Here is a 57,671-nt window from a genome sequence, read left to right as displayed (position 1 = left end):
TACAGCTAAGTCCATATCGAAGTCTAAATGAGAATCACTACTACGCATTGCGAAGAAGTAACGCATTGCGTCCACGCCTACTTCTTCCATAAGTTCACGAAGTGTAACAGCTTTACCTGTACGTTTGCTCATTTTCATTTTTTCACCATTTTGGTATAGTTGTACCATTTGGATGATTTCTACTTCAAGCGTTTCTTTATCGTAACCAAGCGCTTGAATTGCTGCTTTCATACGAGGAATGTAACCGTGGTGGTCAGCACCCCAAATGTTAATTAATTTATCAAATCCGCGCTCTAATTTATCACGGTGATACGCGATATCTGGCGTTAAGTATGTGTAAGAACCATCGTTTTTGATTAATACGCGGTTTTTATCATCACCGTAAGTCATTGAGCGGAACCAAGTTGCGCCTTCTTCTTCAAAGATTTCATCACGCTCTTTTAATACTGCAAGAGCTGCGTCAATTTTTCCGTTTTTGTATAATGATGTTTCTGAGAACCATACATCAAACTTAACACGGAAGCTTTCTAAGTCTTTTTGAAGTTTTGCTAATTCGTATTTCAAACCGTACTTACGGTAGAACTCGTAGCTTTCTTTCGCATCAGCTTTTGCATAACGATCGCCAAACTCTTCAGCTAAGCTTTGTCCGATACCAATGATATCCGCACCATGGTAGCCGTCTTCTGGCATTTCTTTTTCTAGCCCTAATGCTTGCATGTAACGAGCTTCAACAGAAAGCGCTAAGTTATGAATTTGGTTACCAGCATCATTAATGTAGTATTCACGAGATACATCGTATCCTGCTTTTGCTAATACGTTACATAATGTGTCACCTACTGCTGCACCACGTGCGTGTCCTAAGTGAAGATCACCTGTTGGGTTTGCAGATACGAACTCAATTTGTACTTTTTCACCTTTACCAGTGTTTGTTTCACCGTAAGCCTCGCCAGCTGTAACAATTGCCGGAATTAGGTCTGTTAAGTAACTGTTATCCATGTAGAAGTTAATAAAACCAGGACCAGCAATTTCAATTTTTTCAATAGAAGCTTTTGCTTTGTCGAAGTTTGCAATTAGCTCTTCTGCAATCATACGAGGTGCTTTTTTCGCAACACGCGCAAGTTGCATCGCCATGTTTGTAGAGAAGTCACCATGCGTTTTGTCTTTTGGGGATTCTAATACAACGTTTGGAATTTGTTCTTCTGTTGCTAATTCAGCTTTTAATACCGCCGCTTTAATTTCGTCTTTAATCAATTCTTTTACTTGTTCTAAAGAGTTCATTATTTTGCCTCCTTCAAATTAATCGTAATTGTATATCGACCCGCTTCTTGTTCACTTAGAAGCAATGCATACGTTAAAAAGAGTTGTCCTTTTTTCTTCTCATCCGACCATTTAAAAAGAACATTATCGGTTTTCGTTTGCAATGCAAACGTACCAAGTTCACTCGTATACGTACCAGTTGTCCATTCACCTTTCGCATGCGTCTGACGCATAGAAACAGCACCTGAACGCATGATGAGAACTTGTTCACCTTGAATTTTAATGATTGTCTTCACTTCGCCTTGTTCGTTCGGCTCTTGAAACGTTACGTATGTACTTTGACCTTTTACATAGTATTGACCATTTGCGTCAAAAGCAATAGTTTCCTTTCGTGCCCCTTCACGGATTTCTGTTACGAAATGAACGTGCACTGGCAAGCCTGCAAGTTGTTTTTCCACGTCTTGCACACCTTTCAACATGTTATAGATATTAAATAAAGTTTATAATAAATCACTTTTCCTATCATATCAAAAAAAGCCTGTGTCTGTCTGCTGAAAAATCAGGAAAACTCTGTTTCAAAAAACAATTTATAAAGAACCGTCTCTTATGATAAAATGTCTTTTAAATCTAAATTTTCTATCATTAAAAGGGGTGCTTCAAATGATACCACCAAAATTAAAACAAGGTGATGAAATTCGAGTCATTTCACCATCTTGTAGTTTAAGCATTGTATCAGATTACAATCGAGAACTCGCTATTAAGAGACTAACAAATATGGGCTTTCGTGTTACATTTTCAAAAAACGCGGAAGAACTCGACCGTTTTGCTTCTTCTTCTGTTTCTTCCCGTATTGATGACCTTCATGAAGCTTTCGCTGATCAAAATGTGAAAGCAATCTTAACAACACTTGGAGGATATAATTCCAATGGGCTGCTAAACCATATAAATTATGATCTGATTCGCAGTAATCCCAAAATTCTCTGTGGCTATTCTGATATTACTGCTCTAGGCAACGCGATTTATACAAAGACTGGCCTTATTACATATTCTGGTCCTCATTTCTCTTCATTTGGAATGGAAAAAGGATTTGATTATACAATTGATTACTTTTTAAAATGCTTGACTGCTGAAGAGCCGATAGAAATACACCCTGCTGAGACATGGAGCGATGATTCTTGGTACATGGACCAAGAAAATCGAACTTTCTTTCAAAATGAAGGCTATGTTTCTATATATGAGGGCGAAGCAGTTGGTGAAATTGTTGGTGGCAATATGAGTACCTTCAATTTATTGCAAGGAACAGCATATATGCCAAGCTTACGAGACAAAATATTATTTTTAGAAGAAGATGCTCTCACAGGAAAAGCTACAGTTAAGACTTTCGATCGTTACTTACACTCTCTCATGCAACAGCCGGATTTTGAACATGTAAAAGGCATTGTGATTGGACGACTACAAAAAGGATCTGAAGCTGTCATAGAAGATATCCAAGAGATAATTTATTCGAAACAGGAGCTTTCTCACATTCCTGTAATTGCAAATGCCAACTTCGGTCATACAACTCCAATTTTCACTTTCCCAATTGGTGGACGTGTGAAAATTGTTTCCGGTCAAACAAACACAGCGATTACAATTTTAAAGCATTAAAAAAGGAGTGAACACTTCGCTCCTTTTATACTTTCTGTAATTGTTTTAAGGCTTTTTCTGGAATTTCTTCTTTTGAAATTTCAGCCCAGCCTTTTCCTTGCATTCCCTTCGCATAAATTTTTATAAAAGCACCTGGATGCAATTGGCGGTTCACCATCTTTTTAATCGTCTGCTGCTTTCCATCTTCTGCATATCCTTTTAATGTATACAAATATTCATCGTCTATTTTCTTACCCTTATTTATAACCGCGTAATAATCTTGTATTTCTTTATTTGAAAAGAAGTTATCGACAAACGCCTGAACACCTTCTGTTTTTGTTTGTAAATAATATGCCGTACCACCTAAAACAATGGCAAAAACGGCTAAAACCTTTATCACCAATTTCATGCATGTACCTCCTATATATACCTTGCTTCGTATTCACGTAATCATATTTGTAATTATACATAAAAGGGCATACTATCCTCTATTGAAATCTCTTACACTTTCCTTACACTATTGTAAGAAAGAGGCATTTATAGTATTTTCCTAATAAAAAAATTTTCCGTTTAAGCAACTTTTGTATTATTATTGAATAATACAAATTTTTATAACAAATATCAAAAAGGAGACAGTTTTCAAATGGCTATCTTACAAGGTTTAGCACTACTACTTGTTGTACTTTTTCTTTTCACACTGTTTAGCTACCGTGCTCCTTACGGAATGAAAGCGATGGGTGCTCTGGCCAACGCTGCAATCGCAAGTTTCCTTATTGAAGCATTTCACCGTTATATCGGTGGCGAAATGTTTCATAATAGCTTTTTGCAGTCGGTTGGACAGGCTTCTGGTGGCATGAGCGGTGTCGCAGCTGCAATTCTAGTGGCACTCGCAATTGGTGTATCTCCTGTATATGCTGTTTTAATCGGTATTGCCACAAGTGGATTTGGGATTTTACCAGGCTTTTTTGCTGGATATGTTTGCGCCTTTGTCGTGAAATTTCTCGAGAAGAAATTACCAGCTGGCGTGGAATTCCTTGCAATTTTATTCATCGCAGCACCACTTTCACGCGGAATGGCTATGCTTATGGATCCGGTTGTAAATGCTACACTTGGAAAAATTGGTTCTATTATTTCAATTGCAACTACAGAAAGCCCGATTATTATGGGGATTATGCTTGGCGGGCTCATCACAGTTATCTCTACATCTCCATTAAGCTCCATGGCTCTCACTGCTATGCTTGGTTTAACAGGCTTACCAATGGCTATTGGTAGTCTCGCTGTAGCAGCCTCTGCTCCACTGAACTTTATTTTCTTTAAACGTTTAAAGATCTGTTCAAAGAAAGATACAATTGCTGTAGCAATTGAACCATTAACACAAGCTGATATCGTAGCAGCAAATCCAATTCCAATCTATACGACAAACTTTGTCGGTGGTGCACTTGCTGGTATTATTACATCCCTATTCCAACTTGTAAACAATGCACCTGGTACGGCATCACCAATTCCAGGACTCCTTGTTCTCTTTGGATTCAACGATGTAATAAAAGTAGCGATTGCAGCTATATTATGTGGAATTGTGACTACAATTATTGGTTATATCGGAACAATTATTTTCCGTAAGTATCCAATTCGTTCCGCTGATGAAATTCGCGGAATCACTTCGGAAGAAAAAGTTGCATAAGAAAAAGGAGCTAGTTCCATGGGGTGGAACTAGCTCCTTTTTTCTTATAAACTCATGTCGAATTTTGCAGAAGCGTCGATGTATTGTTTCGAATCGCCGATATATGGATGCTTCGAGCTGCTTCCGCTTTTACTCTATCCAGCTACAGCGGCTAGAATGCTCGGTGGCTTCGCTTCTTCCTACGAGGCAAAAATCGCCTCTACGTCAGAAGCTCCATCCCACTCCCATTCTGAACGAGCCGCTTCCGCTTTTACTCTATCCAGCTACGCCTCCTAGACCCTTGCGCCCTAAGAACCTTCCCTGCCAAAAGGTAAAAAGCACCTTTTGCAGGAAAAAACCTTAGCCACCGGGTCTAAACAGTCGGCTCCGCTTTTATTTTACCCAACCAAGAAGCATTTCCCGCACGAATTTGCTTGCTGCGATTGGTGTTTGATCACTATGATCATAGACTGGAGCTACTTCTACTAAGTCTGCTCCAACTACTTTTATATTTGAATTTGCAATTGCTACGATGGAATCTAATAGTTCTTTAGATGTGATACCACCAGCCTCTAATGTCCCTGTTCCAGGAGCATGTGCTGGGTCTAATACGTCGATGTCAATTGTGACATAGACTGGGCGTCCTGCAAGTTTTGGTAATACTTCTTTCAACGGTTCTAATACGTCAAATTTGTATAGGTTCATGCCCACTTCTTTCGCCCATTCGAATTCTTCTTTCATTCCAGAACGAATTCCGAAAGAATATACGTTTTCCGGACCAATTAAATCGCACACTTTACGAATTGGTGTAGAGTGAGATAAAGGTTCCCCTTCATATGACTCACGTAAATCAGTATGAGCATCCATATGAATGATTGCTAAATCCGGATATTTTTTTACCATTGCCTTAAAAATTGGCCAAGACACTAGGTGCTCACCGCCGAGACCTAGTGGAAACTTACCGGCATCTAATAGTTTTGTTACATATTCTTCAATCATGTCTATACTACGCTGTGGATTTCCGAATGGTAACGGAATATCGCCAGCATCATAATATCTTACTTCTTCTAGTTCACGATCTAAATATGGACTATATTCTTCTAGTCCAAGTGATACTTCACGAATACGTGCAGGGCCAAAACGAGAACCTGGACGGTAGCTTACTGTCCAATCCATTGGCATCCCGTAAATAACAGCCTCTGACTCTTCAAAACTTGGATGACTTTTAATAAATACTTTACCTGAATAAGCTTCATCAAAACGCATATTCTTTTCCTCCTTATGTGGAACTTAAGGTATCCCAACCTTTCATTATTTCTCAAATTTGGAGTGCTGTACTCCTCTTTCTCGATTTACCTCAATCTTCTTTTAACGATGAGAAGATTATTTTATTTATAGAAGTGTAAGCAACTAGCATGCTCAAATCTTTTGGACGTGCACCTTAAATGAGCTACTTACACTTTCATCTATTGTCTTCCAAGACCTCGTGCCTAAAAACCTTCTACACAAGAAAGTAAAAAGCACTTTCTGTGTGAAACAACATTAGCCGTCAGGCCTGAATAGTCGACTCCACTTTTATTATTTAATTAAATCCCCAACGAACTTAGGTAATGCGAATGCTGCTTTATGCAGTTCTTTTGTGTAATATTTCGTTTCGATTTCGTGGAAACGCTCTTCGCTTACTTCTAATGGATCGTGTTTTTTAGATCCGATTGTGAATGTCCAAAGTCCACTTGGGTAAGTTGGAATGTTTGCTGTGTATAGACGTGTAATTGGGAAGATTTCTTTTACGTCTTTAAACACAGTTGAAATTAACTCTGGTGTAAACCAAGGGTTGTCCGTTTGAGCAACGAAAATACCGTCTTCTTTTAACGCTTTAGAGATTCCAGCGTAGAATCCTTTTGTAAATAAGTTTACTGCTGGTCCTACTGGCTCTGTAGAGTCAACCATAATTACGTCATATTCATTTTCGCTTTCTGCGATGTGTAGGAAACCGTCTCCTACTTTTACTTCAACGCGCTCGTTATCTAACGCACCTGCAATTGATGGTAAGTACTGTTTAGAGTACTCGATTACTTTACCGTCGATTTCGACAAGTGTTGCTTTCTTTACACTTGGGTGCTTTAATACTTCACGGATTACACCGCCATCACCACCGCCAACAACTAATACGTTCTCAGGGTTGGGATGCGTAAATAAAGGTACGTGTGCTACCATTTCATGATACACGAACTCGTCCTTTTCTGTTGTCATAACCATGCCATCTAAAATAAGCATATTTCCAAATTCTTCAGTTTCAACCATATCAAGCTTTTGAAATTCTGTTTGCTCCGTATGTAATGTGCGGTTAATACGCGCCGTAATTCCAAAATGTTTTGTTTGTTTTTCAGTGAACCATAGTTCCATCGTACAATCACGCCTTTCGCTGCAAATTTATAATAGGGACATCATTAATGTCCCCTAACAAAAATAAAACAAAACATACAAAATGTATAGTTAAAAGTACAAAAATACCGAAAATATATTTTGGTAAAATTGTTTTTGTTCGCAAATTGTAAAAATACTATATTTAACAATAAAGAAAACCCTTTCTTAAGAAAGGGTTTCTGCTTCTAATTTGGAACCTTCTCGAACAGGAATCAAAATTATGATACAACCAACTAATACAACGATTCCCCCCACTAAAAATGGACTTTGTGGCGAAATTACATGACCGATAATTCCAGATAAAATAGGAGCAATCGCTCCGCCAAGCCAACGGACGAAATTGTATACACCAGACGTAATAGATCTTTCATAAGGTGAAATATCCATGACATAACTTGTATATAAAGCGTTATTTAATCCAGATGCTAATCCAGATAAAACAATAAAAACAATTTGTAACCACATTACTTTCACAAAGAATAACGCAATTAACAGGATCGCAAATACAAATAAGCTAAATCTTAACAAAGCTTTTGGTTCATATTTCCCTTCTAATTTATGCGCTAATATAGCCGATCCGTATGCTAACGCAAGTCCCCAGCCGCAAAATACGAAACCAAGCTGAATTGCCGATAAATGCATAATAAGTGGTGAATATGCTAATACAACGAAAAATCCATAATAATATAACATGCCTGAAATTGCACCTTGCATAAACGGTTTATATTTAATTAGGTTAAGTAATTCTCCTACTCCAGCTGCTTTACGCTTTACTTTGCGCTCCGGTTCTTTTACAAAAAAGAAAACAAGAATAAATGCTAATAAAATTAAAAGACTTGTCGCAAAAAATGGATATCGCCAAGAATATCCACCGAGTAGTCCTCCTAGTAATGGACCACCTGCCATCCCTAAACCAATTGCAGCCTCATATAAACCTACCGCTTCATGTACTTCTTTACTAAGAGAAATTAATAATGTCATCGCTGTTGCGAAAAACATCGCATTTCCTAGCCCCCATCCAGCACGGAAAAGAGATAGCTGTGCAATCGTTTGTGATATACCACATATAAAAGCAAATACAGTTACAATCGATAAACCAATTGTCATCATTCTCTTATCGCCAAACCGTGCTGCAAATAAACCAGCTGGTAGCATCATAATTGCCATCGTTAAAATATATGCTGTAAATAACATTTCCACTTGCCAATGTGTTGCACCGATTTTCTCAGCGATAATTGGCAAAATAGGATCGACTACCCCGATACCCGAAAAGGCAAGGAAGGTAGCCAGTACCGTAATCAATCTCCCCAATTTTTGTTTGCTCTCCATATTCATTACTCTCCTTTTGTTTCCTCCAAGAATCTAGTTGCACGCTCTAAACTATTCTCTAATTCTGCTTTCACGCGCTCCATTTGTTTCATTTTTGTATCGAGCGTTTCTACTTGGCTCTCGAGCATTTCCTTAATTTCTTGAATCACTTCACGGTCACGTGGATTGTCACTATTTCGTCTTTGCTCCATACGCTCTTTCAATGATAAGAAATGCTGCATTTCTTGAAGTGTGATTCCTAATACTTCTTTCGCTTCTACGATCTTTTTAATACGAGCAATATCCTCATCCGTATAAAGACGAATATTTCCTTCACTACGCTCCGGCGGATGAATTAAACCAATTTCCTCATAATAACGAAGTGTACGTTTTGTTAACCCAACCTGCTTTGTTACTTCATCAATCTTATACATGTATATTCCTCCCTTCATCACGCTATTACATTTTACGTTAACGTTAACTTTTATGCAACTGTTATAATTTTGTAAATGTTTGGCATATAGATTGTATTTTTTTCATCGCAGTTTCATAATGAAAGAAATGAACTCATAAGGAGATTTTGAGATGAAAAAAACGCTTATTTTTGCCCATCGCGGAGTGAAAAGTACACATCCAGAGAATACAATGATTGCTTTCCAAGAAGCAGAACGTGTTGGTGCCCATGGCATTGAACTTGATATTCATCTTTCGAAAGACAGTGAGCTTGTTGTAATTCACGATGAAACTGTTGATCGTACAACAAATGGAATTGGACTTGTTTCTGAAAAGACAGTAGCGGAATTACAGGCGCTTGATGCAGGAAGTCATAAAGATCCTTCTTTTCACGAAGCCAAAATCCCAACCTTACGCGAAGTACTCATTTGGTTATCTACGACGAATTTACAACTTAATATTGAATTAAAAACAGACGTAATCCACTATCCCGGTATCGAAGAGAAGGTTGTCGATCTTGTCCGTGAATATCACCTTTCAAACCAAATTATATTCTCATCATTTAACCATGATTCTGTTTCTTTACTTGCAGAACTTGCACCTGAAATTCCAAGAGCTATCTTATATGACGAACCAATTGCTGATCCACTTGCTGAAGCAAAGAAAAGAGAAGCGACCGGATTACACCCGAATTTTAAATTGTTAACAAAAGAATTTGTACAAGCTGCACAAGAGCAAGGCTATGTTTTCCGTCCCTATACAATCAATGAAAGTAAAGACTTACAAACAATGATCAATTACGGTGTAGATGTTATTATTACAGACTGGCCAATACGTGCTTTTGAGCTCCTTTCTTAATTAAAGGAGCTCTTTTTCATTTTGTGTTTAAAATACGAGAAAACCCTCAATACTATTAAAAGTATATGATGAGGGGATGAAAAAGATGGACCAAACTGTAAATCCAAAACTTAAAAAATATAAACGTCTTTTCTTCACCGCACTTTTTTCATGCGTTCTTTTTTTCGTTTTTTCTCTTTTTATTATCATCATAGTAGCAAAGGTTATGGGACCACCTCCCATCGCTGTTCCGCAAACAAGCACCTTTTATGCCAATGATGATACCGTAATGGGGCAAAGCAATGGGATGCAAAAGCGCTATAACGTATCCCTTGATCAAATCTCTCCTTATGTAAGAGAAGCAACACTCTCTATTGAAGACCAACGATTCTATGATCACCACGGCTTCGATATGAAACGAATTGCCGGCGCAATCGTTGCCGATATAAAAGCAATGGCAAAGGTCCAAGGTGCTAGTACGATTACGCAGCAATATGCCCGCAATCTATATTTAGATCATGATAAAACTTGGAAACGCAAGGCGTTAGAAGCAATATATACAATTCGTCTTGAGGTCAATTACAGCAAGAATCATATTTTAGAAGGGTATTTAAATACGATTTATTACGGACACGGCGCTTATGGTATTGAAGCTGCTTCTCGTCTTTACTTTAATAAATCAGCTAGTGACTTAACATTAGCTGAGGCAAGTATGTTAGCTGGTATCCCAAAAGGCCCTAGCGTATATTCTCCCTACTTAAAAGAAGAACGAGCAAAAACAAGACAGTCAATCATTCTAGACGAAATGGTAGAGCAAGGCTATATTACAAAAGGGCAGGCATCCTCTGCCAAAAAAGAAAAGCTTACGTTTGCTTCATTAGAAATGAAAAAAGTCGCAGAAATAGCACCTTATTTCCAGGACGCTGTACAATACTCTCTCCTTCATGACATTGGACTCAACGAACAAACATTACAGCGCGGTGGACTCCGTATTTACACAACACTAGACCCAAAACTACAAACAATAGCTGAACAAGCTGTAAAAGATACGATTCCAGAAACGACTCCTATACAAACGGCTCTCGTCTCTATGAATCCAAAAACAGGGGAAGTAGCAGCTCTCGTTGGTGGAAAGGATTATAAAGAGAGTCAATTTAACAGAGCGATTCAAGCAGCACGTCAGCCAGGATCCACCTTCAAACCGTTTTTATATTACGCTGCACTCGAAAAAGGATTTACACCAGCGACTCGCTTAAAAAGTGAATATACAGTATTTACATTAGGCGATGGTGTTTCTAAATATAAACCCAAAAATTATAAAGACTACTATGCCGATGATTTTGTAACAATGGCACAGGCCCTTGCCGTATCAGATAACGTATACGCTGTGAAAACACACTTATTTTTAGGTGAAGATTCACTTACGGAAACCGCTAAACAGTTTGGCATTAAAAGTTCACTAAAAGATGTACCGTCCCTTGCCCTTGGTACTTCCCCTGTAAAACCAATCGAAATGGTTGGCGCCTACAGTATGTTTGCCAATGGAGGAAAACAAATAAAACCAACCTTTATTCGCCGCGTTGTCGATCACGAGGGAAATATTTTATACGATGCGCATTTAGAAAGTAAACAAGTGCTCGATAAAAACAATACGTTTGTAATGGAAGAAATGATGAAAGGAATGTTCAACGACAAGCTAAGTGGTTATGCATCTGTTACCGGACACTCCCTTCTACCAAAACTATCACGTACGTATGCAGGGAAGTCTGGTTCCACAGAAACGGATAGTTGGATGATTGGTTTCACTCCTCAACTTGTCACAGGTGTGTGGGTCGGATACGATCAGCCTAAATCTATTTCCAATCCAGCCGAACAAGGCTACGCCAAAAATATATGGGCCATTGCGATGGAAAAAGGATTAGAGGGACAACCTAACAAGGAATTCAAACAACCAAGTGATGTGGTTGCTGTAAATATCAATCCTGAAAATGGGAAAGTCGCAACGAAAGGCTGTCCCGTTTCTGTGAAAATGTATTTTGCAAAAGGAACAGAACCGACTGAATATTGCATGGATCATGTGGATGACAAAGAAGAATTCGAGAAGGCTAGCAAAGAAAAGAAAAAAGAAAGCTGGTGGAAAAGATATTTCCCATGGTAACTCCAATATATCGACGGTTCGACAATATACAACATAAAGTGCGTACCCATCAGCAGGGACTTACTACCCGCAAAATAGCAAAGGCTACCAGGATTTCTCCTGGTAGCCTTAAAATTATTCTCCTAATAACGCCTGACGTAATTCTTCACTAGATTCATTCCAAATTGCTTCATTATGCTCTTTTAAGAATGTTCCAAGCACTTTTTTAGATGGCTCATCCATATGGTCAACCATGATGTGACGTTTTAATGATTTATCCATCTTGTTTACGTGCTCTGGAAGTGATTTATAACCGCGACGAATTTCACGATCAACCGTCATTTCACAAGCTGTTACACCTGCATAATAAGCACCATTTGCTGTTCTCTCAATCGTTACCCATACGAGCCAATAAGGCTTTCCGTTTGGAACTTCGTCTTTATTCGTTAAGAATTTAATTCCCTTTTCAACAGTACTGCGCGCATGCATCGCACCGATATCAACGAATGCAGTTTGCTCTACTACATCTACGAAAACAGGTGAAATATTTTCTAGGCTTAGCGCTCCGACGCCAAAGCCACCATGGCCATCTGTCGAATCGTTCTTCACGATATTAAAACCAATTTTTTTCTTTTTCTCTGTCATATGTAAGTCCTCCTCACTCATTCATTACATAAGCCCAAATATAGGCGCAATTATACTTTCTAAAAATCCTAGTACTTGTGGGATTACCACACTGAAAATTGGCTGAATTGTATAGCGGTCAAGCGGTGTAATAACAAGAATTAATAAAGCAATCGCTCCATATTTCTCATATTGCGTCATTTTCGCACGAACATTTGCTGGTGCTAAATCTTCAATCACACGGTATCCGTCAAGCGGTGGAATCGGCAATAAGTTGAAAACAAGTAAAACGATATTAAGAGTAATAAAAATTTGAAAGAATTGACGTAAAGTATCTGCCACCGCAAATGGAATGGCATCTAACAATCCAAATCTTATCAGACTATACCAAATCATTAGCCCAATAGCACTTAATAGAAAGTTACTAATCGGCCCTGCAATTGAAACAAGAATGCCAGCAAGACGTGGTTTTTTAAAGTTATATGGGTTAACAGGTACTGGACGTGCCCAACCAAATCCAATGATTAATATGGCAATCATTCCGATAGGATCTAAATGAGACATTGGTGATAACGTTAAACGCCCCTGTCTTTTCGCTGTGTCGTCTCCAAACTTATATGCTACATATGCATGTGCAAATTCATGCACAGACAATGCAATAATAATAGCCATTGCTACCAATGGTATTTGGTGCAGTGGATATACAAAGAAATTCTCCATACTTCATCTCCTCTTCATTATGTCAAAAAAAGAAAATATTTGTTTTTCCGATTGTTCTTCTTCATAATCCGTTATAATAAGATTGTAACTTACATAAAAGGAGCGATTGTACATGCCATACGTAACAGTGAAAATGTTAGAAGGACGCACAGAAGAACAAAAGAAAGCTCTTGCTGAGAAAGTAACTACAGCAGTAAGCGAAACAACTGGTGCTCCAGAAGAAAACATCGTTGTTTTCATCGAAGAAATGTCTAAAAATCATTATGCAGTTGGCGGAAAACGCTTAAGCGACAAATAATTTCAGGTTTCTTTAATAAGAAGCAGTCCTTCAGGCTGCTTCTTATTTCTTTCCTTCTAATAACTCAATAATTTTCTCTTTATATTTTCCTTTTCTTCCATCTTCATAGATTAAATCATGCGGATAGAAGAGTTTCTGATCTGTTCTCTTCTTACCAGTAATCGCTTCTACAATATCAGATTCACGCGAAAGCTCTCTGAGATCTCCATTTGGCATAAGAAGCAAAATTGGGAGCCGCTCTTCTTCTTCTCCAGCACGGTAAAAGTCGTACGGTAAATCCGATGTTGAATCAACCACTAAATAGTACTCTGGGTCGAGTCCAATCTTTTTAAATAAACTACTTAACTCCATCCAATTATCTAAACCATGATTCTCTGTAAATTCTACATATTTAAAGAGATTTCGGTTCATAAAACGACGACATAAATCACTTAGAATTTGGTCATCTTCATCTTGCCATACCTGGAAATAATAATACATTACATTCTCATCTAACTTTAAATAATCCTCTACTGTTACTTCTTCTTCAAATAAAGAATAGAAATGAACTGGATGATACTTAAATGTATAATACTGCTCATGCAATGTTTTCGCACGGTGTAGAATCTTTGTTAAAATCACTTCTGCACTGCGCGTTACTGGATGGAAGTATACTTGCCAGTACATTTGATAACGGCTCATAATATAATGCTCAACAGCGTGCATACCGCTATTTTTAATCACTACTTGATTTCCATATGGGCGCATGACACGCAATATACGTTCCATATCAAAGTTCCCGTACTTCACACCAGTAAAATATGCGTCTCTTAATAAATAATCCATACGATCTGCATCAATTTGACTAGAGATCATACTAATCGCTAATTTATTATCAGACGTTTTCGCAATCACATCTGCTACTTTTTGTGGAAACTCTCGGTCTACGCGGCTGAGTATATCATTGATTTCCGTATCACCAACAATAATTTTTTGTGTGAACTTCTCATGATCTAATGAAAACACTTTTTCAAAAGAATGTGAGAATGGACCGTGTCCAACATCATGCAAGAGTGCTGCACATAAACATAACAATCTATCTTCTGCATTCCAATTTGGTCTGCCATCAAACACATCATCAATCATACGACGAATAATCTCATATACACCTAATGAATGAGTAAAGCGACTATGTTCTGCACCATGAAATGTGAAAAATGTCGTTCCAAGCTGCTTAATACGGCGCAAACGTTGAAATTCCTTCGTTCCGATTAAATCCCAAATTACACGATCACGCACGTGTACATATTTATGTACTGGGTCTTTAAACACTTTTGTTTCGCTGAGTTTGTCGTTTAAATATACCATATCGACATCCTCCTTCCTTACTGCATTCTTATTTTATATTATAAACGAAATAGGAAACAGAAAGAAACGAAAGACTATAGAAATACTTAAAATTCCCCTATATAAAGAAAATCACCTTCGCCAAGGCGAAAGTGATTTTCTTTGTTTACTATTTTCCTAAAACGAACTCAGCAACTTCGTCTAAGATCATTTCTTTACCAAGCGGGAAGTACCCTTTGTTTAAGTCTTCGTTCTTGATTGTGAATACGTGGTTGTTCTTAACAGCGTTCATGTTTTTCCAAATTGTTTCTTCTTGGAATTCTTTTAAGCGCTGAGAACCATCACCAGTAGTAAATACGAATAAGTAGTCTGGGTTGTAATCGATTAATGCTTCTTTTTGTACTTGTACTAATGGTTTGTCAGTTGGTGTACCTGAAACAGCTGGTAATTTTAAGTCTTTGAAGATTACGCTACCGTAACCGTAGTCACCATATATGCGGAATGCATTTGGATATGCAGCCATTTTCATAAACTTCGCATCGCCAGTTTTTGCAACGATTTTATCATGTAGTTTGCTTGCTTTTTCATCATATTTCTTAAACCATGCAGTTGTTTCTTTTTCTTTATCAAAGATTTTACCTAGCTCTTCAAACTTTGGACGCCATTGATCTAATGGAGTTTTTAACATAACTGTTGGTGCAATTTTAGATAATTGATCATAGATTTTTTCTTGACGATTGTTCACAAGAATTAGATCTGGTTTTGCAGCAGCTACTGCTTCAATGTTAATTTTATCGCCCCATGCAGAGCCAACTGGTTTTACATCTTTTAATTTATCTGCAATATGCGCATCAATTTTTTCTTGAGACGTATTTGCAGTAATGATTGGTTTCATTCCAAAGATTAATAATTCTTCTGTTGAACCACTAAGGTCAGCAATTTTCTTTGGATTTGCAGGAATTTTAATTTCCCCTTTTGCATGTTGTACAGTGCGCTCTTCAGTTTTCGCATCTGCTTTCTTATCAGAAGAACAAGCTGCAAATAGTACAGAAGTAACTACTAGTACCATTGCTAGTAATGCTGCTTTAAATTTCTTCATATTCCCACTCCTTCTGGATGTATTTCTCTTATAAGCTACATATAACTATAAGAAACTACATTCAACAATTTATTAATATATTCTTATTAACAGTTGTATGTAACCCGTTCTAACGGGCGTTCAACTTCCCAGCTCGAATGAGAAGCTCAACGTCCATTAGAATCCCTCCTCCTATCAAGATATGAATAGGAGGAAGAGTTCTCTTATGCTTGCTTACGTACTTGTTTATTTATCATTGTTAAATCATAAGTTAAGCAAATCGGTTTACAGTTTACAGGACACGGAACAATTTGTGCCTCTATTTCAAACACACTTCGAAGCGTTTCACACGTCATAACCTCATCTGGTGTTCCTTGCTTCATTAACTTACCAGCTCTTAAAGCAATCATATGATCCGAAAAACGAGAAGCATGGTTTAAATCATGAATAACCATAACGATTGTACGTCCTTCTTCTTGATTTAACTTTTTCAATAAATTTAATACTTCCAATTGGTGAGCCATATCTAAATATGTTGTTGGTTCATCTAGCACAAGTAAATCCGTTCCTTGCGCAAGAGCCATTGCAATCCATACACGTTGACGTTGACCGCCTGATAAAGCTTCTGCTGGACGATTCGCAAATTCTGTCATTCCTGTCACTTCAAGTGCCCAGTGAATGTAACGATAATCTTCTTCTTTCAGTGTCCCAAATCCCTTTTGGTGAGGGAAACGTCCATATGAAACAAGTTCAAACACAGTAAGACCTGTTGGCACTTCTGCAGTCTGTGGTAAAATCGCCATTTTCTTTGCGATTTCTTTTGTCGGCTGCTTCTCAATTGCTTTCCCATCAAGATAAACAGTACCTCGTTTTGCTTTTAAAATACGAGAAGCTGTTTTCAACAATGTGGATTTCCCGCATCCATTTGGTCCAATAATCGTTGTAATTTTCCCTTCTGGAATTTCCACTGATAATCCATCGATAATTAATCCTTCATTATAGCCAACAGATACCGAATCAACCGCTAAAGTTGCCATACAAAAAGCCTCCCTTTATTTTGTCCTCATAAGTAAATAAATGAAATATGGTGCACCGATTACAGAAATAACAAGACCGACCGGTATTTCTGATGTTGTTAACACACTTCGTGAAATTAAATCTGCAAATAGTAGCAGGAACGTTCCAATTAATGCTGCTGTCGGTAACATAATTTGATGCTTCCCGCCGACAAGACGTCTCGCTAAATGCGGTGCCATTAAACCGATAAAGCCAATTCCACCCGCAACTGCAACAGATGCCCCTGCTAAACAAACTGCGATAAATAATAATTTACGTCTTTCTTTCTCTACATTTACACCAAGACCGACTGCTGCCGAATCTCCTAGATTCATTACATTTAACACATGTGCTTTACGAATCGCAATTGGTAAAAAGATGAGCATCCATGGAAGTACGCTTAATACAAATTTCCAATCTGTTCCCCATAAACTACCCGCTAACCAAATCGTTGCGAAACGAAAATCATTTGAAGTCATTTTCATCGAGAAAATCAAACTAACAGCACTAAATCCTGCTGCAACTGCAATACCAACCAGTATTAAACGAGTTGATGAAACGCCGTCTTTCCAGGCTAATACATATATAATTACTGCTGCTAATATTGCACCGACCAATGCGAAAAATGGAAGAATGAATACTGATAAAAGGGTACCGGTCCCTACTTTTCCGAAAAAGAAATATACGAAAACAACAACAGTTAATCCTGCACCAGCATTTATACCGATAATTCCAGGGTCAGCAAGTGGATTTCTTGATAACCCTTGCATAATTGCACCTGACATAGCTAATGCTGAACCAACTAAGATGGCAATGACCATACGAGGCATACGAAATTCAAATAAAATAACTGACTGATCTTCCGCCCCTAGTCCAACCAATGATTTTAATACGTCCATTGGTGGAATTTTAAACGTTCCTGTATTTAAGCTAATAAGAAATACTGAAACAATTAAACAAGCTAAAATTGTTACGATTGAAATGTTCTTTTTTGTTAAAACGGTTGTCTTCACATTTTCCCTCTCCCTTCATTACGCGCTAAGTAGAGGAAGAATGGAACGCCAATTAATGCTGTAATTGCACCGATTGGTGTTTCAAACGGCGGATTAATAATACGAGATAACATGTCCGCACATTCAATTAACAATCCGCCTAATATAGCAGAACATGGAATAACCCATCTATAATCTGAGCCGACAAGAAAACGTGTCATATGCGGGATTACAAGCCCGACAAACCCAACGGATCCTGCCATAGATACTGCTGAACCTGTTAAAACAAGAACAAGTACAGTTCCGATAAATTTAATTAATGTTGTATTTTGCCCAAGTCCAATCGCAATTTCTTCACCGAAACTTAAGATTGTAATGTACCTCGACATTATAATCGCGATAACGAGGCAAACAAGTCCGATTGGTAATAGCATATTAATGCTTTCCCATTTCACACCAGCAACACCACCCGCATTCCACATGCTCACCTCTTGAGCAAGATTGAAATAGAGTGCGATACCAGATGAAATGGCCCCAAGTAGAGCACTAATCGCTGCACCTGCTAATGCTAATTTCACAGGTGTTAAACCGCCTGGTGAAGATGCTCCAATGCCGTATACAATACTTGCACCGAATGCTGCACCAACGAAAGAAGCGATAACAAACATTAAATATGGTGAATTCGGGAAAAATGCATACATAATTGCAATTCCAAATACAGCCCCATCCGTAATCCCCATTAACGATGGAGATGCAAGTGGATTTCGTGTCATCCCTTGCATAATTGCGCCCGATACAGCTAAAAAGGCACCAGCAACAACACCGCCAATTGCTCTTGGCATGCGAAGCTCTTGAATTACATTATGATGCGTCAAAGACCCATCAAACTGAAAGACAGCTTGCCATACCGTTTTTAAGCTAATATCTGCTGCACCAAACGAGATTGAAGCCGCCATACTTAATGCTAATAAAACTGTTCCAGCTATTAAAATAATAGAAGCGATAAGCGGTCTGCTCTTAATCTCTTTCACATTTACCTCTTCTTGTTGCTCAATATTCCTCGCGCTTGCTTCCATCCCTCAACCATCCTAACCAAAAACATATATTTAATAAAATGAGATTTATTCTCAAGAAACAGCAAAAGAAAATTGGGTTTATCTCCCCTTTTTGATAATGATTCTCACAATCACACCTTCTATTCTACCTATGGCTATAAAAGGCTGTCAACCATTATTTTGCAATATAAAACTAATGTAAGCAATGCGAAACCGATATCATAAAATTAAGGTTCTTCATTAAAATTACTCATTTCTATAAATAAACCCCTCTCTACTTCTCATTATTTTGAAATAATACTCTTTTCTAAGGGCATAAAAAAAGAAGAGTAAGGTTCTCACTCTCCTTTTCTTACTTATTTAATTTTGCTTCAATCTTTTTAATTAATTCATCTTCATTTGGCGCTGCAACGGGACGATTATTCACAAAAGCGAACGACTTTTTACGACCTGGTCCACAATAAGATTGACATCCAACTTCAATATTTGCACATGAATCTACCTTTTTGAGCTTTGGTATCAACGTCTTAATGTTCGTTGCCTGACAATCATCACACACACGAAATTCGTTTCCCATTCTATATAACACTTCCTCTATTTTAAACTTTTCACAAGTACATTTAACAATAAACACTAAATGGTATTTTACCGCTCTTTGAGGCTTGATGCAAGTCTTCCTCTTGAGCTCTATCCCTATAGAACACTATATAAAACCCTTATTTTCCTATTCATTTTTCCCTTCACAAGCTTCCTTCATTCGCGCATGCATTTCTTATCTTCATCAAAATCTACCATATTTTTAAAAGCTTTGTATAAAAGCCATTTCTTTTGCCCATTATAAAAATAGGAAGTTCATAAAAAGAAAGGGAGTTGAATCTATGAAAGTAAGACAAGATGCTTGGACAGATGAGGACGATTTATTACTTGCCGAAACCGTACTTCGCCATGTTCGAGAAGGAAGTACACAATTAAATGCATTTGAAGAAGTTGGCGATCAGTTAAATCGCACATCGGCTGCTTGTGGGTTTCGTTGGAATGCAGTTGTACGTTATAGCTATGAACAAGCTTTGCAGCTAGCAAAAAGACATCGGAAAGATAAAATGCGTGCTGCTGGCGGCGAACAGGCAAAAAAACGCCTACTTTATACGCCACCAGCTTCAGCAGTAATTACAGCCGATGAAGAACCGGTTGTAAATAACACCGTTCCACGTCCGGAACCAGCTGTATCTAACGCTTCTATAACAATGCAAGATGTGATTTACTTTTTACAAACAGTAGGGTCTTCAAACATAAAAGTAACAGCACTCGAAAACGAGAATACGAGATTGAAGCAAGAAATTAAAGCACAAGTACTTCGTAATGAAGAGTTAGAAAAAAAATTGGAAAAGCTAGAACAACAATCTAATACAGTGCAAGAAGATTACGAAACACTCATGAATATTATGAATCGTGCTCGTAAATTAGCATTAATGGATGACGAAGAGCCTGCGCAAACTTCTTTTCGTATGGATCGAAACGGTAATTTAGAAAAAATCGCCGAATAAAAAGGATGCGATGAACGCATCCTTTTTTTATGATTTTAACTCAACCATGTGAGCTTCTTCTACTTTTGAATCGCGCTTAATATCTGGGAAAATCTCTTTTTTCGGATTTTCTTTAAACGCTACTACCCCTATTGTTTTTACTGGCTGATTTATTTTTCCATATGCTGCATCGCTTACAACTGCATACATATCTGCATATCTTCGTGCATCACCAACAATTACATTATCTTCATATTTCATTTTCTTTCCATCAATCTCCACATCATTTTGCTCTGTTTTTGCAAATATAATACCTGCATCATCAGAAATTGATGGTAATGTTTTAATTGGTTTTACATCTTCTCCCTCTACTTTTTTCAGTACCTTTTCTTTTACCATCTTATCCGCTGTTGTTTTATTCATAATTAATACTTTTTGATTATTAACTGTACCAAATTTCGCTTCAAATTTATGCCCTGATTCAATTTTATCTTTATATTGATCCATTTTTTGCTGCACCACTGCATCATCACCATACATAATAACACCGTTCGCCTGCGGGGCAATCATATCCATAATGGAACAACCACTAAATACTGCGGCTGACATTATTGCTACAAGTCCTAATTTAACCTTTTTCATTTCTATTCCTCCTAAAACTATAATTGCACCTCTTAGCTTAACCATCCAAAAGAGGTTTACCAATCTCCCTTCCTTACAATAACATTACAATTCCGTAAGGTTCTTTTTCACAACCTTCCTCTCTTTTCTCTCTTTTTTGCTATAATAAAGATTGTCATTTTATAGATAAGGGGTTAGTTATATGAGCAATTCCCGTTCGATTTTATCTCAACCAGAGTGGCGTATTGTTGATCAGTCTAGTTTAGGCCGTACATTTCATGCTTTGCAGTCATTTGCGATGGATGACACGCTGTGCACAACAATCGGAAATGGTACATCTGCTTCAGCGATGCGCTCTTGGGTTCATCACAATACAATTGTTCTTGGCATTCAAGATTCTCGCCTTCCATATTTACAAGAAGGAATTTCTTTTTTAAAACAAAAGAATTTCAACGTCATTGTGCGTAATTCAGGTGGTCTTGCAGTCGTACTTGATGAGGGAGTTTTAAATGTATCACTTCTATTTCAAGAAACGGAAAAAGGGATTGATATCGATCTTGGATACGATACGATGTGGCATTTAATTAAAGAAATGTTAAAAGATTATGATGTCGATATCGAGGCAAAGGAAATCGTTGGCTCTTATTGTCCTGGTAGCTATGACTTAAGCATCCGTGATCAAAAATTCGCAGGTATCTCACAGCGCCGCATTCGCGGAGGTGTAGCTGTACAAATTTACTTATGCGCTACAGGCAGCGGCTCCGAACGCGCGGCACTGGTTCGTGATTTTTACAACTTAGCAATTCAAGGTGAAGAGACGAGATTTACGTATCCTGAAATTATACCGAGTACAATGGCTTCTTTATCTGAATTACTTGGTGAAACGATTACCGTTCAAGATTTAATGATGCGTCTATTAAAAACATTGCAGCACTTTGCGCCGCAATTAACACCATCACAATTAACGGTGGATGAAGTTCCTTTATATGAAATGAACTTGCAGCGCATTATTGATCGCAATAATAAAGCACTTAGTCTTGAGAAATAACAAAGGCCCCGCTATTGTAGCGGGGCCTTTCGTTTTTATATTGCTTGAGCTGCTGTAATTAAAGCTAACTTGTACACTTCTTCTTCGTTACAACCGCGAGATAAATCGTTTACTGGCATGTTTAAACCTTGTAAGATTGGTCCCACTGCTTCGAAGTTACCTAAGCGTTGTGCAATCTTGTAACCGATATTACCAGCTTCTAAGCTTGGGAATACGAATACGTTAGCATCACCTTTAAGAACAGAACCTGGTGCTTTCTTCTCAGCTACAGATGGTACGAATGCAGCGTCAAATTGGAACTCACCGTCTAATGTTAATTCAGGAGCCATTTCTTTTGCAATGCGAGTCGCTTCTACAACTTTTTCTGTTTCTGGAGATTTCGCAGAACCTTTTGTAGAGAAGCTTAACATTGCAACGCGTGGATCGATACCGAATAACTCAGCAGTTTTCGCACTTTCGATACCAATTTCAGCTAAATCTTGGCTGTTTGGTGCAATGTTAATTGCGCAGTCAGCGAATACATACTTCTCATCTTCACGTACCATGATGAATACGCCTGAAGTTTTTGTAACGCCTGGTTTTGTTTTAATGATTTGAAGTGCCGGACGAACTGTGTCAGCTGTAGAGTGAGCTGCACCACTTACTAAACCGTGTGCTTTGCCCATGTATACAAGCATTGTACCGAAGTAGTTTTCGTCTTTAAGGATCTTAAGTGCATCTTCTTCTGTTGCTTTACCTTTACGGCGTTCAACGAAAGATGCTACCATTGCATCCATTTCTTCATATGTAGCTGGGTCGTAAATATCAACGCCTGCTAATGTTAAGTTCATGCTAGCAGCTTTTGCGCTAATTTCTTCTTTATTACCAACTAAAATTGGTTTTACAATCTCTTCTTTTGCTAAACGCTCTGCAGCGCCTAAAATTCTTTCATCAGTTCCTTCAGGAAGTACGATAGAAATGCCTTTTCCTTGAACTTTTTCTTTTACCGCTGTAAATAAATCGCTCACGAATAAAACCCCTCCTACAAATGTTAAAAAACTCTATCTTTAAGAATACTTCTTTTCATCTATATTTTAAACTTATAGCTCCTAAAAAATAGGTAAAATATAAATAATTATATTTTCATAAAATTCAGCATGGTTAATCTATTATAAAGCATTGATGAAAAAACCTCTTTTTTAGATGGGAGAGATCATCCGATCATGCATAGAAGCGGTCAGTTCCTTTTTCTGTCCCATGCCAAGTGAAAACAAAGGGAGGAAATGAGTGCAAGGCTCTTTTTGTTTTCATAGCCGTAATTTGTATGCGAAAATAAAAAACGTGTTTGATGATGGAAGTTTGATTTTATATAAGCACAAATTGAAAAAAATGATTTAAAACCTTTTCTTTTAAATGGAAGAGATCATCTGATCATGCGTAGAAGCGGTCAAAACCGCTCCTTCCCCATACCCAATGAAAACAAGAGGAGAAGTCACCTTTTGTACTTCGCAGTAGCGACTTATATTTTGAAAATCAAAATGAATTTATACATACTCCTCCGTCTAGCATTTTTAAATGTGACAATTTTATGCACCCAAGCTTTACATACATGAATTTAAAACTATATATGCTATAGTTAACTTATAAATATCATTAACTGAGGTGAATAGAATGAGTGAAGCAGCAAAAACGTTAGATGGTTGGTATTGTTTACACGATTTACGTTCTATCGACTGGGCAGCATGGAAAACATTATCTAGTGACGAACGCGGACAGGCAATGTTTGAATTTTTAAACGTCATTGAGAAATGGAATAAAGTAGCGGCTGCAAAACAAGGTAGCCATGCGATGTATACAGTTGTTGGTCAAAAAGCTGATATTATGTTTATGATTTTACGTCCAACAATGGAAGAATTAAATGAAATCGAAACAGAATTAAATAAAACAACATTAGCTGAATATATGGTTCCTGCATACTCTTACGTATCTGTTGTTGAACTAAGTAACTACCTTCCAGCTGAAGAAGATCCATATCAAAACCCACAAATACTAGCACGCTTATATCCTGAATTACCAGAAGCAAAACACATTTGTTTCTATCCAATGGACAAGCGTCGTCAAGGCGATGACAACTGGTACATGCTTCCGATGGAAGAACGCAAAAAACTTATGTATAGCCACGGAAAAATCGGTCGTCAATACGCAGGGAAAGTTCGCCAAGTCATTACTGGTTCTGTTGGTTTTGATGATTACGAGTGGGGTGTAACACTATTCGCTGACGACATCCTTCAATTCAAAAAACTTGTATATGAAATGCGCTTTGATGAAGTAAGTGCTCGCTACGGCGAATTTGGTACTTTCTTCGTTGGTAACATTTTACCAAGCGAAAAAGTTGCTAAATTTTTATATGTATAATACAAAAAAAGGAACGAAATTCGTTCCTTTTTCTTAATCCCCTTTAAAAACCCTCTTTTTTCGTCAAATTTAAACAATAGTAGACAAAATCAATGGATAAACGCTTCACAGAATCTCGTGAGTTAATTGATTATGGTTTTAATAACTTTGAAAAGCAGAAATTGAAAGTAGATAAAAATAATACAATTTCTGTTGTAAAAGGAAAAGAAGATCATGTAACTGTGATACCTGAAAAAGAGATAATGGTAATCACGAAAAAAGGGAGCAAGCCACCTTACAAAGTTTCCACTGAAACGGATAAATTACTTGCTGAAGATGGAAAATTAGTTGCACCTATTAAGAAAGATGCAAAGGTAGGCTCACTCGTTTTAGAATCAACTGATCAATACGGATTCTTAGATGGAAGCAAGAAATTGAAAGTCGTTGCAAAAACAACAGGAGAAGTAGAAAAAGCAAATTAGTTCGTATTAACAATGCACTCAATTGGCGACTTCTTATCAAATATGTGGTCAAAAATATTTGGGTAATAAAAAGGCTAGCAAATTGCTAGCTTTTTTATTATGTCTCTCCTTCTATATAAATCCAACTTTTAAAACTGACATAACTCCTGTCCTTTTAGGCGGAAGTGAGCATCCAACTATACATAGAAACGTTCAACCCCTCTTCCTAACCCGCGCCAAGTGAACACAGTGAAAAAACTTTTCTCCTTCTTAACAATGACTTATGGATGTATATAACGTAAAAATCCTCATTCTTAAAACTTTGTTTGGTTGTCATATCTGGCTTCTTTTTCTCATACGTATGAACTAGTAATTGTTCTACACCGTTTTTACCAATTCCTCTTTCTGTAAAAATGGTGAAAGAGAGGTGAAACAAATGGGTGTAATTGCTTATAATGAAGAACATGTAAAATTGTTAGCGCGACTTATGCGAGCTGAAGCTGAAGGGGAAGGACAACAAGGCATGCTAATGGTTGGGAATGTCGGTGTAAATCGCGTTAAAGGAAATTGTTTAGACTTCAAGAATATACGTAATCTACAACAAATGGTATTTCAAAGTCCTGGTGGTTTTGAAGCAACACAAAAAGGATACTTTTATCAGCGTGCACGTGAACAAGATATTGCCCTTGCAAGACGTGTTATTCAAGGACAACGATTTTGGCCTGCTAATTTTGCTTTATGGTTTTTCAGACCAGAAGGTCCTTGTCCACCAACTTGGTATAATCAGCAAAATTCTGGTCGATTTAAAAAACACTGCTTTTTCCAACCATCTGGCGGAGACTGCCCAGCAGTATATTAAACAATGAAAACGAGGAGGGATTTTTGAATGGCACAGCAACAAAATCCATACTATGGAACTTTTTTTCAACCTTCTGGAACCCAGTTGCCACCAGGACAACAACAGCAACAAATGACACCACAGCAACAACAAGCAATGCAACAACAAGCAATGCAACAACAAGCGCAAGCACAGTATGCAGCATCTCAAGGTATGCTACCACTAGAACAATCTTATATCGAAAACATCCTTCGCTTAAACAAAGGTAAACAGGCAACAGTTGTTATGACATACGAGCGCGGCAGTTCACTTGGTACACAATCCTATACCGGCATTATTGAAGCAGCTGGACGCGATCATATCGTTATCAGTGAACCACAATCCGGAAAACGTTTCTTGCTACTTATGATTTACTTAGATTATGTTGAATTCCCAGAAGAAATTACGTATTTACCTAGTCAACAAGCTACTTATGCTCCAAGATTATAAAAAAGCTGGCAAATGCCAGCTTTTGTTTTTTGCTCTTATAATCCTTTTACAACTGCAGTTCCGAGTAAAATCCAGCCTACAATGAACGCTACGCCACCAAGTGGTGTAATTGGGCCGAAAAATTTAATACCCGTTGTACTTAATGCATATAAGCTACCAGAGAACATAATAATACCCGCTACCATGAACCAGCCTGCTGTACTTAATAAGGAAGATTGGATTTTATCCATTAATAACGCAACAACAAATAATCCTCCAGCATGAAACATTTGATACGTAACACCCGTTTTCCAAACTTCTAACATTTTTGCGGAAATCTTATTTTCTAAACCGTGTGCACCAAAAGCACCTAATGCAACAGATAACCCGGCCGCAATACAGCCTAATAAGAAGAAAATTTTCATTGGAATTCCCCTTTTTATCTTTATGATAAGAAATTTTCACATATAAGCCAACTTATTTAACTTTTAAAAATCAAATAAAGAATTGCCGTTTGCATCTTCTTCTTTCATATATACAGGTTCTCCTGAAACTGGTACAACCTGCTGAGCTGCTGTCGCCTGATACGATGATATAACCTGTGATTGTAATTTCGATTCTACATACGTATGAGATTCCGTCTGTTCATCCAATAATAAATCGCATAAAGCACGAACGACCAAAAGATGTTCTTTTGATTTTTGTCCTTCACTACTTTTTGCTTTCGTAATTTCATTTTCCATTTTATTCAAAATTTTATCACTCGATATTTGCATTCCTCGTCACCTCGTACTTTGTAGTTCTTTCTCAAATTGCCCCAACTTCTCTACTGGACCAAATACTATTATCATATCATGTTCTTTTAATTTTTCCTGTCCTGTTGGATTATGTATAGTATTTCCATTCCGTAAAATCGCTAAAATTGTAACATCAAATTGATTTCTCACGTTACTTTCCATCAAAGTTTTTCCAATTAAAAGAGACCTTTCACCAATTTTAACTTCTTCTATTGCAAAAGACTGCTCTGTTCCATAGAGCACTGTATCAATATAATGAACCGTTAATGGATTTGCGATTCCCTTTGCAATATGAATTCCAGCCATACTAGATGGATTAATGACCTTATTCGCACCAGCACGACGTAATTTCTCTTCTGTTTCTGGTTTTTCAGCCCTAGCTACAATTTTAATCGTGCTATTTAGTCCTCGTGCTGTTAATGTAATAAATACATTTTCAGCATCATTTGCAACAATCGCTACTAAACCAGCAGCTTTTGTAATTCCAGCCTTATGTAATACCTTATCCTCTGTAGCATCACCATGTACATATAATGGCAATCCACAATTGCCTTTTTGCATTCATATCTTTCTTCAACTCTTTTCTCTACTACAATCTTTGCCAGAGGAAATGAAATACGTATATACTAGAAACGGAATCTACGAAAGAGGTTGATATTATGAAAACATTTCTTTCTGCCCTGCAATGGGCATTATTTATTTTAGCCGGTAGTCTAATTGTACCAATTAGTGTTGCGGCCAGTTATGGGCTTGAAGGGGCTGAAGCAATCGCATTTGTACAACGAACATTATTTGTTCTTGGCTTTGCTGGCCTTCTGCAAGCTATATTTGGACATAGACTACCTATTCAAGAAGGACCTGCTGGTCTTTGGTGGGGAATATTCTCACTTTACGCGAGTTTAGGTGTCGTATTATTCGGATCAAATAATGAAACACTCCGCGTCTTACAATACGCATTTCTGTTAAGCGGCATCATCTGTATTATCCTTAGTATTTTTGGACTTATCGATAAACTCGTCCGTTATTTTACACCAACAGTAATTGGAACATATTTATTCCTTCTCGTTGCTCAGCTCAGCGGTTCCTTTCTAAAAGGAATGTTCGGCCTTGATGGACAACATACTGAAGTACAAGCAAACGTATTTATCCTTTCACTCATTGTTATTTTACTATCTTTTTTCATTATGAAGCTACCTATTATTGGTCAATACTCTGTTCTTTTCAGCATTGTGTTCGGATGGATTTTATTTGCATGTTTCGGATTATCCAATCCGGTTACACCAGTAACAGATATCATTCGTCTACCTTCTTTATTCGTGTTTGGAACGCCCCGCATCGAATGGAACATGGCAATTACCGTCGTCTTTGTCACACTGTTACTTTTAACAAACATGTTAGCAAGCATTCGTGTTGTACAAAAGGTTGTTTCTAAATATGAGGAAGATGCAGTTCAAAATCGGTTTAAACATGCCGGTATTATAACAGGAATAAATCAGTTGCTAGGTGGTCTTTTCTCGGCAATTGGACCGGTAGCTATTTCAGGTTCAGCTGGGTTTATTGCAACGACAAATATTTATAAACGACTTCCTTTCATATTAGGATCAAGTTTTATTATTTTCATTAGTATATTTCCAAAGATCACGTCATTCTTCGCGGCTATTCCTGTCGCTGTTGGATATGCAGCCATTTATCCTGTATTTGCAAGTATGATTGGCCTTGCTTTCCGTGAATATGACACTGTAGAAAATAAAGAGCGTTTATTCCGCGTTGCTGGTCTATCTCTCTTCACAGGAATCGGAGTTATGTTTGTCCCACCACAGGCATTTTCCACCCTTCCACCATTTTTAGCATCATTTTTAAGCAATGGCCTTGTACTCGGTTCTGTCATGGCTATTGTACTTGAAATTTTATTTTCCCGTTCAAAGGAAAAACAACCATCGTAAATTGGAAAACTTCCATTATTGCACTCTACTTTCAGAGTTGTTAGGATAAAATTATCATGGGCAATGCGCCCATGATAATATATACTAACAATACGGTAATCCACCTCACTATATAAATCCATTTTGATTTGCAGGCGTATAAGTTGCTGCTACGAAAAACAAAAGGTGACCTGCACTCGTTTTCTCCCTTTGTTTTAACTTGGCATGGGGCAGAAAGAGGGATTGACCGCTTCTATGCATGGTCGGATGCTCTCTCCCACCTAAAAAGAAGGGTTTTCTATCAGTTTTTCAATTTGTATTTATATACCTTTAAAGAGGTTTGATGTCTTACTATTTATTCCTCGATATTTTCATCAAAACTTATTTCTAGCAATACCAACCATTATTTCAACAAAGAAAGGAACTTTCTATATGTCTTATAAAATGATTGTTTTAGATTTAGATGATACTTTACTACGCGATGACCATACAATTTCAGAGCGTACGAAACAAGCTTTAATGACAGCTCAAGAGCAAGGTGTAAAGGTTGTACTTGCTTCCGGCCGCCCGACATTTGGCATGCGCCATATTGCAAAGGAGCTTCGCTTAGAAGAATACGGTAGTTTTATCCTATCATTTAACGGTGCTAAAATTATTAACTGTGAAACAGATGAAGAACTATTCAGTAGTACACTATCCCCTGAAATCGTTCACAGTCTATATGAAATTAGTAAAAATGAAGACGTTTGGATTCATACGTATGTCGGAGATGACATCGTAACAGAAGAGAATAATCCATATACAGATATCGAAGGTCAACTGACAGGCATGCCAATTATCCAAGTAGATAGTTTTACAGCAACTGTACAAGAACCTGTTGTAAAAGTATTAATGAATAAAGAAGCTGAGCGTCTTGTAGAAGTAGAAAAGAAACTACAAAAACAATTAGAAGGTAAACTAAGTGTAATGCGTTCTAAGCCATTTTTCTTAGAATTCACAGAAGCTGGCGTTACAAAAGGTACAAGCTTAAACCAATTGATTCAAAAACTTGGTATTAAGCGTGAAGAAGTAATCGCAATGGGTGATAGCTATAACGACCAAGCAATGATCGAGTTCGCTGGTCTTGGCGTTGCGATGGGCAATGCTCCAGATGATATTAAAGAAATTGCAAACTATGTAACAGACACAAATATGAATGACGGCGTCGCTAAAGTTGTAGAGAAATTTGTACTAAAAAGTGAAGTACTTGTTTAATATAGATACATTCACAAAACCCATTTGAAGTCAAATACTTCAAATGGGTTTTTATTGAAATGCAGGTAGCTTTGTGAAGATATTTTGAACTTTACAACATTCCCGTAGTGTAAACTATATTTTCGGATATAATGAAACAAAATAGACTATTTTATTTTGAATAAGAATACAAATTTACTATATACAAGCTCATATTATAAGGAGGCTGTTTCATGTTATCTACACCAATCGGAAGATTAAGAGCAATTGGATTAGTCGAGGGAATTTCCTTTCTACTATTATTATTCGTAGCAATGCCGTTAAAATACTTTGCAGATTTTCCAACAGCCGTTAAAATTACAGGAATGGCTCACGGCGTACTATTCGTACTATTCATATTTGCAGTAATTCAAGTCACAATTGTACATCGTAAGTCTATTTTATGGGCTCTTGGTGCATTTATTGCATCAGTTATCCCATTTGGTACGTTTGTACTAGATGCAAAATTAAAAAATGAACAATAATAAGTAAAAAAGTAGCTAACAATTATTCTGTTAGCTACTTTTCTTTTTACAGATTTGGAATTTGCCAGTCAATCTCCTTCTCACCCATACTGGATAAAAAGTCATTTACTTTTGAGAACGGTTTACTTCCAAAGAAACCGCGTCTTGCTGATAATGGACTTGGATGTACAGATTCAATAATATGATGATTTGAGTTTGTAATCAGTTTTTTCTTCGCTTGTGCATGACGCCCCCACAGTATAAAAATCACTGGTTTATCTCGTTCATTTAAAAGTCCAATTACGCGATCAGTGAAATGCTCCCACCCTTTTCCTTTATGAGAATTTGCTTCACCTTGGCGTACGGTTAATACTGCATTAAGTAACAGCACACCTTGCTCCGCCCATTTCACTAAATAACCGTTATTGGGAATGTCACACCCAACATCAGACTGCAGTTCTTTATACATATTTTGCAAGGATGGTGGCGTTCTTACACCAGGCTGTACAGAAAAGCTTAAACCATGCGCCTGATCTGGCCCGTGATATGGATCTTGTCCTAAAATGACAACCTTTGTATTCTCATAGCTTGTATAATGCAATGCATTAAAAATATCATTGGCATTCGGATATATTACATGATCACTATATTCTTCTTTTAAAAATTTTCTTAGTTTTTGATAATACGGCTTCTCAAATTCTGATGCCAGTAACGGCTCCCAGTCATTTTTTAAAATATGTTCCATTTCTTCACTTCCTCTTCACTTAATTGACCATGTCTTGCTTCGTAAATACTACAAACGAAATGATTAGAGAAGCTACGGCCCAAACTGTTAAATTCATTAATGAAAAACTCATCGATAGACCTTGCAATGCCGGTAACTTCCCTGATAAGTAATCTGTCAGTGATAAATTCACGCTAAAAATGTATTTTGCTCCTTCCCAAGATGTTGCAAAGGAACCTAAGATACCACCTGCAATTAACGCTGCCAACATGACTCCCATACCAGCTGGTGTATTACGAATCAATATAGAAACCATAAAAGATATTGTTCCCACAACAATCGCAACAAACCACGCTAGTCCATAAGCCATTAAAATATATTGCCACTGTGGAATAAGATGAACAAAGTTTGTATTTAACGTTTCTTTATCAATCCCAAACCCTGTTAATACTGGTAAACTCCACCCTGCATAACCAAAAACAATGCCTGATAATGCATAGGAAAAAATTCCTACCAAGAGCAATATAAGTGAGATAAATAACAACATCGTCACATATTTACTGAGAAGGATTTTCCAACGCCGAATCGGCCGCGTTAGAAGCATTTTCATCGTTCCATCACTTCGTTCTCCTGATACAATATCAATCGCAACAATCATTACAAGAAGCGGAATAAACAATGTAATTCCTTGTTCAATGAATGCTCGTACAAATGTCGGTGCCCCCGGTGCAGTTGGATTAATATCATGGTCTAAATAATATTGTTGTTGCTCCACTCGTACTTTCAACCAATCCCGCCATTCTTCTGGCAACCTAGAGTTGTTTAAACGATTTTGCGAATCCACAATTTGCTGCTGAAGTGCTACTTTCCAGTCATTTGTACCAAGGCGCTTTTGCGTTGTTTGCACTTCACGATACTGTGCATAAACAAATAAAGGAATCAAGATTGCTAATATAAGCATGACGACAAAAATACGTTTCTTCCGATAAATTTTCTCCGATTCATTTAAAACAAGATTTGCAAATTCACGCATGCTGCTCACTCCTTGTGAGTTCAATAAATAGATCTTCTAGCGTAAACACAAGTTCCTTCACGCTATGTACCTCTACCTCATTTTCTACAAAGCGCCTATTCCAAGTACTGATTGATGAAATATCCATCCGGCACAGTAAACGTTCATTGTCTAGGCTAATTTCTCTTACTTCTTCCGCTGCTTCTAACATATCCTGCGCCTTTGCAATCGGTGTAACAATCCACTCGACACGGTCACTTGCGGTTTTTATTAACTCTTCAATAGGCGCAACTGTAATCATTTTCCCTTTATGAATAATAGCAACGCGGTCACATATCATTTGTACTTCACTTAACAAGTGACTTGAAATAAAGACGCTCATATTTTCTTCTTTTACAAGCTTATGTATAAATTCTCTTAATTCTCTTATACCAGCAGGGTCTAAACCATTTGTCGGTTCATCTAGTATAAGAAGCTTCGGATTCCCAAGAAGGGCCTGAGCAATGCCAAGACGCTGCTTCATACCAAGAGAATACGTTTTCACTTTATCGTGGATACGTTCATCCAAATGAACCATTTTCGCAATTTCTAAAATACGCTCATCTGATATACCGCCAAGCATCCGTGCAAATTGCTTTAAGTTTTCCCAGCCTGTTAAATATGTATAAAGTTCTGGATTTTCCACGATACTACCAATTTGCCGCATTGCTTCCCGAAAGTTCTCTTTAATATTATAGCCACCGATCGTAATCTCGCCTTCGGTTGCTTTAATAAGCCCTACTAGCATCCGAATTGTCGTCGTTTTTCCAGCCCCATTTGGGCCTAAAAAGCCAAACACTTCCCCTTGTTTCACATCAAATGAAATGTTTTCGACAAGTGTCTTTTTCCCAATGACCTTTTTTACATTCCGTACTGATAGTATCGTCGTCATTTCGCTCCTCCTTCATCTAGCTTCAGCTTACTTACAACGTTTTGTAATAAGCGATCCGCCATATATGAGTAGCCTGTTTCATTCGGATGGAAATGATCTGAGTACAACAATTCTTTTCCGCGATTTTGAAACAGATCGAACGTTGGCGTAATATATACATTTTTATTATCTATTGCTAATTTCTCTAAAGATGCGTTCCAATCTACAACAATAGATGAAGAACCTTTTAAATCCTCTACGTCCTCAAATGGATTATACAAACCGAGCCAAAAAATCGGACTATCTGGATTTAACTTTCGAATTTCGGTTACAATTTGCTTCGCCTGATTTTGAAATGTTTCTACATCAGGACGATATGCTTCTAAATCTATATTTCCAAGTGATTCCCAGCCCGGAAATAAGTCATTTCCTCCAATTGTTAAAACAATGAGCTCTGCTTGCTTAATGGAATACTGAGCACCACTGCTCTCTATTTGCTTCAACAAATCTGGCATCTTCGCACCACTGACAGCTAAATTCGTTAACGCAACCTTTTGTTTATAATCCTTTTGTAGGCTTTCTTTCACTCGTCCCACATAGCCAATTCCTTCTTTATCGCCAACGCCGCGTGTTAAAGAATCACCTAAGCTGACAACTTGTAATGTTCCCGGGTTTTGTTTCCCTTGTACTTGTTTTTGTTCTGTCTTCGTAGTTAAATTTGAAGCTTTCGGATTTAATACATCATTAATACCCGAAATAAAGCCATATGCAAATAAACAAAAAGATGCAATTGTAATGAGTAAAATTCCTTTTACTAATTTTGATCTCATATCAAAACCCCTTTTAGTCCTCATAGATTGTCCCTAATTATACCAAATGCCCTTTTGGAAAGCGATTTTCATACTTTATATATTATGTAGTTTCACGAACAGTTAATTGCGGCAAAAGTTCAATATTCTTCACATCTATTTTTTCATCCGTAATCTTTTCATATAACATTTCAAATGCTTTTGTACCAACCGCCTTACTTGAATGAGCAATTGTTGTAATTCCTAATACATCAGCCACCTCTTGATCATCACATCCAATAATCGTAAGGTCTTCTGGGATACGAATCCCATGTTTCTTTGCTTCCGTTACCATCCCTGCTGCGATTGGATTACAAGAAACAAGAAATGCCGTTGGTTTCACAGACATGTTAATCCACTCTCTTATCACTTCACGACCATCCTCTACTGTAAAACGCTCTATAAACTTCCATTCATCTCGTGGCTTCATGGATATTTCTTGCAATGCTTCATTCATAAGCCTGTTTTCGCTTTTGACTATTTACGCTATGGCTTCTGCCAATACAATATCCAATGTGAGTGTGTCCGTTTTCTATTACATATTTCATCCCTTGTAAAAATACTTTATAGTGATCAATATGTACACTAGAAATAGACTGTGATTCTATCTCTTCACACGTTACAATTGGTCCAAACTTTGTATATTCTTCTATTGTTTCGCAGTCATTCATTCTTGAGCATATAATTACACCATCAAGTTTTTTCATTTTTAACATATGTAAAACTTCAAGTTCTTTTTCGGCACTATAGTTCGTTTGGCAAAGCATCATATTATAATTTTTTGGGGCCGTTTCTTTAGAAATCCCCTCAATGATTGCACTGTAATATTGATCATTTACATGTGGCAACAGAACACCTATCACATTTGTCTTTCCTCTTACTAAATGAATTGCATTCACATTTTGAGTGTAATTTAGCTCTTCAATGATTGCTAAAATTTCCTGTCTCTTTTTATCACTTACATACGGATGATTATTTAACACGCGTGAAACCGTTGAAATTGATACGCCAGCAATTTCAGCAATCTTTTTTATATTTGTCATCTTATTTCTTCTCCTTCCCTTCATTTAAATAAGCCTCATCGAAAAATTCTCTCTTGACCTAGTAAGCTTTCCACAATATATCCTTTCCTAGCAAATACATTTGGAAAGGATTTGAAACATATGATACGTCTAAAACTAGACTATATATTTTTTATTAGCGGACTACTCATTCTATCTCTTGGAATTAACATGATGACAACTATTACTTCATTCGGTCTTAGCCCTTATGATTCATTTTTTATTGCCCTATATCAAAACTTTGGAATAAGTATTGGCTTTTGGATTTTTATGATTAACTTTGCTTTTACACTTATTGTGCTGTTTTTGAATAAAAAGCATATTACAATCGGAACAATTGTTACTATGGTTCTTATTTCTGTTTTTGTTGATTGGATCGGTTCTATCGATGCCATTATGAATTCTATCCGCTCTCTTCCAAAATATATAACACTTATTTGCGGAAATCTATTTGTTGGCGCTGGAATTGGCATTTATGTATCAACACAGCTTTGTGCTGCACCACAAGAAGCTTTCGTCTTAACCATGGCTGAAAAGAAAAAGTGGACATTTCGCAAGACAGAAATTTCATTAGCTTTTCTATTTTTAACATGTAGCTTTTTATTAGACGGCCCTATTTATTTTGGTACAATTATCCTTTCATTTACAACAGGATGGATTATTCAAGCATTTATCCAGATTGGCACAAAGGTCCTTAGCATAAAAAAGCCTATTGAGCACGATGCTCAATAGGCCTCATCTATTTTACTGAAAGACAGCTCCCTGAATATAATCAAAGACAACCTTCTCATCATTTGGTAAGACAACCGGCTGAATTCTCTTCGTATCAATGGCGATATTTGGATCTTTCAAACCGTTACCTGTTAATACCGCTACAATTTGGCTTCCTTTTGCAATTTCTCCGCGTATCAGCTGTTTATACACACCAGCAAGAGAAGCGCATGAAGCCGGTTCTGCAAAGATTCCTTCGTACTTGGCTAGCCATTCATATGCCTCAAGAATTTCACGATCTGTTACTTCGTCAATTTTACCTTGAGAGTGCTCTGCAGCTAGGGCGGCTTGCTCCCAACTTGCTGGATTCCCAATTCGAATCGCTGTTGCGATTGTTTCTGGCTCTTCAATCTTATGTCCACGCACAATCGCCGCTGCTCCTTCCGCCTCAAAGCCGCGCATCTCTGGTAAACCCGTACCAAGTCTTTCATGATACTCTTTGAAACCTTTCCAATACGCTGTAATATTGCCCGCATTACCAACTGGAATTGCTAGAATATCCGGTGCTTTTCCAAGCGCATCACAAATCTCAAACGCAGCTGTTTTTTGCCCTTCAATACGGTATGGATTAACAGAATTCACAAGTGTAATTGGCGATGAACTACTAAGCTTACGTACAATTTGTAAAGCATGATCGAAATTTCCATCAATGCTTACAATTTCTGCTCCGTACATGACAGCTTGCGCTAACTTTCCGTATGCAATCTTACCATTTGGAATGATAACAATACATGACAGTCCCGCCCTAGCCGCATAAGCTGCTGCAGATGCAGATGTATTACCTGTAGATGCACAAATTATCGCTTCGCTTCCCGCCTCTTTTGCTTTTGCTACCGCCATTACCATACCGCGATCTTTAAAAGACCCGCTCGGATTTGCTCCTTCTATTTTCCCGTAAATTGTTACGCCCCACCGCTTTGAAAGATTTTCTAGTAAAACAAGTGGTGTATTACCTTCATGCAATGTTAAGGACGGTGTTTTTTCCGTAATAGGTAAAAACTCCTTATACTCAGCAAGCAAACCTTTCCACATTACCTAGCATCTCCTTCGATTCGATAGTTTGCTTTCACACAACCTACTTCTTCGTATGCCCCGAGTGTATGTAAAATATATTCATAGTCTGCAAGTGATGCACGATGCGTTACGATAACAATCTCGGCCTTCCCTTTCTCCCCAAGTGGCATTTGAATAATCTTTTCAAAGCTAACACCGCGTTCAGAGAATAGAGATGTAATTTTTGCAAACACACCAATTTCGTCTTTTACATGCAAACGTAAAAACTTTTTCACGAAAATTTCATCCGGCTCTTTTAATACCTTCTCATACTGCGGAGAAACTGCGCTATTCCCAGTTACACCAAGGCGCACATTTTGCATTACCGCAACTAAGTCAGAAACAACTGCTGTCGCTGTTGGTAAACTTCCTGCACCAGGTCCATAAAACATCGTTTCCCCTACCGCTTCACCATATACATATACGGCGTTATATTCATTTTGAACAGCTGCAAGCGGGTGTGTATTCGGAAGTAATGTTGGCTCGACTGTTACTTCTAATTTTTCACCATCACGCTTCGCAAGCCCAATTAATTTAATTGTGTATCCTAAGCTTTTACTATATGCAATGTCTTCCTCTGTAATGGAAGTAATCCCTTTCACCTTCACATCTCCAAGCTCTACATTTGTAGAAAAACCTAGAGTAGCTAAAATCGTCATTTTTCTTGCTGCATCTAAACCTTCAACATCTGATGTTGGATCTGCTTCCGCAAATCCAAGCTGCTGCGCTTCTTTTAACACGTCGTCGTATGCTCTCCCTTCGTCAGACATTTTTGTCAGAATAAAGTTTGTTGTTCCGTTCACGATTCCCATCACTTTCGTAATAAGGTCTGAAGAAAGCCCTTCTACAATGCTGCGCAAAATCGGAATCCCTCCGGCTACACTCGCCTCGTAAAATAAATCAGCTTGGTTTTCCTTTGCCACGGTCAGCAATTCTGCTCCGTGCAATGCCATTAAGTCTTTATTAGCAGTAACAACGTGTTTACCATTTTTCAAAGCTTGTAAAATGTATGCTTTCGCTTCTTCGATGCCGCCCATTACTTCAATGACAACATCAATTTCAGGATTATCTATAATTTCATTCACATTTTTCGTTAATAAAGTAGAGGGTACTTGGACCTCTCGCTCTTTTTCAATATTTTGAACTAATACTTTCGCTATTTTCACTGGGCAACCGACTTGATGCATAAGACGATCTTGATGATCCGTAATAATACGAACCACACCGCTGCCAACTGTTCCAAGGCCTAATAAGCCCACTTGAATTTCATTCATGATACTGTCCACCCCTCTAAAGAATTGTATTTAGATGCCATTATATAAGGTAAAATTCTGAAAAACAATATATTTTGAACATTTAGAAAAATATAGGATGATCCTTACAAAGAAAACGTTGCCACGTGTTATATAATGACCATCTTACAAAATATAAGGGGTTTCTTGATACACATAATAATTTAACCAATTTGAAAATAATAAGTTTCCATGACTCCGCCATCTTATAAGTGGTTTTTCAGCTGGATTATTATGTTTAAAATAGTTTTTTGGAATCGCAATGTCTATCCCTCTTTGTTTATCGCGTTCATATTCCTCTTTTAACGTATCACAGCTATATTCACTATGACCAAGAACAAAAATATGCTTTCCTTCTTGCCCCATAACAAGGTGGACACCTGCTTCTTCTGATGTTGCTAGTAACGTCAGTTCTGGCACCTTTTCAATGTCAGCTCTACGCACTTCTGTATGGCGAGAATGAGGTGCAAAGAAGAGTTCATCAAACCCTTGTAACAACTTCACATGCTGCTCATGCACCTCATGCTCGAATACACCAAACATCTTTTCTTCCAAAGGGTATTTCGGAATTCCATAGTGATAATACAAACCAGCTTGTGCTCCCCAACAAATATGCAGTGTAGATGTTACATTCGTTTTTGAGTATTCCATTATACGCCCAAGTTCTTCCCAATAGTCTACCTCTTCAAAAGGAAGTGTTTCAATCGGAGCTCCTGTAATAATAAGCCCATCAAATTTTTCTTCCTCAATATCACGAAATGTCCTATAAAAACTTGTTAAGTGATCCTGTGCCACATTACGAGATAAATGGGACTCCATATGGAGCAAATGCACATCTAATTGAAGTGGTGTATTACCAAGTAACCTGAGCAATTGCGCTTCTGTTTCTTGTTTTGTTGGCATTAAGTTCAAAATGGCAATTTTCAAAGCACGTATATCTTGTGTTTCAGCTCGCTCTTTTGTCATCACAAAAATATTTTCTTTTTGCAATACTTTACGAGCTGGTAAATCCTTATCAACAATGATCGGCATGTGCTTTGCCTCCAACTAACGCTTCCTCTAGATCCGCAATAATATCAGAAACATCTTCTATGCCGACCGATAAGCGAATTAAATCAGATGTAACACCCGCTAAACGCTGCTCTTCTTCATTTAACTGTCTATGCGTTGTACTAGCAGGATGGATCACACATGTTCTCGCATCTGCTACATGCGTCACAAGCGTCGCTAGCTTCACATTTGCAATAAATTCTTTCGCAGATTCTAATCCCCCTTTAATGCCGAATGTTAAAACGCCACTTGCACCTTTTGCTAAGTACTTTTGCGCTAGCGAATAATTTTCATTACTTTCTAATCCCGGATAATTTACCCATTCAATACGATCATGGTTAGCGAGCCACTTCGCAACTGCAAGGGCATTTTCACTATGACGCTCCATTCGTAAATGCAATGTTTCTAAACCGATGTTGCTAATATACGCATTGAATGGGCTCATACAGTTTCCATAGTCTCTTAATAATTGAACACGAGCTTTCACAATATATGCCGCCTGCCCAAAGTTCTGCACGTAACTTACACCGTGATAACTTGGATCTGGTTCGACAAGCTCGGGATATTTTCCATTTGTCCAATCAAAATTCCCGCCATCAATGACAATCCCGCCTAATGAACTTGCATGTCCATCAATATATTTCGTTGTAGAATGAACAACAATATTTGCCCCATGTTCAAACGCTTGGCATAAATATGGTGTCGCTAACGTGTTATCAACAATAAAAGGTACTTCTAACTCTTTTGCCGCGTTTGAAAACTCTTTAAAATTCAAAACATTCATCGCTGGATTCCCAAGTGATTCTGCATAAATAAGCTTTGTTTTATCATTGGCAAGTGCCACAATTTCATCAGCAGCTAAGTTCGGATTAAAGAATGTAACATCAATCCCCAATTTACGTAGACTTACCCCAAATAAGTTAAATGTCCCACCATAAACAGTTGAAGAACAAAGTAAATGATCACCACTACTACAAATATTTAAAACAGCTAGCATAATGGCCGCTTGACCAGAAGCTGTCGCAACCGCTCCAACACCACCTTCTAGCTCTGATAACTTTTGTTCAAATGCTGCTAGTGTCGGGTTTCCAATACGTGTATAAATATAGCCTTCTGCCTCTAAATTAAAGAGTGCTGCTAAATCATCGGACGTATCGTATTTATACGTTGTACTTTGATAAAGTGGCAAAACACGTGGTTCTCCATTCTTCGGCGTATAACCACCTTGCACACAAATAGTTCCCTTTCCCCATGATTCTCCCATTTCTTATTCTCCTTTCTTTTATAGAAAATAAAAAAAACTGCTTCTTTCCCTAACAAGAAAGAAGCAGTTTGAAAACACGCTCTAGAGTTTCTTTCTTATCTCTCAGGATTTATTACCTGCAGGATTTGGCACAATTCCGTTATTCGGCTGTTGCCAAGGTTTCATAGGGCCTGTCCCTCCACCTTTTCTTGATAAGACTATGCAATTACCGTTGATTTTATAGCAATAATTTCCTAATGTCAATTATTTTTCTGAATCTTTACAAAAGATTTTATTAACAATTTAATCGTTTATTCTTAAAATTTAAACTATATTAGTATATCATTATAAATAACCTTTCCCCCTAAAATATTCTACACGTTTACTTACACGTCTCTTCTTTTTATACTCCATTGTCATAAGCAATGCCCCCATTATAATTAGGGTATTATTTATTATCATCCAAGGGATAGATAGGTACGTCATCGCATATACACTTGGAAAAATTGCGACACACATGAAAAAAATTCGATGAAAAAACACTGCAATACAAACAAATAGTATAGATACTATAAGCATAATAAAAATAAAAAACTTTTCTACATCAAAGAAAGTCCACTGATATTCCTGATAAAAGTAAGTGATGATTTGTATGGTACAGCCTAAAAATCCTAATATATGACCAAAAACATGTATTTTATATCTATCGCGTCTCTTTCCAAATCTTACAGCTATACTTATCAAGGTACCCGTTACAGCTCCAATCACTATAAATACTCCAATGTACCATAGGTTTCTCCCGACAGAAACATCCACACCATAAGCACCATAGAACATAAGAGCAATACCCGATGCAATCACGATAATAGACAAAAAAACATCATATTTTTTATATGGAAATCTCTTTTGTAAAATCAACGAACTTATTAATATACAAGCAAATGCTGCTAAAACAGTATAAATAAAAACGCTCAAACCTCTCCCTCCTATATGGAAAATTTTACTATAACATTAAACTAAGTCATATATTTATTCATATGAAAAAAACTTGCGCAAATAACGCAAGTTTTCATTATTCTACAATAACAGCTGTACCTTAACCAATTCATTTTCCTCTATTTCTTTGGCTTATTGCACAAGACGCTCTCCCAATTTCTTTAGAATCTTTAAAGGGCTGGCACCATGTTTTAATCTAAGAAGATAGTAATTAGCGTAAAATTTGATACAGCTCATTAAGATTTTGTATTTCATAAGTTGGCACAATCCCCGTTTGATTCGGCTTCCCTTCAGGATTAAACCAACATGTGTCTAATCCGGCTAGTTGTCCACCTTTAATATCTGCACTTAAGGAATCACCGATAATTAATCCTTCCTCCACAGAGAAATTAGAAATTCGTGCAAAAACATAATCAAAGTATTCCTTCATTGGCTTTTGATAGCCAGTGTCTTCCGAAACAAAAATATCTCTAAAGAGCGGATGTAATCCTGAATTGCGTAGACGTTTATCTTGCGTCTTGGAAACACCATTTGTAACAATATATAAGTCATATCGGCTTTGGAGATCTTGTATTAATTCAAAAGCCCCGTGAATGAGCTGATTCCCTTCTTCTAAAAAACTACGATAATTCTTTTCAAACAAGGTTCCATCAACTTCTTGACCATACTCCTTAAATAAAATTGAAAATCGAGTATTCACAACTTCATCACGGCCTATTTTTCCTTCTTCAAAAGATTTCCACAGACCTTGGTTTATTTTTTTGTAATGTGCTGCAATTTCATCAGTTAAAGAGATTTTTTGTTCCTCAAAAAGTAAATGTAATGCTGTTCTTTCAGCTGCTTTAAAATCTAATAATGTATCGTCCACATCAAATAGTAATGTTTGATATTTCTTCAATGATGGTATTGTCGTCCCCTTCATGTTGATTCTCTTCCTTTCTTCTATAAAAACACGCTTTTTCTTTTGTTCTTAAATAAATGGTATCACTACCACTTGTAAAAAGAATAGGAGATATCTCATACTAAATGAGAGGTGAAAAAATGAAAATCGAAAAAAATCCAGATAAAATTTATAGTTATGTACAACGATTCAACTTTCAAACGTTCTTTTCGTTTAATATTTTTCCATATATAGAAGTTCACTCGTTTCACAAGAAAGAAACCATTTGTAACGAAGGAGAGGAATTTCCCTATCTCTATTACTTAATTTCTGGAAAAGCAAAAATATATATGAGCCATCAAAATGGGAAGGTTTCCTTAATTAACTTTGTAAAAGCCCCATCGATTATTGGAGAATTAGGATTAATTGGAGTCGAATCTGTGACAAAAGGAATCGAAGCCATGGAACCATGTGTTTGTTTAGCTCTTCCCCTGAAAGATTGTCATCATCTCTTGTTGCAGGACGCTCATTTCTTACAACAGCTATGCAAATTTATTGGCGAAAAAACAATCACTCGAACTGAACAATATGCGAAAAGTTATAACTATCCTTTAGAAAATCGCTTAGCAGCTTTTATTCTGTTAACTGAGCAAAACAATCGTTATCTTGAAAAGCACACGGAAGCCTCTGAATACTTAAATATTAGTTATCGTCATCTCTTGTATGTATTAAAGCAGTTTTGTCATCAAAATTTGTTAAAAAAAGAAGGCAGAATATATCTGATACAGGACAAAAAGAAATTACAAAAATTAGCAAAAGAGCTCGATCGACAATAAAAAAGCAGTACCAACATCTTAAAAACGTTGATACTGCTTATTCAATGACGATTATTTTATTAATTAGAATGTGCTTGCTACTTTAACAGCTTTTTCAAGCCCTTCTGCGATAATCTCTTCCGCTTTATCTGGGGATTGGTTATGTCCTTCAATAATAACTGTTTCCATATTTGTTACACCGAAGAAGCCCATCATGCTTGCTACATATTTAACAGCCATTTCTACTTCAGCTGCTGGACCTTCAGAATATACACCACCACGTGCGTTTAACAATGCGATTTTCTTATCTCCAATAAGACCTACTGGACCTTCTGGCGTATATTTGAATGTTTTACCAGCACGGTTTAAGTAATCGATATATGTGTGAAGTACTGCTGGAATTGTTAAGTTCCATAATGGGAAACCAAATACTACTTTATCAGCTGCAAGGAATTGATCTAAATATTTATCAGCAACAGCTACTGCCTTTGCTTCTTCTGCTGTTAAGTCAAACCCTTTTCCCGCCTTAAATGTACCGTTAATCATATCTACTCCTACATATGGTAATTCTTCATTGTATAGATCAAGTTCTACCACTGTATCATTTGGATGTGATTCTTTATAGCTTGCTAAAAATGCTTCATATAATTTCACGCTAACTGCTTGGTCCGCTGGACGGTTGTTAGCTTTTACAAATAACACTGTTGTCATGTTTTTTCCTCCTACTACTCACTCTTACGTTGTTTATTATTTACTCGCTAAAAAGGGAGAATCCCTTGTAATTGTTGTTGCTTACAAATATATTTTATCCTCTCATTCCAACAATTTCTTCCACATATAGACGTATCTTTTCATAAAAAAAGTCCACCTTCTAAAGGCGAACTAGGTCCTACGACTTTTGTCTTATACAATTCCATTTTTCACTGCATATAAAGCTGCTTGCGTACGATCCGATAGATTTAATTTACTTAAAATGCTACTTACATGAGCCTTTACTGTTTTTTCCGTAATGACTAAAACAGATGCGATTCCCTTATTGCTCATCCCTTTTGCCAAGAGCTGCAACACTTCATTCTCCCTTGCCGTTAGTACATCTACATGAATATTTGATGACTCCTGTTGCTCTTCTTGCGGCAATGTTTGAGAAAGAAGTGCACTTGCTATATCAGGATGAAGCTGAATATTTCCTTTGTATGCACTACGAATCGCTTCCACAAGTTGATCTGGTTCAACATCTTTAAGAATATATCCGCTTGCCCCAGCCTTTAAAGCTGGTAAAACATGCGCTTGATCCGAAAAACTAGTTAATACGAGTACTTTCACATTTGGATATTCTTTTTTTATGCACGCAGTTGCTTCAATACCATCCATCTCTGGCATATATAAATCCATTAGTACAACATCCGGCTGCACCTCTCCTACTTTCGTTAACGCTTCTTTCCCGTTATTTGCTTCTCCAACTAGCTCCAAATCTTCTTGCGTACTTAAAAAAAATGCTAATCCTTTTAAAACAACTGTATGATCATCAACTAATAATACTTTTATCTTCACGAATTTCCCTCATCTTCACATGACATTATAATGGTATGATAACTTTTATACTTGTTCTCTTTTCTTCACTTACAATCGTAATATATCCACCAATTAACTCCGCTCGTTCACGCATCGTTGTCATACCGAGCGATTTCTTCTCTTTTACATTCTTCTCTATAAAACCAACGCCGTGATCAACTACTTCTAAGGATACATTGTTCTCTGTCACTTTGAAATAAATCGTTGCTTCTCTTACACCTGCATGCTTACTTACATTATTTAATGCCTCTTGTCCAATACGCCATAATGTTTCTTCTACTACACGCGGTAAATCACGTACACCTGTAACCTGCTCACGAATTTTTAAACCTAAGTTTTCACCATATTGCTTTAAAGCTGGCAGTAATCCTTTTTCTAGTCCCGCTGGACGAAGCTGCCAAATAAGTGTCCGCATTTCTTTTAAAGCACCTTGCGCTAACTCCCTCATCTCATGAAGAGATTGATCTACCCTTTCATTTTGTCCCTTCAAAACAGCCTCTGCTCCCTTCGTCATGAAGGTTAATGAAAATAATTTTTGTGAAACTGAATCGTGCAGATCCCTTGCCAAACGGTTACGTTCTTCCATTCTAACAAGCTCGCGGCGCTGTTCATTTAATCGTAAATTCTCAATCATTAATGAAATATGATTCGTTAACGCTTGAAGAACATCTACGGCATTTGTATCAAACTCAACCTGGTTTGAATTCACACATAAAACACCAAAGACGTGATTTCGAATATGTATTGGAGCTGCAACAATAGAACCGTTAGGATGAACGCCATTTCCAACTTGTCTTTTCATTAAAACAGGTCGGTTCTTTTCTATCGCTTCCTTTGCCGCCCTCTCTAAACCCGAATCCTCTTGCAATGTATGCTTCTTATAGAAAGCTCGCATGGATAACTTCTTTTCTTCTTGTATAAAAAATGCGACTTGCTCCCATAGAAATACATTTCCCACTTGTTTTACAACTTCTTCTGGCAATGTATTTAACTTATGAATCTTTCTTAGTTCTTGAATAAAACGCTCTAGTTTCACATAATAATGAGCCCGTTTCTTTTCATTTTCATATAGCTTCGTTCGTTTTAAAGCTGTTCCAATTTGCAGGGCAACCGATTGTAATAGCATCAGTTCTTCTTCAGAAAAATGTGTTTTTCCTGGACTCGCTACATTTAGTACGCCAAATTCTTCTCCACCAGCTTTTAATGGAACCGTAGCATGATGAAGAATTCCTTCTGTGTCACCCCAATTATTTTCAACCGCGTTGTTGATTCTTTTACATTCAATAATATTAACCGCTCGCTCTAATTTCCCTTCTACAAAACGGCGCAAACACCAGCATTCTCCTTCACACATTGGCCTTTTATTTTGAAAGGAAAGAGCTGCTGGTAAATGATAATCAATTAATTTTGTATATCTGCCATTTTCATCAGCAAGAAAAATCCATCCTGTTGTTAATCCTGTTACATGCAGCAATTTTTCTAATACCGCTTGTAGCACATGATATGTATCATTTGATGTATTTAATGTTTCTGCAATCTCTTTTAATATAGCTAATTCGCTTATACGGTTCTCTTGAAACATAAATTGTCTCCTACATACAATATTTTCTTTTCTCATTGTACCAAATTTAATGTATTCTCAAACAAACAAGTAACTTTTTCACTTTGTACTTATTCATAAGATTGATATAATGGTTAAAAATGTAGTTTTCATTATATCACCTGAGGGGGCTTTCACAATGACATTAAACAAAGCACTTACAATCGCTGGTTCTGACACAAGCGGTGGCGCTGGTATACAAGCGGATTTAAAAACGTTCCAAGAACTTGGTGTATACGGAATGACGTCTCTTACAACAATCGTAACGATGGATCCACATAACGGCTGGGCACATAACGTATTCCCTATTCCTGCTTCTACACTCAAGCCACAATTAGAAACAACAATTGAAGGTGTTGGTGTTGATGCTTTAAAAACAGGTATGCTTGGATCTGTTGAAATCATTGAAATGGTTGCTGAAACAATTGAAAAGCATAATCTACAAAATGTAGTAGTAGACCCAGTTATGGTTTGTAAAGGGGCAGATGAAGCATTGCATCCTGAAACAAATGACTGCTTACGTGATGTACTTGTTCCAAAAGCATTAGTTGTAACACCAAACTTATTTGAAGCATACCAATTAAGCGGTGTGAAAATTAATTCCCTTGAAGACATGAAAGAAGCTGCTAAAAAAATCCATACTTTAGGTGCAAAATATGTACTAATTAAAGGCGGTAGCAAACTAGGTACAGAAACTGCAATCGATGTATTGTACGATGGAGAAACATTCGACTTCTTAGAATCAGAGAAAATTGATACAACAAATACACACGGCGCAGGTTGCACATACTCTGCAGCAATTACGGCAGAACTTGCAAAAGGTAAATCTGTAAAAGAAGCTGTAGCAATCGCAAAAGACTTCATCACAGCTGCGATTCGTTACTCTTTCAAATTAAACGAATACATCGGACCAACACATCACGGTGCATATCGTAAATTTGCTGCTGGAAAAGAGCTTGTATAAGAAATAAAAAAACAGGCTATCTATGGATAGCTTGTTTTTTTATGATGCTAAATCTTATTTCTACCATTTCTTTTCAAACTCTATTCAAAAAACTATACACTCAAAACCATTTTTGTTGTTCCACGTGAAACAACAAAAAAGTAAAAAAAGAGCGACGAATCGCTCTTTCTCTTCAGCAACACCTTGATATTTTTCCACCTTTCGCATTGAACCTAGCTTCTTGTGCTTCTGCAAAAAACTGTTTTCGACATAGAATCGGTTCTTCTGGGTGGTGCTGTTTCATATGAGTAACGTACGTTTCATAACTTGGTACTCCAACAAGCAAACTAATAAATTGCTTACGTGTTCTCCACACCTTTCCCAATTTTTTAAGCATAATTTCTCGACTCACTTTCATCTCTTGGAATATATGGTGCTTCTTTTAATGGTGTTGCTTTATTTTGCAACACTTTAATCCATATACGAATAGCCGAAACAAGAACTGCGATAACAACTACCATGAAAATACCACATAGTGCTGCATCAATATAATCATTGAAAATAATTTGCTTCATTTGTGCCACATTTTTAGCTGGTGCTAGTATTTTTCCTTCATCTAAAGCGTTTTGAAATACTTTTGCATGCGATAAAAATCCAATTTTCGGATTCTCATGAAATAATTTTTGATAGCCAGCTGTCATCGTTACAATGAGCAATCCTACCGTTGGGATAAGCGTGACCCAAACGTACGCCTTTTTCCCCATTTTGAACAATATCGTTGTTCCAAGTAATAAAGCGATTCCAGCTAACATTTGGTTAGCAATTCCAAAGAGTGGCCATAACGTATTAATCCCACCGAGCGGATCAACTACACCTTGGTATAAGAAATATCCCCATCCTAACACACATAAGGTTGTTGCAATAACATTAGCCAGTGTAGAATCTGTCTTCGCAAATGGTTTATATACGTGCCCTAAAATATCTTGAATCATAAATCGTCCTACACGTGTACCAGCATCAATTGTAGTTAAAATAAATAGTGCTTCAAATAAAATAGCAAAATGATACCAAAATGCCATCATCGCGGTTCCCCCAATTACTTGTGAGAAGATGTAGGCCATCCCAATTGCTAATGTTGGTGCTCCTCCTGTACGAGATAAAATGGTTTGTTCACCAACATTTACAGCAAGATCTTTTAATTCATTTGGTGTAATTGCAAATCCCCAAGAAGAAATAACTTGAGCAGCTTGTGATACATCGGTACCAATAAGAGCTGCTGGACTGTTAATTGCAAAGTATGTCCCTGGTGTTAATACACAAGCCGCAATCATTGCCATCGCCGCGACGAACGATTCCATTAACATGGCCCCGTAACCAATTGGCTGGGCATGACCTTCTCTTTCAATCATCTTCGGCGTAGTACCAGAGGAAACTAAAGCATGGAATCCTGAAACAGCCCCACACGCGATTGTAATAAATAAAAACGGAAATAGATTTCCAGAAAATACCGGGCCTGTTCCATCAATAAACTTGGACACAGCCGGCATTTGTAAGTTTGGTGCTACAATTAAAATCCCAATTGCTAGCCCAACAATTGTTCCGACCTTTAAAAATGTACTTAGATAATCACGCGGAGCAAGGAGCATCCAAACCGGTAATGCAGATGCAATAAAACCGTATACAATAAGCATAATTGCAATCGTTTCACCACTAAAAGTAAACATGCTTGCGAGCGTAGGATTCTCAGCTACATACTGTCCTCCCACAAGAGATAAAAGGAGTAAAATAATACCGATAACCGACCCCTCTCCAACGCGTCCCGGACGAATATAACGCATATAAACACCCATTAAAATAGCAATTGGAATTGTCGCTGCGATTGTAAACATTCCCCAAGGGCTACCAACAAGCGCTTTCACAACCACTAGAGCTAATACTGCTAATAAAATAATCATAATGCCTAAAATACCAATCATCGCAATTAATCCAGTTACAGGACCAATCTCATCTTTAATCATTTCACCTAATGATTTTCCATTACGTCTCATTGAAGCAAATAAAATAACAAAATCTTGTACAGCTCCAGCGATTACAACTCCAACAATAATCCAAATTGTTCCTGGTAAATATCCCATTTGCGCTGCCAAAATTGGCCCTACTAGTGGGCCCGCTCCAGCAATTGCCGCAAAGTGATGTCCAAATAATACCCATTTATTTGTGGGAACATAATCCTTCCCATCATTGAGCGTCTCAGCAGGTGTTTGCCGATTATTATCTAGTTCAAATACTTTTCGTGCGATAAATCTACTATAGAAACGGTAAGCAACGGCATATACAGAAACAGCTGCCACTAATAGCCATACAGCATTAATCGTTTCACCTTGTGATAAGGCAATTACACCAAATCCAACTGCTCCTAATGCTGCGATTACACCCCAAAGTAAAATTGACTTAAATGCCTTCACATACAATCCCCCTTATACTACTTCTTAGTGGAGATTGTACTAAATTTTCTGAATATTTAAGTTGAATCCTCCTTATCATGAAGGATTCTTATGTTAACATGTTGAAATTCACCCACGACTTGTCATAGTTCAATTTTATTTCGAAGTCGTTTTACATAATTTCGACTAACAGGAATCGGCTGCTCATCATACCTTTCCAAATAAAGATTATAAGTTCCATTATAATAAGGCTTTAGTTCCTGGACATACATGACATTTATTAAATAACTTTTATGAACACGTAAAAAATCATATGCTGTTAATTTATTTTCTAATTCTTGAAGTGTATATGTTGAAATATACTGATTATTTGTTGTATAAATTGAAACGGTTTTATTCTCCTTATTCTTACTTACATATACAATATCCTCTGGAAAAATATACGTAATCCCTTCATGTCTTTCAATCGGAAGTTTGCGCAAATGACTTTTTATATTTTTTCCTTTTTCTTGCTCTATTCTATGCAAAAGAAATTGTAAATCTTCTGCACGAAAAGGTCGTAGTAAATAATAAAACGCTTGGAAGCGAAAAGCTATTATCGCCTCTTCTATATTCTCACCGATAAAAATAAACTTTGTATCGCAACTTAATTGTTGTAATAAGCTAGAGAATTCAAACCCTGTGCCATCCTTTAATTTTGTATCTAAAAAAACAAAATCAGGAATATACTTTTTGGCTACTTGTAAAGATCCCATTCCTGTTCTTGCTTCAAAGCACTCTACATTTCGCATATTTTCCGTAAATGTCTCAATTAATCGATTTCTATTTTCTGTCTCTTCCATGATAAGTAAAATTTTCATTTGCCCAACCACCTAATTCTTTTGTCCATATGTCTTGTTGTATACATTCGCTTTCGTAAGAAATAATCCCTTTTTCTAACCAGATTTTCTACTTACTATTAATTCTTTCACTACAGCATAAAGTAAAAATTTGATCAGTGTTTTTTGCATCCTCCACTGATTATTAGCCCTCAACAATCAGGCTTTTACGGGTAGTTTTTAGCTCCCATCTAACTCCTTTGCTTCGAGATGAGAGTATTACCGCTCGTTAATGCGTGATAACAAAAAAGGAAGTCTGCTGGACTCCCTTTTTTCATTATACTAACTCTTGCTGCTTCGTTTCCTGACCAAGCATTACTACTGCAAGTACTCCAATCAAAATAGAACCGCAAAAGATTGTAAAAATCAATGACAGAGGTGCTTTCGAAGCAACGAGATAACCTACTAATAGTGGACCAAGGATTCCACCAATACGACCAAAGGCAGCAGCCATCCCCGCTCCTGTACCACGAATTGCTGTTGGATACTGTTCAGGTGTATATGCATATAAAGCACCCCATGCCCCTAAGTTAAAGAAGGACAAGAACATTCCAGCTATCAATAATGTCGTAAGTGAATCTGCTATTCCAAATACATATGCACTGCATGCCGTACCTATTAAATACGTAACTAATACAAATTTACGGCCAAGGCGTTCAATAAACCATGCCGCAGTAAAATATCCTGGGAGCTGTGCCAATGTCATAATTAATACATACTGAAAACTCTTTATTAAGCTAAATCCTTTTAATACCATTACACTTGGTAACCAAAGAAACATACCATAATAAGAAAAGACCACACAGAACCATAAAACCCATAGCATAATTGTTGCTTTACGATATTCTAAAGACCAAACTGCCTTTATATTTGTAATAACAGATTGCTTTTTCTCAACTTTTTCAAACCTTGGTGAATCTGGTAAATTCCATCTTAAATATAAGGCATATAAGGCTGGAATCGCACTTAACACCATCGCTACTTGCCAACCATACTTTGGAATTACAAAATAAGAAATAAGTGCTGCAATTAACCAACCGCCAGCCCAAAAGCTTTCTAGTAATACAACAACTTTTCCGCGTTCATGTGCCTCAACACTTTCAGATACAAGAGTAGACGCAACGGGTAATTCCCCGCCAAGGCCCATACCGATTAAAAAGCGCAGAATAAGAAACACAGTTAGTGTTGTGGATAAAGCTGTTAGACCACTACCGATAGAAAATAATAATAGCGTTATAATAAAGACTGATTTTCTTCCCATCTTATCTGCTAGTATGCCGAATACAAGCGCCCCGACTGCCATGCCGATTGAATTAATGCTGCCTATCCAGCCCATCTCTTGGCTACTTAATCCCCATTCTTTTTGAAGTGCCACGATGACAAATGAAAGCATACCAACATCCATTGCGTCAAATAACCAGCCAAGCCCTGCTATTCCAAGAAGCTTTCGCTTTGAAATTTCTTTTACATTCCCCACTAGAAGTCCTCCTTACACAGGTGTCTTTACACATCATTTTACACATGTGTATTGTATAAGTAAAACAATTTCATATATAAAGTCCTCCTTCATCATTCCCATAAAGTGAAACTTTAATAAGTAGTGATTTTCTTCATCCCCCACCGATTATTAGCCCTTACCTAACCTCTCTGCTTTTGCTGAAATTTGAGGCGAGGGTATTACCGTTCGCAAATAGCGAGATAAAAAAAACGCCCTATACACAGGCGTTTTACTCAATTATTTGAAATGGACGCATCATATCATGATCTTCATGTTCTAACAAATGACAATGTGGGTGATATGCCCAGGAGAAGCACGAACAACATCTTTTGGTCCACGTTCACCCTCATCCTGCATAATCGGTAGGCATGTAAAACGTATTTCACCTGTTTCATTATAAAAGCTCACCTCAAATGGCTGCCGATCGAGAATATAAAAATACACAAGGTGTAAATGAATTGGATGAACACCACCCGTAACATTCAAATACTCCAATATCTCTACATCTCCTACCTTCATAATTTCTAAAACAGGATCATGCCACATTTTATCATCTAACAGAAACATAGGACGATTATACATATCACGTGATGCAGTTACCTTTAATTTTCGAATACGTTTCATACATCTTCTTAAACTATCCTCTTTTTTCTCATATGACATGGAATACAACTTCGATCTGTTTCGCTTAATTTTTTCGTTACAGCAAATTTCATTACATTGGCATCGCCCTCTGGATTAATAGGCCTACCACAACCATTTCCATTCATAAAAAAAGTAGCGAGATTTCGCTACTTTTTCGAACGCATCACTTCTTTTAGAAATTCAGCTAATACTAGCTGACGACGCCAACGCGTCGGATTGCTACATAGACGGTAAAACCATTCTAGATGAATGGCTTGAATCCATTTTGGCGCACGTTTTACTTCCCCTGCCCAAACGTCCAAACTACCACCTACACCAACAGCTACCTTTGCCTGCAAACGATGCTTATTATTTTGAATAAAGTTTTCTTGTCTTGGGAATCCAAGTGCTACAAGTAATAGATCAGGCTTTGCTTCCTGAATACGAGAAATAATATCTTCTTCCTCTTCTTGTTTGAAGTATCCATCTTGTGTTCCCACAATAGATACAGCTGAATATGTTTTTGTTAAATGATCAGCGGCACCTTTCACAACATGCGGTTTTGCTCCAAGTAAAAAAACAGACACAGATTTATTCTCTTCCGACAACGTCCCAAATAAATCACTCATTAAATCAAAACCTGCTACACGCTCTTTTAGTGGTGTTCCTAGCATACCACTAGCTTTTACAACACCGATACCATCTGGTGTAATCAAATCTGTTTTCAACAGTGTTTGATGAAAACTTGGATCCTTTTTCGCACACATTACAATTTCAGGATTTGCTGTTACAACTTGGAATGTGTGATCTTGTCCCGATTCTAGCTGTTTCATGAGATATTGGATTGTCTCTTCCATTGTCATTGTAGAGAAAGGGACACCTAAAATATCAACTGTTTGTACTACCATAATTACAATCCTCTCTGCTATTAAAGGTTTTTAGCTATTAATTCTTTATATGTTTCTTTCGTATCTTCATATAACTTGTGCAATGAGAAGTTTGCCACAGCATGCTCATAGATGTGTTTTCCCATTACAGCTAACTCTCCAGTTTTCCACTTTTCATACGCCTCTTCTAACGCAACAGCTAACGCCTTTCCATCTCCAGTTGGAACAATCCAGCCGTAATTTTCATCTACAATTAACGGCTCAATTTCTCCCGCCCTCGTTACAATAGATGGAACACGTTGATTCGCTGCTTCTAATAAAACTAAAGGAAAACCTTCACTATGAGATGTTAATAAATTAACATGCGAAGACGCAAATAATTCTTTTACATCTTGACGATGTCCTAAAAACTCAACTTTACTTGCAACTCCCTTTTCGGTAGCTAACGCCTTAAGTTCTTGTTCTAAAGGACCATCGCCTACTAATAATACTTTAATTTTCGTCAATGTCGTTTGTTTCAATGCCTCAAACAATACTTCATGACCTTTAACGGGATGAAGACGGGCAACTTGAATCGCTGTAAATACATCTTCATCAATGTTAAACGTTTCTTTCTTATTATACCCTTGTGCTTTTTCTTTGTCATACTCGATACCATTATAAATAACACGCATCTTTTCGCTCGAAATTCCTAATTGCGCTAAACTCTTTTTTAATCGATTTGTTACAACAAAGAATAAATCTATATCTTTTAAAGCCTTTAAATTCAATTTCGTAAAAATCCAACCTTTTAAGCCTTGTTTTGTAAAGTCCTCGAACGGATCACTATGAATCGTCGTAACCCATTTTGCAGCGATCTTCTTTTTCATTAGGGAAACATAAAAGTTTGCTCTCGGTCCGTGCGTATGAACAATATCAAATTTTTCTTTATTAATGAATCCACTTATATTCTTCAAAATGGATAAATCGTAGCGAGACTTTTGTGAAAACACATGAACTTTTATCCCTAATTCTCTTGCTTCCCTCGCAACAATTCCGTCTTCAAATACTGCTAATTCTACTTCATCGGTCGGAAACTGATCAAGAAGTGAAATAATATGTGTTTTCCCTCCTCCATCTTCTGCTCCCGCATTCATATGCAATATCCTCATACTTTTTTTCCTCCTTTAAATCCTCGCCACATTTTCCATCTATCTTTTATTTTACTGTACTAAAAAATAAAAGCTAACAAAAGTTAGCTTTTATTTTTATCATTCAATTTCTAAATCTACAATTAGATAAGCTAACACCACTACAAAGTAAATCCCAACTCCTGGTGCCGTCAAAATATGACCTGCAGTATATGCGATACCTAAAGCTAACACTAAGCTTGCTGCTATCATTCCATATTTTATATTAAATATGTCTTTAAATCTTGTAATAATGGTCAATAAGATTTTTAAACCATAATAGATGAACGGAATCATCATTAACGCGAAACCGATAATCCCAAAATCATAAAACCAATCATGGAAGTCCATTTCAATCAACTTTGGATCAGGTTGCTTTTCTGGATTATATTTAAAGTTACCTGCGTAACCCATTCCTAACAATTTTTGTGACATTGGCGCTTCATTAAAGAACTGCTTATGTCTTTCTGCATACACTTGACGCCCACTAAAGATTAGGTTCTCTTGATTTTCTTTTTTCTGTTCTTTCTGAAGCTCTTTTTTAACTTCTTCTTCTACTTTTGCCTTTTCTTCTGGCTTCTCTGGTTTATGCTGTTCTTGTTCTTGTAGCTTCTCTTTAATTTCTTTTTCTTTTTGTTGTTGTTGTGCCACATTCTGTTCAGCTAAATAACCAGTATGGATGCCCATATTCTGCGCTAATGGTGTCTTTTTAAACGTTCCAACAATACCGGCTAATAGAACGATGGCAATCACTCCATTAAGTAAAAGAGCCTTCTTGTTCGGATTTTTTCTATCAAATAACAACTGAAGTAGAATAATAAAAATTGCTGCTGCCAAAGTAGCACCAATTGAACCCATTCCTACTTTCGTACCGACCTGAATTAAAGAATAAATCATTAACAGGGACGGAATCCAGTATAAAACACTAGTGATACTTTTCGTTTTTTGAACTGAGTATAGTACTACAATCGGGAAGATAATAGCTAGAATTGACCCTAGTTCATTCCCTGCATAAAACCATCCACGGGAACCAACTTTCATCCATTCATAACTACCAAAGTCTGTAGACGTTGTAATAGAAACAACCATAACAATATTAATAATTAATGTAGAATACATAATATTGTTTCTAACTTTATCCCCAATATTTGTAAGTTTCTTCAACGATTTTAAAGCTAAAATGTATGCACTAAGCATAATATATATATACAATGCTTTTGCAACGAATCTAATTTCTTCTCCTAATACAATCGGACTCTTGATAAGTTTATTATTAATAAACCCTATTCCAAGTACCACTGCTAGTAAGATAAGATAAATTAAAAACTTCCTATTTTCCTTTTCTTTTGCCTGCAGCAAGATATAAATACCACAGATTGCCATAATAAGAAATCTTGCTATTATCCCAAATGTCGTATTTATTTTTAATACGATAATACTAAGCGACGTTAATAGATCTAAAACAGGCTGTAAAATAATAAAAAAGAGCAAAAACTGCTCAAACCTAATCCTAGCTTGATTTGCTAACATTCCGAGACCTCCATACAAAATCATTACATTATCATTTAAACATCGTTTATATCATTTAAAATACACCTAGTAATTATAACATAACTCATATTTAATTTGAGAACTATTTTTATACAATTACCGATTGTCCATCTCTCCCTTATAAGAAAAAATTATCTCCTATAAATAATCCCCACCTTTTAAAAAGTATAGAAAAAGAAAATGTTACCCCCTCTTAATTTCCAATTTATACTAAAATATAATCTTATATAAACATTAAATTATTTTATATGGATTTAAAAATAATTATCGCCTAATAAATGAATGGATTTCTTATTAAAATATCATTTTTATAGCTTAATTTTTTCACCTTTACAAACGCTTTCTTTATGTATTTCTTTCGTTTTTCTACATGTAACGAAAAGTAATTGTTATTTTCATAACTTTAGTGTATATTTTTTCTCTGGAACATCTTTAGGAGGAAGGGAATAGAGCCATGTTATTAATCGAAATATTTACGTTTCTTGGCATTGTTGCCGCTGCCATTTCTGGTACATTAGTTGGTTTAAAGAAAGATCTAGATTTGTTTGGTGTCCTTTGTTTAGCTGTAGCTACTGCACTAGGTGGCGGAATTATTCGTGATATTATGATTGGTAACCTACCTCCTGTCGCATTTGTACAACCAATTTACTTTTTTGTCAGCGTGTTAGCAGCACTTTTTACTTGCATGTTTTTTGAACGCATTAATAAACTCCAAGTTGTCATTATGCTTTCAGATGCTGTCGGTTTAGGAGTCTTTACCGCTATTGGAGCAAACGCAGCGATGTCGCATCACGTCAACGCCTCATTCTTAGTCGTTTCGATGGGTGTTATTACAGGTATTGGTGGAGGGATTTTGCGTGATATTTGCGCTCAAGATATCCCCTATGTATTCCGTAAAGAAATTTATGCAATTGCTTCTATTCTAGGTGCGATTAGTTTCCTAATCACACATGAAATGGGTGCACATGTATTAGCTTTCTATATTTGTTTACTCGTAACATTCATCATACGTGTAGTCACTGTTATATATAATGTACATTTTCCAGTCTTCTTTAAGACTCATGCAAAAGCTAATAAAAGTCATTAAGAGAATTCTCTTTACTTATCGCATATAAAAAACGCACCACTCTTTATGAACTGCACCCCAATTGTTAGACACAATTAACAATTGGAGGTGTAGTTTTTTTATGGCAAAGTTTTCATTAGAAG

At 37.0% G+C, this 57,671-nt stretch carries 57 protein-coding genes, 3 pseudogenes and 1 riboswitch (1 of these 61 running past the window's edge); of the genes and pseudogenes, 18 read left to right on the top strand and 42 right to left on the bottom strand.

All coding sequences use genetic code 11. The features are described from left to right. Both argS and J4P91_RS08255 read right to left on the bottom strand, forming a co-directional pair. Positions 1–1,278, bottom strand: the 5' portion of a protein-coding gene (gene argS / locus J4P91_RS08260) for an arginine--tRNA ligase (protein ID WP_207993570.1). 393 nt of this gene lie to the left of the window's left edge; 1,278 of the gene's 1,671 nt are visible here — the first part of the coding sequence; it begins with the start codon at positions 1,276–1,278; the stop codon falls past the left edge of the window. Next, positions 1,278–1,715, bottom strand: a complete 438-nt coding sequence (locus J4P91_RS08255; protein WP_017153600.1) for a YwiB family protein — start codon at positions 1,713–1,715, stop codon at positions 1,278–1,280. The genes argS and J4P91_RS08255 overlap by 1 nt, the downstream gene beginning before the upstream one ends. A gap of 202 nt (positions 1,716–1,917) precedes the next feature. Between J4P91_RS08255 and J4P91_RS08250 the strand changes: the two genes are divergently transcribed. Continuing rightward, on the top strand, positions 1,918–2,904 hold the full coding sequence (locus J4P91_RS08250) for a S66 family peptidase (protein ID WP_207993569.1): 987 nt from the start codon (positions 1,918–1,920) through the stop codon (positions 2,902–2,904). Positions 2,905–2,929: 25 nt separating this feature from the next. Here J4P91_RS08250 and J4P91_RS08245 read toward each other — a convergent pair whose 3' ends face one another. Further along, positions 2,930–3,292, bottom strand: coding sequence for a YxeA family protein (locus J4P91_RS08245; RefSeq protein ID WP_207993568.1), 363 nt, complete (start codon positions 3,290–3,292; stop codon positions 2,930–2,932). 234 nt (positions 3,293–3,526) lie between these two features. Between J4P91_RS08245 and J4P91_RS08240 the strand changes: the two genes are divergently transcribed. Beyond that, a complete protein-coding gene (locus J4P91_RS08240) occupies positions 3,527–4,564 on the top strand; it encodes a PTS sugar transporter subunit IIC (RefSeq protein ID WP_207993567.1) in 1,038 nt (345 codons plus the stop codon). Between the two features lie 372 nt (positions 4,565–4,936). Here J4P91_RS08240 and speB read toward each other — a convergent pair whose 3' ends face one another. From speB to J4P91_RS08220, 4 genes are all read right to left on the bottom strand, one after another. Continuing rightward, positions 4,937–5,809, bottom strand: a complete 873-nt coding sequence (gene speB / locus J4P91_RS08235) for an agmatinase (protein ID WP_207993566.1) — start codon at positions 5,807–5,809, stop codon at positions 4,937–4,939. 312 nt (positions 5,810–6,121) lie between these two features. Then, entirely contained in the window at positions 6,122–6,949 is an 828-nt protein-coding gene (gene speE, locus J4P91_RS08230; RefSeq protein WP_017153605.1) for a polyamine aminopropyltransferase, read from the bottom strand. A gap of 186 nt (positions 6,950–7,135) precedes the next feature. Beyond that, positions 7,136–8,299 (bottom strand): MFS transporter, encoded by a 1,164-nt coding sequence (locus J4P91_RS08225; RefSeq protein WP_207993565.1) that lies wholly within the window; start codon positions 8,297–8,299, stop codon positions 7,136–7,138. 5 nt (positions 8,300–8,304) lie between these two features. Continuing rightward, positions 8,305–8,712 (bottom strand): MerR family transcriptional regulator, encoded by a 408-nt coding sequence (locus tag J4P91_RS08220; RefSeq protein ID WP_207993564.1) that lies wholly within the window; start codon positions 8,710–8,712, stop codon positions 8,305–8,307. Between the two features lie 151 nt (positions 8,713–8,863). On the opposite strand from J4P91_RS08220, the gene J4P91_RS08215 reads away from it, so the two are divergent. Continuing rightward, positions 8,864–9,589, top strand: a complete 726-nt coding sequence (locus J4P91_RS08215; RefSeq protein ID WP_207993563.1) for a glycerophosphodiester phosphodiesterase — start codon at positions 8,864–8,866, stop codon at positions 9,587–9,589. A gap of 85 nt (positions 9,590–9,674) precedes the next feature. Further along, positions 9,675–11,726 carry a transglycosylase domain-containing protein gene (locus J4P91_RS08210; RefSeq protein ID WP_207993562.1) on the top strand — a complete coding sequence of 684 codons (2,052 nt, stop codon included), beginning with the start codon at positions 9,675–9,677 and terminating at the stop codon, positions 11,724–11,726. 114 nt (positions 11,727–11,840) lie between these two features. On the opposite strand, the gene J4P91_RS08205 is transcribed toward J4P91_RS08210, so the two are convergent. Together J4P91_RS08205 and J4P91_RS08200 are read right to left on the bottom strand one after the other, a co-directional pair. Continuing rightward, positions 11,841–12,350, bottom strand: a complete 510-nt coding sequence (locus tag J4P91_RS08205; protein ID WP_017153610.1) for a YwhD family protein — start codon at positions 12,348–12,350, stop codon at positions 11,841–11,843. Between the two features lie 24 nt (positions 12,351–12,374). Next, complete coding sequence (locus tag J4P91_RS08200) at positions 12,375–13,049, bottom strand: site-2 protease family protein (RefSeq protein WP_207993561.1); 675 nt, start codon at positions 13,047–13,049, stop codon at positions 12,375–12,377. A gap of 112 nt (positions 13,050–13,161) precedes the next feature. Here J4P91_RS08200 and J4P91_RS08195 point away from each other — a divergent pair, with 112 nt between their 5' ends. Then, on the top strand, positions 13,162–13,347 hold the full coding sequence (locus J4P91_RS08195) for a 2-hydroxymuconate tautomerase (RefSeq protein ID WP_001147172.1): 186 nt from the start codon (positions 13,162–13,164) through the stop codon (positions 13,345–13,347). A gap of 42 nt (positions 13,348–13,389) precedes the next feature. Here the strand turns inward: J4P91_RS08195 and J4P91_RS08190 are convergent, their stop codons facing one another. From J4P91_RS08190 to J4P91_RS08165, 6 genes are all read right to left on the bottom strand, one after another. After that, positions 13,390–14,694, bottom strand: a complete 1,305-nt coding sequence (locus J4P91_RS08190) for an HD domain-containing protein (protein WP_207993560.1) — start codon at positions 14,692–14,694, stop codon at positions 13,390–13,392. 148 nt (positions 14,695–14,842) lie between these two features. Continuing rightward, on the bottom strand, positions 14,843–15,772 hold the full coding sequence (locus J4P91_RS08185; protein WP_207993559.1) for an ABC transporter substrate-binding protein: 930 nt from the start codon (positions 15,770–15,772) through the stop codon (positions 14,843–14,845). Positions 15,773–15,975: 203 nt separating this feature from the next. Beyond that, positions 15,976–16,788, bottom strand: a complete 813-nt coding sequence (locus tag J4P91_RS08180) for an ABC transporter ATP-binding protein (protein WP_207993558.1) — start codon at positions 16,786–16,788, stop codon at positions 15,976–15,978. A 15-nt stretch (positions 16,789–16,803) separates the two neighbouring features. Beyond that, positions 16,804–17,820, bottom strand: coding sequence for a FecCD family ABC transporter permease (locus J4P91_RS08175; protein WP_207993557.1), 1,017 nt, complete (start codon positions 17,818–17,820; stop codon positions 16,804–16,806). Further along, complete coding sequence (locus J4P91_RS08170) at positions 17,817–18,875, bottom strand: FecCD family ABC transporter permease (protein ID WP_207993556.1); 1,059 nt, start codon at positions 18,873–18,875, stop codon at positions 17,817–17,819. The genes J4P91_RS08175 and J4P91_RS08170 overlap by 4 nt, the downstream gene beginning before the upstream one ends. 331 nt (positions 18,876–19,206) lie before the next feature. Further along, complete coding sequence (locus J4P91_RS08165; protein ID WP_017153617.1) at positions 19,207–19,431, bottom strand: YuzB family protein; 225 nt, start codon at positions 19,429–19,431, stop codon at positions 19,207–19,209. A gap of 301 nt (positions 19,432–19,732) precedes the next feature. Here J4P91_RS08165 and J4P91_RS08160 point away from each other — a divergent pair, with 301 nt between their 5' ends. Then, positions 19,733–20,398, top strand: coding sequence for an RsfA family transcriptional regulator (locus J4P91_RS08160; RefSeq protein ID WP_207993555.1), 666 nt, complete (start codon positions 19,733–19,735; stop codon positions 20,396–20,398). A gap of 27 nt (positions 20,399–20,425) precedes the next feature. Here the strand turns inward: J4P91_RS08160 and J4P91_RS08155 are convergent, their stop codons facing one another. Next, positions 20,426–21,019 (bottom strand): lipoprotein BA_5634 family protein, encoded by a 594-nt coding sequence (locus tag J4P91_RS08155; RefSeq protein ID WP_207993554.1) that lies wholly within the window; start codon positions 21,017–21,019, stop codon positions 20,426–20,428. A 181-nt stretch (positions 21,020–21,200) separates the two neighbouring features. Here J4P91_RS08155 and lipL point away from each other — a divergent pair, with 181 nt between their 5' ends. Further along, complete coding sequence (gene lipL / locus J4P91_RS08150; protein WP_207993553.1) at positions 21,201–22,046, top strand: octanoyl-[GcvH]:protein N-octanoyltransferase; 846 nt, start codon at positions 21,201–21,203, stop codon at positions 22,044–22,046. A 35-nt stretch (positions 22,047–22,081) separates the two neighbouring features. Here lipL and pta read toward each other — a convergent pair whose 3' ends face one another. Continuing rightward, complete coding sequence (pta, locus tag J4P91_RS08145; protein WP_207993552.1) at positions 22,082–23,053, bottom strand: phosphate acetyltransferase; 972 nt, start codon at positions 23,051–23,053, stop codon at positions 22,082–22,084. A gap of 643 nt (positions 23,054–23,696) precedes the next feature. Here pta and hemQ point away from each other — a divergent pair. The 4 genes and pseudogenes from hemQ to gerQ all read left to right on the top strand — a co-directional run bounded on the left by hemQ (position 23,697) and on the right by gerQ (position 26,207). Next, positions 23,697–24,440, top strand: a complete 744-nt coding sequence (gene hemQ, locus J4P91_RS08140; RefSeq protein ID WP_207993551.1) for a hydrogen peroxide-dependent heme synthase — start codon at positions 23,697–23,699, stop codon at positions 24,438–24,440. A gap of 83 nt (positions 24,441–24,523) precedes the next feature. Beyond that, positions 24,524–24,967, top strand: a pseudogene (locus J4P91_RS08135) (D-alanyl-D-alanine carboxypeptidase); the annotation flags it as partial. Between the two features lie 349 nt (positions 24,968–25,316). Further along, a complete protein-coding gene (locus tag J4P91_RS08130; RefSeq protein ID WP_207993604.1) occupies positions 25,317–25,739 on the top strand; it encodes a cell wall hydrolase in 423 nt (140 codons plus the stop codon). A gap of 27 nt (positions 25,740–25,766) precedes the next feature. Continuing rightward, entirely contained in the window at positions 25,767–26,207 is a 441-nt protein-coding gene (gerQ, locus tag J4P91_RS08125; protein ID WP_207993550.1) for a spore coat protein GerQ, read from the top strand. Positions 26,208–26,242: 35 nt separating this feature from the next. Here gerQ and J4P91_RS08120 read toward each other — a convergent pair whose 3' ends face one another. From J4P91_RS08120 to J4P91_RS08110, 3 genes and pseudogenes are all read right to left on the bottom strand, one after another. Continuing rightward, positions 26,243–26,611: a DUF423 domain-containing protein gene (locus J4P91_RS08120; protein WP_017153626.1), complete on the bottom strand. Its 369-nt coding sequence runs from the start codon at positions 26,609–26,611 to the stop codon at positions 26,243–26,245. Positions 26,612–26,674: 63 nt separating this feature from the next. Next, positions 26,675–26,962 carry a YwdI family protein gene (locus J4P91_RS08115; RefSeq protein WP_207993549.1) on the bottom strand — a complete coding sequence of 96 codons (288 nt, stop codon included), beginning with the start codon at positions 26,960–26,962 and terminating at the stop codon, positions 26,675–26,677. A 6-nt stretch (positions 26,963–26,968) separates the two neighbouring features. Then, a pseudogene (locus J4P91_RS08110) lies at positions 26,969–27,517 on the bottom strand (potassium channel family protein); the annotation flags it as partial. Between the two features lie 125 nt (positions 27,518–27,642). Here J4P91_RS08110 and J4P91_RS08105 point away from each other — a divergent pair. The 3 genes from J4P91_RS08105 (at position 27,643) to J4P91_RS08095 (ending at position 30,662) form a co-directional block, all read left to right on the top strand. Continuing rightward, complete coding sequence (locus J4P91_RS08105; RefSeq protein WP_207993548.1) at positions 27,643–28,926, top strand: purine/pyrimidine permease; 1,284 nt, start codon at positions 27,643–27,645, stop codon at positions 28,924–28,926. Positions 28,927–29,337: 411 nt separating this feature from the next. Further along, positions 29,338–30,159, top strand: a complete 822-nt coding sequence (locus J4P91_RS08100; RefSeq protein ID WP_207993547.1) for a Cof-type HAD-IIB family hydrolase — start codon at positions 29,338–29,340, stop codon at positions 30,157–30,159. A gap of 212 nt (positions 30,160–30,371) precedes the next feature. Then, entirely contained in the window at positions 30,372–30,662 is a 291-nt protein-coding gene (locus J4P91_RS08095) for a DUF3817 domain-containing protein (RefSeq protein ID WP_017153631.1), read from the top strand. Positions 30,663–30,708: 46 nt separating this feature from the next. Here the strand turns inward: J4P91_RS08095 and J4P91_RS08090 are convergent, their stop codons facing one another. The 5 genes and pseudogenes from J4P91_RS08090 to J4P91_RS08070 all read right to left on the bottom strand — a co-directional run bounded on the left by J4P91_RS08090 (position 30,709) and on the right by J4P91_RS08070 (position 35,178). Continuing rightward, positions 30,709–31,386, bottom strand: a complete 678-nt coding sequence (locus J4P91_RS08090) for a uracil-DNA glycosylase (RefSeq protein WP_207993546.1) — start codon at positions 31,384–31,386, stop codon at positions 30,709–30,711. A 19-nt stretch (positions 31,387–31,405) separates the two neighbouring features. Continuing rightward, positions 31,406–32,398: an ABC transporter permease subunit gene (locus J4P91_RS08085; protein ID WP_207993545.1), complete on the bottom strand. Its 993-nt coding sequence runs from the start codon at positions 32,396–32,398 to the stop codon at positions 31,406–31,408. After that, positions 32,391–33,308, bottom strand: a complete 918-nt coding sequence (locus J4P91_RS08080; RefSeq protein ID WP_207993544.1) for an ABC transporter ATP-binding protein — start codon at positions 33,306–33,308, stop codon at positions 32,391–32,393. Before J4P91_RS08080 ends, J4P91_RS08085 begins: the two co-directional genes overlap by 8 nt. After that, positions 33,305–34,117 (bottom strand): SGNH/GDSL hydrolase family protein, encoded by an 813-nt coding sequence (locus J4P91_RS08075; RefSeq protein WP_207993543.1) that lies wholly within the window; start codon positions 34,115–34,117, stop codon positions 33,305–33,307. Before J4P91_RS08075 ends, J4P91_RS08080 begins: the two co-directional genes overlap by 4 nt. An 82-nt stretch (positions 34,118–34,199) precedes the next feature. Continuing rightward, positions 34,200–35,178: pseudogene (locus tag J4P91_RS08070) on the bottom strand (LacI family DNA-binding transcriptional regulator). 120 nt (positions 35,179–35,298) lie between these two features. On the opposite strand from J4P91_RS08070, the gene J4P91_RS08065 reads away from it, so the two are divergent. Continuing rightward, positions 35,299–35,928 carry a YczE/YyaS/YitT family protein gene (locus J4P91_RS08065; protein WP_207993542.1) on the top strand — a complete coding sequence of 210 codons (630 nt, stop codon included), beginning with the start codon at positions 35,299–35,301 and terminating at the stop codon, positions 35,926–35,928. Between the two features lie 12 nt (positions 35,929–35,940). Here J4P91_RS08065 and thrC read toward each other — a convergent pair whose 3' ends face one another. From thrC to J4P91_RS08035, 6 genes are all read right to left on the bottom strand, one after another. Then, positions 35,941–36,999 (bottom strand): threonine synthase, encoded by a 1,059-nt coding sequence (thrC, locus tag J4P91_RS08060; RefSeq protein ID WP_207993541.1) that lies wholly within the window; start codon positions 36,997–36,999, stop codon positions 35,941–35,943. Next, positions 36,999–38,294 carry a homoserine dehydrogenase gene (locus J4P91_RS08055; protein ID WP_207993540.1) on the bottom strand — a complete coding sequence of 432 codons (1,296 nt, stop codon included), beginning with the start codon at positions 38,292–38,294 and terminating at the stop codon, positions 36,999–37,001. The genes thrC and J4P91_RS08055 overlap by 1 nt, the downstream gene beginning before the upstream one ends. A 144-nt stretch (positions 38,295–38,438) precedes the next feature. Next, entirely contained in the window at positions 38,439–39,344 is a 906-nt protein-coding gene (gene metA / locus J4P91_RS08050) for a homoserine O-acetyltransferase MetA (RefSeq protein WP_207993539.1), read from the bottom strand. Continuing rightward, positions 39,328–40,626, bottom strand: a complete 1,299-nt coding sequence (locus J4P91_RS08045) for a bifunctional O-acetylhomoserine aminocarboxypropyltransferase/cysteine synthase (RefSeq protein ID WP_207993538.1) — start codon at positions 40,624–40,626, stop codon at positions 39,328–39,330. The genes metA and J4P91_RS08045 overlap by 17 nt, the downstream gene beginning before the upstream one ends. 92 nt (positions 40,627–40,718) lie before the next feature. Then, positions 40,719–40,824, bottom strand: a riboswitch (SAM riboswitch). 126 nt (positions 40,825–40,950) lie between these two features. Next, positions 40,951–41,580 (bottom strand): hypothetical protein, encoded by a 630-nt coding sequence (locus J4P91_RS08040; RefSeq protein ID WP_207993537.1) that lies wholly within the window; start codon positions 41,578–41,580, stop codon positions 40,951–40,953. 232 nt (positions 41,581–41,812) lie between these two features. After that, positions 41,813–42,499: a YjjG family noncanonical pyrimidine nucleotidase gene (locus tag J4P91_RS08035; RefSeq protein ID WP_207993603.1), complete on the bottom strand. Its 687-nt coding sequence runs from the start codon at positions 42,497–42,499 to the stop codon at positions 41,813–41,815. Between the two features lie 143 nt (positions 42,500–42,642). On the opposite strand from J4P91_RS08035, the gene yeiL reads away from it, so the two are divergent. After that, positions 42,643–43,317: a transcriptional regulator YeiL gene (yeiL, locus tag J4P91_RS08030; protein WP_207993536.1), complete on the top strand. Its 675-nt coding sequence runs from the start codon at positions 42,643–42,645 to the stop codon at positions 43,315–43,317. 63 nt (positions 43,318–43,380) lie between these two features. On the opposite strand, the gene J4P91_RS08025 is transcribed toward yeiL, so the two are convergent. The 3 genes from J4P91_RS08025 to J4P91_RS08015 form a co-directional block, all read right to left on the bottom strand. Next, positions 43,381–44,007: an FMN-dependent NADH-azoreductase gene (locus tag J4P91_RS08025; RefSeq protein WP_207993535.1), complete on the bottom strand. Its 627-nt coding sequence runs from the start codon at positions 44,005–44,007 to the stop codon at positions 43,381–43,383. Between the two features lie 192 nt (positions 44,008–44,199). After that, positions 44,200–44,847, bottom strand: coding sequence for a response regulator (locus tag J4P91_RS08020; protein WP_207993534.1), 648 nt, complete (start codon positions 44,845–44,847; stop codon positions 44,200–44,202). 25 nt (positions 44,848–44,872) lie between these two features. After that, the gene (locus tag J4P91_RS08015) at positions 44,873–46,450 is read right to left on the bottom strand and encodes a GAF domain-containing sensor histidine kinase (protein WP_207993533.1); all 1,578 of its coding nucleotides are present in this window, start codon (positions 46,448–46,450) and stop codon (positions 44,873–44,875) included. Positions 46,451–46,607: 157 nt separating this feature from the next. Here J4P91_RS08015 and pdxK point away from each other — a divergent pair, with 157 nt between their 5' ends. Continuing rightward, positions 46,608–47,432 carry a pyridoxine/pyridoxal/pyridoxamine kinase gene (pdxK, locus tag J4P91_RS08010; RefSeq protein WP_207993532.1) on the top strand — a complete coding sequence of 275 codons (825 nt, stop codon included), beginning with the start codon at positions 46,608–46,610 and terminating at the stop codon, positions 47,430–47,432. A gap of 172 nt (positions 47,433–47,604) precedes the next feature. Here pdxK and J4P91_RS08005 read toward each other — a convergent pair whose 3' ends face one another. From J4P91_RS08005 to J4P91_RS07970, 8 genes are all read right to left on the bottom strand, one after another. Then, on the bottom strand, positions 47,605–47,808 hold the full coding sequence (locus J4P91_RS08005) for a YbdD/YjiX family protein (RefSeq protein ID WP_207993531.1): 204 nt from the start codon (positions 47,806–47,808) through the stop codon (positions 47,605–47,607). Further along, positions 47,801–49,876 carry a carbon starvation CstA family protein gene (cstA, locus tag J4P91_RS08000; protein WP_207993530.1) on the bottom strand — a complete coding sequence of 692 codons (2,076 nt, stop codon included), beginning with the start codon at positions 49,874–49,876 and terminating at the stop codon, positions 47,801–47,803. The genes J4P91_RS08005 and cstA overlap by 8 nt, the downstream gene beginning before the upstream one ends. Before the next feature lie 122 nt (positions 49,877–49,998). After that, positions 49,999–50,715, bottom strand: coding sequence for a LytR/AlgR family response regulator transcription factor (locus tag J4P91_RS07995; RefSeq protein WP_207993529.1), 717 nt, complete (start codon positions 50,713–50,715; stop codon positions 49,999–50,001). A 295-nt stretch (positions 50,716–51,010) separates the two neighbouring features. Further along, positions 51,011–52,210: an MFS transporter gene (locus tag J4P91_RS07990; protein ID WP_207993528.1), complete on the bottom strand. Its 1,200-nt coding sequence runs from the start codon at positions 52,208–52,210 to the stop codon at positions 51,011–51,013. A gap of 297 nt (positions 52,211–52,507) precedes the next feature. Next, positions 52,508–52,855 carry a multicopper oxidase domain-containing protein gene (locus tag J4P91_RS07985; protein WP_207993527.1) on the bottom strand — a complete coding sequence of 116 codons (348 nt, stop codon included), beginning with the start codon at positions 52,853–52,855 and terminating at the stop codon, positions 52,508–52,510. A 167-nt stretch (positions 52,856–53,022) separates the two neighbouring features. Continuing rightward, positions 53,023–53,763: a WecB/TagA/CpsF family glycosyltransferase gene (locus J4P91_RS07980; protein ID WP_207993526.1), complete on the bottom strand. Its 741-nt coding sequence runs from the start codon at positions 53,761–53,763 to the stop codon at positions 53,023–53,025. Between the two features lie 20 nt (positions 53,764–53,783). Further along, positions 53,784–54,893: a glycosyltransferase gene (locus tag J4P91_RS07975; RefSeq protein WP_017153656.1), complete on the bottom strand. Its 1,110-nt coding sequence runs from the start codon at positions 54,891–54,893 to the stop codon at positions 53,784–53,786. A gap of 99 nt (positions 54,894–54,992) precedes the next feature. Continuing rightward, the gene (locus tag J4P91_RS07970; RefSeq protein WP_207993525.1) at positions 54,993–56,441 is read right to left on the bottom strand and encodes an O-antigen ligase family protein; all 1,449 of its coding nucleotides are present in this window, start codon (positions 56,439–56,441) and stop codon (positions 54,993–54,995) included. Between the two features lie 475 nt (positions 56,442–56,916). Here J4P91_RS07970 and J4P91_RS07965 point away from each other — a divergent pair, with 475 nt between their 5' ends. Beyond that, entirely contained in the window at positions 56,917–57,549 is a 633-nt protein-coding gene (locus tag J4P91_RS07965) for a trimeric intracellular cation channel family protein (protein WP_207993524.1), read from the top strand. Positions 57,550–57,671 lie beyond the last annotated feature (122 nt).

It is taken from the genome of Bacillus sp. XF8, from assembly GCF_017498755.1.
Classification (GTDB): domain Bacteria; phylum Bacillota; class Bacilli; order Bacillales; family Bacillaceae_G; genus Bacillus_A; species Bacillus_A bingmayongensis.
This window is presented reverse-complemented; position numbering and strand designations above follow the sequence as displayed.

Bases quoted from the DNA above. Each gene is read 5' to 3' on its own strand.
- J4P91_RS08250 (WP_207993569.1), top strand. From the start codon at position 1,918: ATGATACCACCAAAATTAAAACAAGGTGATGAAATTCGAGTCATTTCA.
- J4P91_RS08245 (WP_207993568.1), bottom strand. From the start codon at position 3,292: ATGAAATTGGTGATAAAGGTTTTAGCCGTTTTTGCCATTGTTTTAGGT.
- J4P91_RS08240 (WP_207993567.1), top strand. From the start codon at position 3,527: ATGGCTATCTTACAAGGTTTAGCACTACTACTTGTTGTACTTTTTCTT.
- speB (WP_207993566.1), bottom strand. From the start codon at position 5,809: ATGCGTTTTGATGAAGCTTATTCAGGTAAAGTATTTATTAAAAGTCAT.
- speE (WP_017153605.1), bottom strand. From the start codon at position 6,949: ATGGAACTATGGTTCACTGAAAAACAAACAAAACATTTTGGAATTACG.
- J4P91_RS08225 (WP_207993565.1), bottom strand. From the start codon at position 8,299: ATGGAGAGCAAACAAAAATTGGGGAGATTGATTACGGTACTGGCTACC.
- J4P91_RS08220 (WP_207993564.1), bottom strand. From the start codon at position 8,712: ATGTATAAGATTGATGAAGTAACAAAGCAGGTTGGGTTAACAAAACGT.
- J4P91_RS08215 (WP_207993563.1), top strand. From the start codon at position 8,864: ATGAAAAAAACGCTTATTTTTGCCCATCGCGGAGTGAAAAGTACACAT.
- J4P91_RS08210 (WP_207993562.1), top strand. From the start codon at position 9,675: ATGGACCAAACTGTAAATCCAAAACTTAAAAAATATAAACGTCTTTTC.
- J4P91_RS08205 (WP_017153610.1), bottom strand. From the start codon at position 12,350: ATGACAGAGAAAAAGAAAAAAATTGGTTTTAATATCGTGAAGAACGAT.
- J4P91_RS08200 (WP_207993561.1), bottom strand. From the start codon at position 13,049: ATGGAGAATTTCTTTGTATATCCACTGCACCAAATACCATTGGTAGCA.
- J4P91_RS08195 (WP_001147172.1), top strand. From the start codon at position 13,162: ATGCCATACGTAACAGTGAAAATGTTAGAAGGACGCACAGAAGAACAA.
- J4P91_RS08190 (WP_207993560.1), bottom strand. From the start codon at position 14,694: ATGGTATATTTAAACGACAAACTCAGCGAAACAAAAGTGTTTAAAGAC.
- J4P91_RS08185 (WP_207993559.1), bottom strand. From the start codon at position 15,772: ATGAAGAAATTTAAAGCAGCATTACTAGCAATGGTACTAGTAGTTACT.
- J4P91_RS08180 (WP_207993558.1), bottom strand. From the start codon at position 16,788: ATGGCAACTTTAGCGGTTGATTCGGTATCTGTTGGCTATAATGAAGGA.
- J4P91_RS08170 (WP_207993556.1), bottom strand. From the start codon at position 18,875: ATGGAAGCAAGCGCGAGGAATATTGAGCAACAAGAAGAGGTAAATGTG.
- J4P91_RS08165 (WP_017153617.1), bottom strand. From the start codon at position 19,431: ATGGGAAACGAATTTCGTGTGTGTGATGATTGTCAGGCAACGAACATT.
- J4P91_RS08160 (WP_207993555.1), top strand. From the start codon at position 19,733: ATGAAAGTAAGACAAGATGCTTGGACAGATGAGGACGATTTATTACTT.
- J4P91_RS08155 (WP_207993554.1), bottom strand. From the start codon at position 21,019: ATGAAAAAGGTTAAATTAGGACTTGTAGCAATAATGTCAGCCGCAGTA.
- lipL (WP_207993553.1), top strand. From the start codon at position 21,201: ATGAGCAATTCCCGTTCGATTTTATCTCAACCAGAGTGGCGTATTGTT.
- hemQ (WP_207993551.1), top strand. From the start codon at position 23,697: ATGAGTGAAGCAGCAAAAACGTTAGATGGTTGGTATTGTTTACACGAT.
- J4P91_RS08130 (WP_207993604.1), top strand. From the start codon at position 25,317: ATGGGTGTAATTGCTTATAATGAAGAACATGTAAAATTGTTAGCGCGA.
- gerQ (WP_207993550.1), top strand. From the start codon at position 25,767: ATGGCACAGCAACAAAATCCATACTATGGAACTTTTTTTCAACCTTCT.
- J4P91_RS08120 (WP_017153626.1), bottom strand. From the start codon at position 26,611: ATGAAAATTTTCTTCTTATTAGGCTGTATTGCGGCCGGGTTATCTGTT.
- J4P91_RS08115 (WP_207993549.1), bottom strand. From the start codon at position 26,962: ATGCAAATATCGAGTGATAAAATTTTGAATAAAATGGAAAATGAAATT.
- J4P91_RS08105 (WP_207993548.1), top strand. From the start codon at position 27,643: ATGAAAACATTTCTTTCTGCCCTGCAATGGGCATTATTTATTTTAGCC.
- J4P91_RS08100 (WP_207993547.1), top strand. From the start codon at position 29,338: ATGTCTTATAAAATGATTGTTTTAGATTTAGATGATACTTTACTACGC.
- J4P91_RS08095 (WP_017153631.1), top strand. From the start codon at position 30,372: ATGTTATCTACACCAATCGGAAGATTAAGAGCAATTGGATTAGTCGAG.
- J4P91_RS08090 (WP_207993546.1), bottom strand. From the start codon at position 31,386: ATGGAACATATTTTAAAAAATGACTGGGAGCCGTTACTGGCATCAGAA.
- J4P91_RS08085 (WP_207993545.1), bottom strand. From the start codon at position 32,398: ATGCGTGAATTTGCAAATCTTGTTTTAAATGAATCGGAGAAAATTTAT.
- J4P91_RS08080 (WP_207993544.1), bottom strand. From the start codon at position 33,308: ATGACGACGATACTATCAGTACGGAATGTAAAAAAGGTCATTGGGAAA.
- J4P91_RS08075 (WP_207993543.1), bottom strand. From the start codon at position 34,117: ATGAGATCAAAATTAGTAAAAGGAATTTTACTCATTACAATTGCATCT.
- J4P91_RS08065 (WP_207993542.1), top strand. From the start codon at position 35,299: ATGATACGTCTAAAACTAGACTATATATTTTTTATTAGCGGACTACTC.
- thrC (WP_207993541.1), bottom strand. From the start codon at position 36,999: ATGTGGAAAGGTTTGCTTGCTGAGTATAAGGAGTTTTTACCTATTACG.
- J4P91_RS08055 (WP_207993540.1), bottom strand. From the start codon at position 38,294: ATGAATGAAATTCAAGTGGGCTTATTAGGCCTTGGAACAGTTGGCAGC.
- metA (WP_207993539.1), bottom strand. From the start codon at position 39,344: ATGCCGATCATTGTTGATAAGGATTTACCAGCTCGTAAAGTATTGCAA.
- J4P91_RS08045 (WP_207993538.1), bottom strand. From the start codon at position 40,626: ATGGGAGAATCATGGGGAAAGGGAACTATTTGTGTGCAAGGTGGTTAT.
- yeiL (WP_207993536.1), top strand. From the start codon at position 42,643: ATGAAAATCGAAAAAAATCCAGATAAAATTTATAGTTATGTACAACGA.
- J4P91_RS08025 (WP_207993535.1), bottom strand. From the start codon at position 44,007: ATGACAACAGTGTTATTTGTAAAAGCTAACAACCGTCCAGCGGACCAA.
- J4P91_RS08015 (WP_207993533.1), bottom strand. From the start codon at position 46,450: ATGTTTCAAGAGAACCGTATAAGCGAATTAGCTATATTAAAAGAGATT.
- pdxK (WP_207993532.1), top strand. From the start codon at position 46,608: ATGACATTAAACAAAGCACTTACAATCGCTGGTTCTGACACAAGCGGT.
- J4P91_RS08005 (WP_207993531.1), bottom strand. From the start codon at position 47,808: ATGCTTAAAAAATTGGGAAAGGTGTGGAGAACACGTAAGCAATTTATT.
- J4P91_RS07995 (WP_207993529.1), bottom strand. From the start codon at position 50,715: ATGAAAATTTTACTTATCATGGAAGAGACAGAAAATAGAAATCGATTA.
- J4P91_RS07985 (WP_207993527.1), bottom strand. From the start codon at position 52,855: ATGAAACGTATTCGAAAATTAAAGGTAACTGCATCACGTGATATGTAT.
- J4P91_RS07980 (WP_207993526.1), bottom strand. From the start codon at position 53,763: ATGGTAGTACAAACAGTTGATATTTTAGGTGTCCCTTTCTCTACAATG.
- J4P91_RS07975 (WP_017153656.1), bottom strand. From the start codon at position 54,893: ATGAGGATATTGCATATGAATGCGGGAGCAGAAGATGGAGGAGGGAAA.
- J4P91_RS07970 (WP_207993525.1), bottom strand. From the start codon at position 56,441: ATGTTAGCAAATCAAGCTAGGATTAGGTTTGAGCAGTTTTTGCTCTTT.
- J4P91_RS07965 (WP_207993524.1), top strand. From the start codon at position 56,917: ATGTTATTAATCGAAATATTTACGTTTCTTGGCATTGTTGCCGCTGCC.